The sequence below is a fragment of the Mariniflexile soesokkakense genome (assembly GCF_039650365.1).
In the GTDB taxonomy this organism is placed as follows: Bacteria; Bacteroidota; Bacteroidia; order Flavobacteriales; family Flavobacteriaceae; genus Mariniflexile; species Mariniflexile soesokkakense.
Genome location: NZ_JAZHYP010000001.1, coordinates 576,714 through 634,384 on the forward strand (window position 1 = coordinate 576,714; position 57,671 = coordinate 634,384).

57 protein-coding genes, 1 other RNA gene and 2 pseudogenes (2 of these 60 cut by a window edge) are annotated in these 57,671 nt (G+C 33.0%); 31 read left to right on the plus strand and 29 right to left on the minus strand.

The genetic code is table 11. From position 1 onward, the window contains the following. The 3 genes from VP395_RS02645 to VP395_RS02655 form a co-directional block, all read right to left on the minus strand. Positions 1-225, minus strand: partial view of a helix-turn-helix domain-containing protein gene (locus VP395_RS02645; RefSeq protein ID WP_346240155.1) — the 5' portion only. 132 nt of this gene lie to the left of the window's left edge; only the first 225 of its 357 coding nucleotides appear in the window; its start codon is at positions 223-225; its stop codon lies off the left edge, out of view. A gap of 2 nt (positions 226-227) precedes the next feature. Next, the gene (locus VP395_RS02650) at positions 228-521 is read right to left on the minus strand and encodes a type II toxin-antitoxin system HigB family toxin (protein WP_346240428.1); all 294 of its coding nucleotides are present in this window, start codon (positions 519-521) and stop codon (positions 228-230) included. A gap of 223 nt (positions 522-744) precedes the next feature. After that, positions 745-1,980: an ABC transporter permease gene (locus VP395_RS02655; protein WP_346240156.1), complete on the minus strand. Its 1,236-nt coding sequence runs from the start codon at positions 1,978-1,980 to the stop codon at positions 745-747. 8 nt (positions 1,981-1,988) lie between these two features. Here VP395_RS02655 and VP395_RS02660 point away from each other — a divergent pair, with 8 nt between their 5' ends. Both VP395_RS02660 and VP395_RS02665 read left to right on the plus strand, forming a co-directional pair. Further along, positions 1,989-3,278, plus strand: a complete 1,290-nt coding sequence (locus VP395_RS02660) for an exo-beta-N-acetylmuramidase NamZ family protein (RefSeq protein ID WP_346240157.1) — start codon at positions 1,989-1,991, stop codon at positions 3,276-3,278. Between the two features lie 11 nt (positions 3,279-3,289). Further along, a complete protein-coding gene (locus VP395_RS02665; protein ID WP_346240158.1) occupies positions 3,290-4,369 on the plus strand; it encodes a serine hydrolase domain-containing protein in 1,080 nt (359 codons plus the stop codon). 45 nt (positions 4,370-4,414) lie between these two features. On the opposite strand, the gene VP395_RS02670 is transcribed toward VP395_RS02665, so the two are convergent. Next, on the minus strand, positions 4,415-4,933 hold the full coding sequence (locus VP395_RS02670; protein WP_379884147.1) for a YkgJ family cysteine cluster protein: 519 nt from the start codon (positions 4,931-4,933) through the stop codon (positions 4,415-4,417). A gap of 51 nt (positions 4,934-4,984) precedes the next feature. Between VP395_RS02670 and VP395_RS02675 the strand changes: the two genes are divergently transcribed. Then, the gene (locus VP395_RS02675) at positions 4,985-5,683 is read left to right on the plus strand and encodes a class I SAM-dependent methyltransferase (protein ID WP_346240160.1); all 699 of its coding nucleotides are present in this window, start codon (positions 4,985-4,987) and stop codon (positions 5,681-5,683) included. On the opposite strand, the gene VP395_RS02680 is transcribed toward VP395_RS02675, so the two are convergent. The 3 genes from VP395_RS02680 to VP395_RS02690 all read right to left on the minus strand — a co-directional run bounded on the left by VP395_RS02680 (position 5,659) and on the right by VP395_RS02690 (position 11,188). After that, positions 5,659-6,291 carry a hypothetical protein gene (locus VP395_RS02680; RefSeq protein WP_346240161.1) on the minus strand — a complete coding sequence of 211 codons (633 nt, stop codon included), beginning with the start codon at positions 6,289-6,291 and terminating at the stop codon, positions 5,659-5,661. The genes VP395_RS02675 and VP395_RS02680 overlap by 25 nt on opposite strands. Before the next feature lie 36 nt (positions 6,292-6,327). Continuing rightward, positions 6,328-8,055 carry a porin family protein gene (locus VP395_RS02685; protein WP_346240162.1) on the minus strand — a complete coding sequence of 576 codons (1,728 nt, stop codon included), beginning with the start codon at positions 8,053-8,055 and terminating at the stop codon, positions 6,328-6,330. Between the two features lie 106 nt (positions 8,056-8,161). Beyond that, positions 8,162-11,188 carry a tetratricopeptide repeat protein gene (locus tag VP395_RS02690; RefSeq protein ID WP_346240163.1) on the minus strand — a complete coding sequence of 1,009 codons (3,027 nt, stop codon included), beginning with the start codon at positions 11,186-11,188 and terminating at the stop codon, positions 8,162-8,164. A gap of 281 nt (positions 11,189-11,469) precedes the next feature. On the opposite strand from VP395_RS02690, the gene VP395_RS02695 reads away from it, so the two are divergent. After that, complete coding sequence (locus tag VP395_RS02695; RefSeq protein WP_346240164.1) at positions 11,470-12,153, plus strand: cell division ATP-binding protein FtsE; 684 nt, start codon at positions 11,470-11,472, stop codon at positions 12,151-12,153. Between the two features lie 2 nt (positions 12,154-12,155). Beyond that, a complete protein-coding gene (locus tag VP395_RS02700) occupies positions 12,156-12,893 on the plus strand; it encodes a class I SAM-dependent methyltransferase (RefSeq protein WP_346240165.1) in 738 nt (245 codons plus the stop codon). A gap of 8 nt (positions 12,894-12,901) precedes the next feature. Here the strand turns inward: VP395_RS02700 and VP395_RS02705 are convergent, their stop codons facing one another. Beyond that, positions 12,902-13,726, minus strand: coding sequence for a 2OG-Fe(II) oxygenase (locus tag VP395_RS02705; protein ID WP_346240167.1), 825 nt, complete (start codon positions 13,724-13,726; stop codon positions 12,902-12,904). Positions 13,727-13,822: 96 nt separating this feature from the next. Here VP395_RS02705 and VP395_RS02710 point away from each other — a divergent pair, with 96 nt between their 5' ends. Further along, positions 13,823-14,680, plus strand: a complete 858-nt coding sequence (locus VP395_RS02710) for a glycosyltransferase family 2 protein (RefSeq protein ID WP_346240168.1) — start codon at positions 13,823-13,825, stop codon at positions 14,678-14,680. Next, a complete protein-coding gene (locus VP395_RS02715) occupies positions 14,677-15,624 on the plus strand; it encodes a glycosyltransferase family 2 protein (protein ID WP_346240169.1) in 948 nt (315 codons plus the stop codon). The genes VP395_RS02710 and VP395_RS02715 overlap by 4 nt, the downstream gene beginning before the upstream one ends. A gap of 8 nt (positions 15,625-15,632) precedes the next feature. On the opposite strand, the gene VP395_RS02720 is transcribed toward VP395_RS02715, so the two are convergent. The 6 genes from VP395_RS02720 to typA all read right to left on the minus strand — a co-directional run bounded on the left by VP395_RS02720 (position 15,633) and on the right by typA (position 23,067). Then, a complete protein-coding gene (locus VP395_RS02720) occupies positions 15,633-16,709 on the minus strand; it encodes a glycosyltransferase (protein ID WP_346240170.1) in 1,077 nt (358 codons plus the stop codon). After that, complete coding sequence (locus VP395_RS02725; protein ID WP_346240171.1) at positions 16,702-18,015, minus strand: phosphoethanolamine transferase; 1,314 nt, start codon at positions 18,013-18,015, stop codon at positions 16,702-16,704. The genes VP395_RS02720 and VP395_RS02725 overlap by 8 nt, the downstream gene beginning before the upstream one ends. A 220-nt stretch (positions 18,016-18,235) precedes the next feature. Further along, on the minus strand, positions 18,236-19,543 hold the full coding sequence (locus VP395_RS02730; protein WP_346240172.1) for an O-antigen translocase: 1,308 nt from the start codon (positions 19,541-19,543) through the stop codon (positions 18,236-18,238). Between the two features lie 11 nt (positions 19,544-19,554). Next, positions 19,555-20,862, minus strand: coding sequence for an O-antigen translocase (locus VP395_RS02735; RefSeq protein WP_346240173.1), 1,308 nt, complete (start codon positions 20,860-20,862; stop codon positions 19,555-19,557). A 175-nt stretch (positions 20,863-21,037) separates the two neighbouring features. Then, positions 21,038-21,265, minus strand: coding sequence for a uroporphyrinogen decarboxylase (locus VP395_RS02740; protein ID WP_346240174.1), 228 nt, complete (start codon positions 21,263-21,265; stop codon positions 21,038-21,040). A gap of 2 nt (positions 21,266-21,267) precedes the next feature. Continuing rightward, the gene (gene typA / locus VP395_RS02745; protein WP_346240175.1) at positions 21,268-23,067 is read right to left on the minus strand and encodes a translational GTPase TypA; all 1,800 of its coding nucleotides are present in this window, start codon (positions 23,065-23,067) and stop codon (positions 21,268-21,270) included. 301 nt (positions 23,068-23,368) lie between these two features. Here typA and kdsA point away from each other — a divergent pair, with 301 nt between their 5' ends. From kdsA to VP395_RS02760, 3 genes are read left to right on the plus strand one after another with little or no spacing between them, the layout of a single operon-like run. Next, positions 23,369-24,187, plus strand: a complete 819-nt coding sequence (kdsA, locus tag VP395_RS02750; protein ID WP_346240176.1) for a 3-deoxy-8-phosphooctulonate synthase — start codon at positions 23,369-23,371, stop codon at positions 24,185-24,187. A 55-nt stretch (positions 24,188-24,242) separates the two neighbouring features. Beyond that, positions 24,243-24,521 (plus strand): hypothetical protein, encoded by a 279-nt coding sequence (locus tag VP395_RS02755; protein ID WP_346240177.1) that lies wholly within the window; start codon positions 24,243-24,245, stop codon positions 24,519-24,521. Between the two features lie 27 nt (positions 24,522-24,548). Then, on the plus strand, positions 24,549-24,830 hold the full coding sequence (locus VP395_RS02760) for a hypothetical protein (RefSeq protein ID WP_346240178.1): 282 nt from the start codon (positions 24,549-24,551) through the stop codon (positions 24,828-24,830). Positions 24,831-25,190: 360 nt separating this feature from the next. Here VP395_RS02760 and VP395_RS02765 read toward each other — a convergent pair whose 3' ends face one another. Further along, positions 25,191-25,931, minus strand: a complete 741-nt coding sequence (locus VP395_RS02765; RefSeq protein ID WP_346240179.1) for a slipin family protein — start codon at positions 25,929-25,931, stop codon at positions 25,191-25,193. 193 nt (positions 25,932-26,124) lie between these two features. Next, the gene (locus VP395_RS02770) at positions 26,125-26,502 is read right to left on the minus strand and encodes a DUF1801 domain-containing protein (RefSeq protein ID WP_346240180.1); all 378 of its coding nucleotides are present in this window, start codon (positions 26,500-26,502) and stop codon (positions 26,125-26,127) included. A gap of 97 nt (positions 26,503-26,599) precedes the next feature. Here VP395_RS02770 and VP395_RS02775 point away from each other — a divergent pair, with 97 nt between their 5' ends. The 5 genes from VP395_RS02775 (at position 26,600) to VP395_RS02795 (ending at position 30,535) form a co-directional block, all read left to right on the plus strand. Further along, positions 26,600-27,211 (plus strand): hypothetical protein, encoded by a 612-nt coding sequence (locus VP395_RS02775; protein WP_346240181.1) that lies wholly within the window; start codon positions 26,600-26,602, stop codon positions 27,209-27,211. 66 nt (positions 27,212-27,277) lie between these two features. Then, complete coding sequence (locus VP395_RS02780) at positions 27,278-27,571, plus strand: winged helix-turn-helix domain-containing protein (RefSeq protein ID WP_346240182.1); 294 nt, start codon at positions 27,278-27,280, stop codon at positions 27,569-27,571. Between the two features lie 56 nt (positions 27,572-27,627). Next, entirely contained in the window at positions 27,628-29,004 is a 1,377-nt protein-coding gene (gene creD / locus VP395_RS02785; protein WP_346240183.1) for a cell envelope integrity protein CreD, read from the plus strand. Between the two features lie 489 nt (positions 29,005-29,493). Then, the gene (locus tag VP395_RS02790) at positions 29,494-29,871 is read left to right on the plus strand and encodes a ribosomal maturation YjgA family protein (RefSeq protein ID WP_346240184.1); all 378 of its coding nucleotides are present in this window, start codon (positions 29,494-29,496) and stop codon (positions 29,869-29,871) included. Continuing rightward, positions 29,864-30,535 (plus strand): DUF1361 domain-containing protein, encoded by a 672-nt coding sequence (locus VP395_RS02795; RefSeq protein WP_346240185.1) that lies wholly within the window; start codon positions 29,864-29,866, stop codon positions 30,533-30,535. The genes VP395_RS02790 and VP395_RS02795 overlap by 8 nt, the downstream gene beginning before the upstream one ends. Before the next feature lie 8 nt (positions 30,536-30,543). Here VP395_RS02795 and VP395_RS02800 read toward each other — a convergent pair whose 3' ends face one another. The 3 genes from VP395_RS02800 to VP395_RS02810 are packed head-to-tail and all read right to left on the minus strand — an operon-like array spanning position 30,544 to position 32,927. Beyond that, entirely contained in the window at positions 30,544-31,326 is a 783-nt protein-coding gene (locus tag VP395_RS02800; protein ID WP_346240186.1) for an SDR family NAD(P)-dependent oxidoreductase, read from the minus strand. Positions 31,327-31,367: 41 nt separating this feature from the next. Beyond that, entirely contained in the window at positions 31,368-32,570 is a 1,203-nt protein-coding gene (locus VP395_RS02805; RefSeq protein WP_346240187.1) for an NAD(P)-dependent oxidoreductase, read from the minus strand. 6 nt (positions 32,571-32,576) lie between these two features. Then, positions 32,577-32,927, minus strand: a complete 351-nt coding sequence (locus VP395_RS02810) for a DUF1801 domain-containing protein (RefSeq protein ID WP_346240188.1) — start codon at positions 32,925-32,927, stop codon at positions 32,577-32,579. A 329-nt stretch (positions 32,928-33,256) separates the two neighbouring features. Between VP395_RS02810 and ssrA the strand changes: the two genes are divergently transcribed. Continuing rightward, positions 33,257-33,651, plus strand: a transfer-messenger RNA (tmRNA) gene (ssrA, locus tag VP395_RS02815). Between the two features lie 55 nt (positions 33,652-33,706). Here ssrA and VP395_RS02820 read toward each other — a convergent pair. The 4 genes from VP395_RS02820 to VP395_RS02835 form a co-directional block, all read right to left on the minus strand. After that, positions 33,707-33,976, minus strand: a complete 270-nt coding sequence (locus tag VP395_RS02820; protein ID WP_346240189.1) for a selenoprotein S family protein — start codon at positions 33,974-33,976, stop codon at positions 33,707-33,709. A 185-nt stretch (positions 33,977-34,161) separates the two neighbouring features. Then, entirely contained in the window at positions 34,162-34,479 is a 318-nt protein-coding gene (locus VP395_RS02825) for a rhodanese-like domain-containing protein (RefSeq protein WP_346240190.1), read from the minus strand. A 110-nt stretch (positions 34,480-34,589) separates the two neighbouring features. Further along, a complete protein-coding gene (locus tag VP395_RS02830; protein ID WP_346240191.1) occupies positions 34,590-35,210 on the minus strand; it encodes a thioredoxin family protein in 621 nt (206 codons plus the stop codon). A 6-nt stretch (positions 35,211-35,216) separates the two neighbouring features. Continuing rightward, complete coding sequence (locus VP395_RS02835; RefSeq protein WP_346240192.1) at positions 35,217-35,753, minus strand: TlpA family protein disulfide reductase; 537 nt, start codon at positions 35,751-35,753, stop codon at positions 35,217-35,219. 338 nt (positions 35,754-36,091) lie between these two features. On the opposite strand from VP395_RS02835, the gene VP395_RS02840 reads away from it, so the two are divergent. The 12 genes from VP395_RS02840 to VP395_RS02895 all read left to right on the plus strand — a co-directional run bounded on the left by VP395_RS02840 (position 36,092) and on the right by VP395_RS02895 (position 47,752). Beyond that, positions 36,092-37,495 carry an anthranilate synthase component I family protein gene (locus VP395_RS02840; protein ID WP_346240193.1) on the plus strand — a complete coding sequence of 468 codons (1,404 nt, stop codon included), beginning with the start codon at positions 36,092-36,094 and terminating at the stop codon, positions 37,493-37,495. Between the two features lie 2 nt (positions 37,496-37,497). Next, positions 37,498-38,064 (plus strand): anthranilate synthase component II, encoded by a 567-nt coding sequence (locus VP395_RS02845; RefSeq protein ID WP_346240194.1) that lies wholly within the window; start codon positions 37,498-37,500, stop codon positions 38,062-38,064. 3 nt (positions 38,065-38,067) lie between these two features. Beyond that, on the plus strand, positions 38,068-39,060 hold the full coding sequence (gene trpD, locus VP395_RS02850) for an anthranilate phosphoribosyltransferase (protein ID WP_346240195.1): 993 nt from the start codon (positions 38,068-38,070) through the stop codon (positions 39,058-39,060). Then, positions 39,057-39,839, plus strand: coding sequence for an indole-3-glycerol phosphate synthase TrpC (trpC, locus tag VP395_RS02855; protein WP_346240196.1), 783 nt, complete (start codon positions 39,057-39,059; stop codon positions 39,837-39,839). The genes trpD and trpC overlap by 4 nt, the downstream gene beginning before the upstream one ends. A gap of 90 nt (positions 39,840-39,929) precedes the next feature. Continuing rightward, entirely contained in the window at positions 39,930-40,637 is a 708-nt protein-coding gene (locus VP395_RS02860) for a phosphoribosylanthranilate isomerase (protein ID WP_346240197.1), read from the plus strand. A 70-nt stretch (positions 40,638-40,707) separates the two neighbouring features. Then, a complete protein-coding gene (trpB, locus tag VP395_RS02865) occupies positions 40,708-41,889 on the plus strand; it encodes a tryptophan synthase subunit beta (protein ID WP_346240198.1) in 1,182 nt (393 codons plus the stop codon). A gap of 143 nt (positions 41,890-42,032) precedes the next feature. After that, a complete protein-coding gene (gene trpA / locus VP395_RS02870; RefSeq protein ID WP_346240199.1) occupies positions 42,033-42,794 on the plus strand; it encodes a tryptophan synthase subunit alpha in 762 nt (253 codons plus the stop codon). Positions 42,795-42,820: 26 nt separating this feature from the next. After that, entirely contained in the window at positions 42,821-43,552 is a 732-nt protein-coding gene (locus VP395_RS02875) for an SIMPL domain-containing protein (protein WP_346240200.1), read from the plus strand. Positions 43,553-43,664: 112 nt separating this feature from the next. Then, a complete protein-coding gene (locus tag VP395_RS02880; protein WP_346240201.1) occupies positions 43,665-44,729 on the plus strand; it encodes a T9SS type A sorting domain-containing protein in 1,065 nt (354 codons plus the stop codon). A 124-nt stretch (positions 44,730-44,853) separates the two neighbouring features. Next, complete coding sequence (locus tag VP395_RS02885; protein ID WP_346240202.1) at positions 44,854-45,306, plus strand: tRNA (cytidine(34)-2'-O)-methyltransferase; 453 nt, start codon at positions 44,854-44,856, stop codon at positions 45,304-45,306. A gap of 156 nt (positions 45,307-45,462) precedes the next feature. Next, on the plus strand, positions 45,463-47,346 hold the full coding sequence (locus VP395_RS02890) for a pectate lyase family protein (RefSeq protein WP_346240203.1): 1,884 nt from the start codon (positions 45,463-45,465) through the stop codon (positions 47,344-47,346). Between the two features lie 85 nt (positions 47,347-47,431). Next, positions 47,432-47,752, plus strand: a complete 321-nt coding sequence (locus tag VP395_RS02895) for an EF-hand domain-containing protein (RefSeq protein WP_346240204.1) — start codon at positions 47,432-47,434, stop codon at positions 47,750-47,752. A gap of 34 nt (positions 47,753-47,786) precedes the next feature. On the opposite strand, the gene VP395_RS02900 is transcribed toward VP395_RS02895, so the two are convergent. The 6 genes and pseudogenes from VP395_RS02900 to VP395_RS02925 form a co-directional block, all read right to left on the minus strand. After that, the gene (locus VP395_RS02900) at positions 47,787-48,029 is read right to left on the minus strand and encodes a VF530 family protein (RefSeq protein WP_346240429.1); all 243 of its coding nucleotides are present in this window, start codon (positions 48,027-48,029) and stop codon (positions 47,787-47,789) included. A gap of 6 nt (positions 48,030-48,035) precedes the next feature. After that, positions 48,036-49,325 carry a DEAD/DEAH box helicase gene (locus VP395_RS02905; protein ID WP_346240205.1) on the minus strand — a complete coding sequence of 430 codons (1,290 nt, stop codon included), beginning with the start codon at positions 49,323-49,325 and terminating at the stop codon, positions 48,036-48,038. A 278-nt stretch (positions 49,326-49,603) separates the two neighbouring features. Continuing rightward, positions 49,604-51,829, minus strand: a complete 2,226-nt coding sequence (locus VP395_RS02910; RefSeq protein ID WP_346240206.1) for a TonB-dependent receptor — start codon at positions 51,827-51,829, stop codon at positions 49,604-49,606. A gap of 9 nt (positions 51,830-51,838) precedes the next feature. Beyond that, the gene (locus VP395_RS02915) at positions 51,839-53,128 is read right to left on the minus strand and encodes a tetratricopeptide repeat protein (protein ID WP_346240207.1); all 1,290 of its coding nucleotides are present in this window, start codon (positions 53,126-53,128) and stop codon (positions 51,839-51,841) included. Positions 53,129-53,220: 92 nt separating this feature from the next. Continuing rightward, positions 53,221-54,171 (minus strand): annotated as a pseudogene (locus tag VP395_RS02920) (DUF4331 family protein). Between the two features lie 33 nt (positions 54,172-54,204). Next, positions 54,205-54,477: pseudogene (locus VP395_RS02925) on the minus strand (DUF4331 family protein); the annotation flags it as partial. A 152-nt stretch (positions 54,478-54,629) separates the two neighbouring features. On the opposite strand from VP395_RS02925, the gene VP395_RS02930 reads away from it, so the two are divergent. From VP395_RS02930 to VP395_RS02940, 3 genes are all read left to right on the plus strand, one after another. Then, positions 54,630-55,802: an LETM1-related biofilm-associated protein gene (locus VP395_RS02930; protein WP_346240208.1), complete on the plus strand. Its 1,173-nt coding sequence runs from the start codon at positions 54,630-54,632 to the stop codon at positions 55,800-55,802. A gap of 71 nt (positions 55,803-55,873) precedes the next feature. Next, the gene (gene lpxD, locus VP395_RS02935) at positions 55,874-56,872 is read left to right on the plus strand and encodes a UDP-3-O-(3-hydroxymyristoyl)glucosamine N-acyltransferase (protein ID WP_346240209.1); all 999 of its coding nucleotides are present in this window, start codon (positions 55,874-55,876) and stop codon (positions 56,870-56,872) included. A gap of 228 nt (positions 56,873-57,100) precedes the next feature. Further along, a protein-coding gene (locus VP395_RS02940; protein WP_346240210.1) for a carbon-nitrogen hydrolase family protein crosses the window boundary here: on the plus strand, positions 57,101-57,671 show its 5' end (the start). The gene runs 953 nt beyond the window's last position; only the first 571 of its 1,524 coding nucleotides appear in the window; the start codon lies at positions 57,101-57,103; its stop codon lies off the right edge, out of view.

Here is a 57,671-nt window from a genome sequence, read left to right on the forward strand (position 1 = left end):
CAAATCTTTTTGATTCATTCCCATTTGTTCCATTCGGAACTTAATTGCTTCGATTGGGTTGGGCATTCCGATTGGGAAATTCTCATTTTCGTATCGGTCAATTAAGATTGAAAGGATTTCCAATTCGTCTCCTGCTTCCGTTCCTTTTTTTGCATCAAAAATATCCTCAAGTCTTTCGAGCGCTTTTTTATAGTCTTTTTCGTTTCTAATCGGTAATATTTTCATAATCAGATGTTATTTGCGTCAATTTTGTCATATTCTGCGTGAGTCCCCATAAACCTTATCCAGCATATTCCGTATTCAAAGTTGAATTTTACAATCAAGCGATAGTTATTGCCTTTGATGTTGTAAACTATTCGATTGTCTTTTAAAATACTCGCACTTGGATATTCATTTTTTAAATCGTTAATGTTTTTCCATTCGGATTTTTCGGTTTCTCTATACCACGATTTTAATTGTTCTTCACAATCAGCGTGTTTTTCCCAAAAATCCCGTAAAGTTCGTTTTGCTATTACCCGCACATTATAGTTGTTTGTCGCAAATATAACAAAAAAGTTACCAATATGGTAATTATTTGGTTTTCTTACTAAATTATGTACAGATGACATAATGTCTCGCCATGATGTTTTAAACAAACACTGTACTTTGGTGCTGGTGCGTTGGGGGTTGCAGTGAAAAGCCCACAGCGAGGTACGAGCGAGGACTTGCATGTAAAACCCGACCCTTGTGGTAACGCCCAAAAAACTATTCGAAACGGATGGCTTTTACTGGCGATATTTTGGTGATGATGTACGAAGGTACTAGCAGCATGAGTAAACACAGTAGTAAGGTGCCAATGTTTAAGGATATTATATAGCTAAAACTAATGTAAACGGGTGCTTCGGTCACGTAATACACGCCAGGATCTAACGGGAATAGTTTGAGGTATTTTTGTGCAAATAGCAAGCTTAAACCAATAAGGTTTCCCCAGAAAAGACCTAATATAATTAGGTAACTGGCGTTGTATAAAAATAGCTTGCGGATGCTCCAATTGTTGCTGCCTAAGGCTTTTAAAACACCTATCATTTGGGTGCGTTCTAGTATTAAAACCAGCAGTGCGGTTATCATGTTTATGCCCGCTACCAAAATCATGATGCCAATAATGCCATAAATATTTTTATCAAAAATACTTATCCACTCAAAAACGGAAGCGTATTTATCGGTTATGGTTTGGGTGTTTAGTGTGGATGGGGTGGCTCTATAAATTTCGATGCCTTTTCTTGGAAGCTGGTCGTAATCGTCAATAAACACTTCAAAATTGCCAATTTGATCTGCATCCCACTTACTGATGCGTTGTATGTGGCGAATATCGCCTAAAAGATATTGCGCATCCAACTCTTGAAACCCTGAATTGTAAATCCCCACAATTTTATAGGTAATAATATTTGGCAGTTTCTCAGCATCGTCTTTAGGGAACACCATTTGAAAGGTATCGTTTGTTTTAAACCCCAACCTATTGGCTAAATATTGCGAAATTAAAACATCTTCGTTTCTGTCTTTGGTGTAATCTGGTAGTTTGCCTTCAATTAAAAACTCTTTAAAGTAGTCCCAATCATAATCGGCTCCCACCCCTTTAAGGTAGGCTGCTTCAAAATCGGTTTCGGTTCTAATAACGCCAAACCTGGAAGCTACTGCTTGAATATGTTTTACGCCTTCAACCTCCTTAAACTTGGGGTAAAAATCTTGTTTTTTAGATATAGGAACCAAACTTTCCTGCGAATTGTTGCTATCGTAATTTGTAATAGTAACATGCCCATTAAATGCCACCACTTTATCACGAATTTTTTGCTGAAGCCCTATGCCTGTTGCAATGGCTACCATCATAACCACAATACCAATAGCAATTGCTGCAATACCAATTTTTATTATTGGTGCCGAAACACTACTTTTATACGCTTTACTACCAATAATGCGTTTAGCTAAAAAAAACTCGTAATTCAAAATATACTATGCGGTTTAATGTTGCCAAAAATACAGTTTTATTATTTGTTTTAGGAATGATTTCTTGCGGAAACTTTTCGAAAAAGAATGTCGATCCATTGGTAACAGAAGACGGAAGACCAATGACCGAAGAACAAACACCAAAAAACCAAACCCCCGAAATAATAGTTGGTGCCAACCAAACCGATGTTTATTTACCATTGTTGAAAGGAAAACGTGTTGGTGTTGTGGCGAACCAAACTTCTGTAATATTTAAAAAGATGATAGACGGTAGACAGAAGACGGTAGACCCAAACTACACCCACCTTGTAGATTCACTTATTGCTTTAAACATTGATATAAAAACAGTATTTGCACCCGAACATGGATTTAGAGGTACTGCCGATGCAGGCGAACATATTAAAGATGGTATTGACACAAAAACGGGCATCCCTATTGTATCACTTTATGGGGACAATAAAAAACCAAAATCCGAACAGCTTAAAAATATGGATATCATCATTTTTGATATTCAAGATGTTGGAGCGCGTTTTTACACGTATATTTCGTCGTTACATTATGTGATGGAAGCTTGTGCTGAAGCTAATATTCCTGTATTAATTTTAGACCGCCCCAACCCTAACGGACATTATATTGATGGCCCGATTTTAGATATGGAACACAAAAGTTTTGTGGGCATGCACCCTATTCCCGTGGTTCATGGCATGACTATTGGTGAATATGCTAACATGATAAACGGTGAAAAATGGTTAAAAAACGGTATTCAATGTGAATTGAAAGTGATTCCTAATAAAAATTATACACACCAAACAACTTATAGTTTGCCCATAAAACCGAGTCCTAATTTACCAAATGACACTTCCATAAACCTTTACCCAAGTTTATGTTTTTTTGAAGGTACGAATGTGAGTGTGGGGCGTGGAACAGATAAACAGTTTCAAGTGATTGGAATTCCTTTTTTTTACCTAAAAAGACATAATTTTGACTTCACCCCTAAACCAAATGAGGGTGCGAAACAACCTTTATATCAAGGCAAAGTTTGTCATGGTTATGATTTATCTAATAATGAGCCATTAAATAGTTTAAACTTAAATTGGTTAATTGAATTTTATAAATCAAATCAACAATACGCCCCAAAAGAAATATTTTTCAATGCCTTTTTTACGAAATTAGCAGGGACTAAAAAATTACAACAACAAATTGAAGCAGGTTTAACAGAAACCGAAATAAAAGCCACATGGCAAGAAGGATTAAACACCTTTAAAAAAACAAGAAACAAACACTTAATTTATAAGTAACTTTAACAGTAATGAAAAGAATTATTGCTTCTATAATGCTTCTTTTAAGCGCTATAGGATTTACCCAAACTACTGAAAGCCCAACAGAAGTTAAAACAAGAACAGCCAATAAACTTGCTAAAAAATTTCTGCGAAAACATGGCATTACGGGCATGTCCATATCGGTATCTCAACATGGCGAACTCCTTTGGTCTAAAGGATTTGGGTTTTCAAACAGAAAACCAAGAACACGCGTAAAACCAGACAGTACCATTTTTAGAATTGCCAGTATTTCAAAATCTATTACTGCACTTGCTTTAGCTAAATTAATTGATGATAAATTGATTGATTTAGATTCTAGTATCTATAATTTTATACCCGATTACCCAAAGCAAACGTATGATATAACCGTAAGGCATCTTGGTGGTAACTTAGCAGGAATTCGTCACTACAAAGACAACTCGGAATATGCTTTAAACAAAAAAATGAGCATTACTGAAGGGTTGGATTTATTTAAAAACGATCCGCTTTTATTTGAACCAGGAACTCAATTTAATTACAGTTCTTTTGGATATGTTTTATTAAGTGAAGTGATGCAAAAAGTAACCCACATTCCTTTTGATACTTTTGTAACCGACACCATTTTCAAGCCTTTAAACATGACACATTCTATGATGGATGCATCAGACGTTATAGTTCCTAATTGTACCCATTTTTACAAAAATTCATTATTAAAAAAACATATCCCCGCTAGTCCTGTTTGTAATGAATTTAAGATTGCTGGAGGCGGTTTTTTATCTACATCTGAAGACTTGATTAAATTTGGAAACGAACTCATTTCACCAAAAATAGTATCTAAAGAAACTCTTTCTCAAATTACGACATCTCAACATTTAAAAACTGGAGAAAGAACAGGCTATGGTATTGGCTTTTCGGTTGAAACTTCAAAAAATAGCACACCAAAATATTATCATACGGGAGGTGGCGTAGGCGCTTCAACTATTTTAATGGTATACCCTAAAGAAGAACTTGTTATTACCGTTTTAGCTAATACCACAGGTATTTCAATGCCAGATTTTGGCAAAGAACTTGAAGCTGTTTTTATTGATTAAGATTTGAAACTGGAAAGATTTTTTTCTAATCGCTATAGCTAAAGCCTAGCCCTTAATCCGTTTTTTCATTTCTTCAACAATGTTGAATGCTGCCGGACAAATAGCCACATTCTTTAAAGTTAAGTTGGAAATTTGCTGGAACTTTTTCCTATCAGTATGCGGAAACTCACGACACGCTTTTGGGCGCACTTCATAAATTGAGCAATAATTATCGGTATCTAAAAAAGTACAGGGTACACTTTGCAACACGTAATCGTTATCTTCATCAATCTGCAAATACTGATTGATAAACTGTTGTGTTTTCATTTTAAAATGTTTTGCAATACGCTCAATATCCTTGTCTGTAAACAATGGCCCGGTGGTTTTACAGCAATTGGCGCAGTCCAAACAATCCGTTTTTTTAAACTCGGCATCATGTAAATCTTGCATCACATAATCCAAATTTTTGGGCGGTTTACTTTTTAGCTTCGCGAAGAATTTTTTAGTCTCGTTATGCCTATCTTTGGCGAGCTTTGGAAGGTTTTTTAGAAATTGTTCCAAGTTGTTTGTTTCAAGTTTACACATCAAAAATATAACTTTTAAACCTGAAACTTTTTAAACTTTAAACTTTTTATTTTGAAAGATTTATTTGGAAAAGCCTTATTAGATTACCAAAACGGACGTTATACCGAAAATATTATCACCTCTACCAATATTTCAGAGGAAGACGATTTGCCACTACCCTATTTATTTCGTTCGTTTAAAGAAATGCCCAAACTGGAGCAAAAAGCATTGAAATTAGCCAAAGGAAGTATTTTGGATGTTGGTTGTGGTGCAGGAAGCCATAGTTTATATTTACAAGAAAAAGGGTTTAAAGTAAAAGCCATCGATATATCAAAAGGGGCTATTGAAGTGGCCAAACAACGAGGTATTTTACATGCTGAAGTAAAACACATTTTAAACGAAACTGAAAACTTTGATACCATTTTATTGCTGATGAATGGTACGGGCATTTTTCAGGAATTGGTTCAAGTCTCAAAATACTTATCGCATTTAAAAAGTCTGTTGAATTCAAACGGACAAATTTTCATTGATTCATCGGACATTCAGTATATGTATGAAGATGAAGACGGTGGCGTTTGGATGGATATGAATGCTGCTTACCATGGCGAACTCGACTACTTTTTAAGCTATAAAGGCGACGAAGAAGACCCTATGAAATGGTTGTATTTAGATTTTGAAAAATTACAATTGGCCTGTGAAACCGTTGGACTGAAATGTGAATTAGTTGCTGAAGGAGAGCATTTTGATTATTTGGCACAATTATCATTGTAATAATTCACCAAATCTTCTAAATCTTTACGTTTATACTTTTCATCCTCAATTTTTGAAACTAAACTAGAGCAATCGCTAAAATACTCTGATGCCCGTTTTTTAAATGACTTTAATTCTGCATAATTAAAAACAATGGCTTCACTATTATCTCTCACCAACAATGATTCTTTATAAATACGCAATCTATTATCAGAAGAGTTAGAAACAGATCTTTGAACTAATTTAACGGTTCCATCTATAATAAGTTCTGCAAAACCAAGTTTACTTTTCTTTTCATTCTTAATTACAGGAATATATGCTGTTTGTTTTTTTACTCTTCTACCATTTACTTTTAAATCCAAATCGAAAAAAACTTTTTCGACTTCTTCAGGACTAAATTTTGTTCCTTTTCTTTGTTTAATTTCAGTGTTAAAATAAATTAAGTATTCTTTTGAATCTGAAGACAAAGGAAACCCTCCTTTAGCTTCAATCATCGTCAATCTAGCTTTACCTTTTAAGATTTCTCCACTTTTTAAATAAATTTCTGCATCTGTCAAATCTTTATATTGTGCATTTATAAAAAAAGTAACAAAGAACAAAAAAAATGTAATTGAGCTTTTTAACATCATTAAAGTGAATTTTTATTAAACAACGCTTTTTATGCACTAAAAATCAAATTTATAAGTAGCCCCTGCTAAAAACTGTGCACTTTGTACCGGGAAGTTTTGCCATTTGTGATACCCTTCATTTGCAATATTATTCGCTTTTGCAAATATGGAAAGTTGGCTATTTACATGGTAGCCCACATGTGCATTAGCATCAAAATAACTATCTAAATTTACGGTAAAAGGCGTTGTAGCCGTCATGCCATCATTTAAAAAGAATTGGTCTTTACGTTCGCCTACATAAAACAAGTTAGCACCAGCAAACCACTTTTCGTTTATTTGATAATCTAAAAACAAAGAGCCTTTAAAATCTGGTAAATTCCACGCTTCGGCTTCATCATCAGTTTTATAAGTAAATGTTTCTGCTTTTAATCCTAATTTGAAATTTCGGTTTACATCTACATTTATTTCGCCCGAAACACCCCAGGTTTTTACATTATCGTACACAATTCCAAAGGAGTTACCATACGAATAATCTTGAGTAGTTAATGTAATTTCATTATTTCTAAACAAGGCTTTACTTCTATCGGCTAAATAACGTCCGCTAATGTTATAACTCACGTTGCTGGTTACTTTTCCTTTTAAACCCACATAAGCATTATACAATTGATCTGTAGGTGTAATTTCCAAAGTTGGCGATACAAACGGGTTTTCATTAGCAAAACCATAATACGAATTCTGAATTAAATCTCCTTGTATGCCTCCATAAGCAATCAATACATCGTTTACCAATCTATAGGTTGCGGTTACATTTGGGTATAAATATATTTTGCTGTCATCTGCTTCATTATCTCTCATGTAAAATAATGACACGCCTAAATTTAAGGTTAAATCGTCTTGTTTAAGCTCATACGTTGGAGAAATACCTACTTGAATGTTTCCGTAGTTTAACTCATTTACCGTGTTGTAACCCCTATCAAAACCTCCGCTTAAATAATCAATAACCACATCGGTAGCAATTTCGTAATCATTAATCGGCACATCTACCTTTCCTTTAAATCTAAATCTATTTTCTGCTGAACCTTGATTATCTCCAAAACGTCTGAACAAGAAACTAGCTGAATTAATATAGGTATCTTCAAAAGAAATATCGCCACCTAAATGCGCATTAAAAAAAGAATGATCTACTTGAATGTTATTGGATTGTGATGCGGCTAGTTGCGACTGGGGAACACCATACCAATTATACCTTTGGTAACCAACACCACCTTCTACATTCCACGCCAAATCTCGTAAGCGTGATGAATAATTTACATTTGCTTTTGAATTAAGAAAATCGTCATCATAAGATAAGCCTTCAATACCGCCTCCAGATGAATGATGGCTTACATAACCACCTACACTTTCGGTTCGACTAATAGCATGATTTAAATACACTTCACCTAAAATAGTGGTGTAGGTACCAACTCCTAAAGTCGCATAATTATCATATAGTTTTATAGGCTTTGCTTTATCTACAACTGCCGCTTTTCCTTTTGCAGGTGTGAACGTTGAAGCCACTGGAAACGAAAATATGTTGTACTTGATTTCCTTTTTAGCTTGTGTCGTTTCATCATCGGTAGATGGTACTTCCTTTACCTTAAAAGCATCCGATATGGTTGGCGTATACGGTTTTACAACGTCTATAACCCCTGTATTGATGGTGTCGTTTGATTTCACTTGAGAGAAAGCAAAAGTTACACTTAGTACAAAAACTGCTGATAATATATTTTTTATTTGCTTACGCATATTTTATATTTTTGATTTACGATTGACGAATTACGATTTTTGATTTTGAGGTTTCGACTGCGCTCAACCAGACACTTTTAACTTTTAACTTTTAACTTTTAAAAAACTAATTTTGTCCTGCTTGAATAGACGAATTGGTTTTTGCTTCTTGTGCTTTTATTTTGCTTAATTCCGCTTTTGCTTCGGTAACCACATCATTAAATTCTGTGAAATTTTGAATCACGCTTTCTAAAATATAAGTGGCTTGAAATGCATCTTTTAAAGCGTAAAAATTCTTAGCCATAAGCACTAATCCTTTGGCACTGTAATATTTATAACCTGAAAAATCTTTTGCCAGTTTTTGTACCGTTGTATTTGAGGCTTCATACTTCGCTTCTTTATTTTTAAAATAGGCATTGTAATACAAAGCTTCGGCAGCTGTTTCACCTGTGGCAACGGTTTCTACTTTTGCATAGGCTTCTTTTGCTTTGGTTTCATTGTTAGTTTTTATAGCTGAACGTGCAATAATAACATTCGCATCGGCTTTAATTTTATTATCAATAGTTGAATTCGCTAATACTTTTTCTGCATAAGCTACCGCCTTGTTATAGCTTTCCAATTGGTAATTAGCTTTCATTAAATTCGATTGTGCAAATACTACGTTTTGCGGAAAGTTAGCTTCATCTTCCAAACGTTCCAACAACGGAATGGCTTTGTTCCAATCTTTACTTTCTAAATAAAATTGCGATAAACGCGATAAGGCTTCTTCAGAAAACTCACTTCTTGAAGTTTCCACAACATATTTGTAATGTGGTGCCGCATTACTTACCAATCCTTTTTTATAGTACAATTGCGCAATATAAAAGTGCGATTGTAAGGTATGCAACCCGTTTGAAAACTGGTTTAAATAACCATTAAATTGCATGATGGCTTTATCGGTATTATTGTCTAAATACTGTTTTTCGGCAGCTTCATAAGTAGCATTGTCTAAATCGGCATCAGTTACCTCTACATATTTTAGGGTTTTCACCCAACTAGCATATTCGTTAACGCGCCCTAAATCAATATAAATCAAACGAGCTGTTGATACGGCTTGAACAGCTTCCGGTGTATCTGGATATTCGCCTGCTACTTGTTTAAATTTGCTTAATGCCTGTTCATTTTTACTGCCATTATAATACACCAATCCTTGACGCAATAATGCTTTTGGCACAAACGAACTCATTTTGTATTCTGAACTTAAACGATTATAGATTTGCATCGCTTTGTCGGTATCACCCGCTTTTACGTAGGTATTCCCCAATTCGTACATAGCATCATCACGAAGTTTCGATTTTGGATATTCTACAATAAACTGTTCTAATTCTTTTATCTTTTTTGAATCTTGCCCAACATAACCAGAACTAATGGCTTTTTGGAAAAAGGCATAATCGGAATCTGCCGTATTCAACTTTATGGCACTTTCATAAGCGTTTATGGCATTTTTATAGTCGCTCGACACAAAATAGGCATCACCCAAACGTAAATAGGCATCATTCAAACGCACATTATCCGTTTTTTTATTTGATGCAATAAATTGACCGAAATACTGTGCTGTTTGTGAATAGTTTTTCAACTTAAAATACGTGTAAGCTAAGTTATAATCTATGTTTTTATACTCAGGTGTAGATGCCGCTGCTGTTTGCTGTTGAAACTGTTTAAAACTGATTAAAGCATCGTTGTAATTGGTTAAATTATAATCGGTTTCAGCTTTCCAAAAAGTGGCTCTTGCTGTAAAATTAGCATCTCGTGGTTCTTTTAAAGAGGCTTCAAAAAGATTTTTTGCTTCTATATAACTATTTTCATTATATAATTCCAATCCTCTATAAAATGCTACTTTTTGATAAGCTGCTTTATTTTCAAAACTCTTTTTACCTTCTAATAATTTAAGCGCTTCTTTATAGTTTTTTGAAGTGATGTACGAATCAATCAACAACGTTTCAATTTCTTCCTTATAAGTAGTTTTTGGATATTTATCTAAATAAGCTGCTAAAACTTGTGGTGCCGATTGGTATGGATTCCCAATGTCGTAACTGATTTTAGCATAATTTAACCAAGCATCTTCTTGAATTTTTAAATCGAAATCCATTTCAGAAGCATTTTTAAAAGCATTTAACGCTTCCTGTTTTTTGTTCAATTTAATATAACTTTCACCTAAATGATAATAGGCATTTTGTGCAATGGAGTTAGTACCTCCTATAATTTTATTAAATTCTGAAATGGCTTTTTCATAATCTCCTTGTTTGTAATACGCGTACCCTAATTGATAGAAATCGGTATTGCTCCACTTTCCGTTTTTGCCTTTGTAAGCTTGCAAATACGGAATGGCTTCGGCATATTTTTTTAAGTTGAAATAGCTTTCTCCTATAATTTTTGAAAGTTCGGACACTTCATTTTTATCACTGCTCTTTAATTTCGCTTTAGCAAGTTCAATAGCTTTTTCAAAATTACCTAGTTTAAAATTTAAATCGGCTTGATAGTAGGACAGCTTTTCTTTGTATTGTTCTTGGTTGCTAACTTGGTCAAAATACTTATTGGCATTTTCGTAATCATCGCCTTCATAAGCCATAAAACCAATATAATATTTAGCTTGCGAACCATATTGCTTTGAGTTTTCTACACGAGTTAAATACTGTTTGGCTTCTTTATATTGTTTACTTGAAAATGCCGAATAGCCGTTGTTGAAATAAAATTTTTCTTTTTCGTTTCTTCCTAATCCGCTTTCATCTACTTTATCGTACCATTTTCTGGCATAAGCATATTTTCCGTTTTCAAAATAATAATCGGCAACATCCACATAAGCAGTGTTACGTTTGGTACTTGTAGGGTAGTCTTCAACAAAATCCTCAACCAACTTATCTGCATTTTGCTGATTTAATCGCACGGCGCAATTGGCAATATAATAAGCACAATCGGACAACAATACCGTTTCTTTCGTGCTTTTTTTAACACTTCCAAATAAAGATTGTGCTGCAAGATATTGTTGATTATTATAAAGGGATAGAGCTTTTTGGTACTCTGTTAAATTGCTGGTGTAAGTGGCAGATTGTTGCGCCCATATTTGAAAACTAAAACTTATGGCAACCAGAAGGGAAACACTGTTTTTTATAGTCATTAACGATTCGTTTTTAATTTAAAATCAAAGATAATTCAATATAAATCTTATAACGCAACAATCGTGCTATAATTATAAACCGACTTATTAAAAGTTTAAAAAAAGGAAAAAGTCGCAGTCGCAGTTGCAGTTTTCAGTCTCACCCACCCGAAAAAAACTCTTAGTAACTTCGAATCTTTGATTCTTTGAATCTTTGATTCTTTGAAACTTTTTACTTTTAACTTTCAACTTTCAACTTTTAAATAATACATTTACAACGTTTAAAAAAGTCGAAAACAATTATGCCTACTCCTATTTTAGAATTAAAAAACGTATCTATTTATCAAGGTGATAGCTTGGTGCTTTCTAATGTAAATGTTGAAATAAACAAAGGTGACTTTGTTTATTTAATTGGAAAAACGGGTACCGGAAAAAGTAGTTTTATGAAAACACTTTACGGCGATTTACCTTTAACCGAAGGTGAAGGCCATATTGTAGATTTCGATTTAAAAACCTTAAAAGAAAAGGACATCCCTTATTTAAGACGCAAATTGGGCGTGGTTTTTCAAGATTTTAAATTACTATCAGACAGCACAATAAACGAAAATTTACTCTTTGTTTTAAGAGCTACAGGATGGAAAGATAAAAACGAAATGGACAAACGCGTTGATGAGGTTTTAAGTAAAGTAGATATGAAAACAAAAGGTTTTAAATATCCACATGCACTTTCTGGTGGTGAGCAACAACGTGTGGCTATTGCCAGAGCGTTGCTTAACAACCCCGAGCTTATTCTTGCCGATGAACCAACTGGAAATCTTGACCCACAAACCAGCATTGAAGTTATGGAGGTTTTACAAGAAATAAACAAGAATGGCAATACCATATTAATGGCTACCCACGATTATGCCTTGCTATTAAAATACCCTAGTAAAACGCTGAAGTGTGAAGATAGTCAGGTTTTTGAGGTGGTGCAGAGGAAAGCATAAATATGTATCAATTTCTTAAAAAAAATATCAAATCACTTGTACCAAAGGAATATTTATTTAAAAATGAATTGCTGTTTCGCAAATTTTATGGTGTTTTTTATTCAGGAAACAAACATGAATGTAATGTATGCAGCAACAAGCTCAGAACATTTATACAACTAGAGAGCCACGAATTACTTTGTCCGTTTTGCGGAAGTTTATCGCGAAACAGAAGACTATGGGAATTACTAAAGAAAGATAAACACCTAAATGGTAATCTACTTCACTTTTCACCTTCAAGAAGCCTTTACAGAAGCTTGAAAAAGATAGAATCTATCGATTATTATAGTAGTGATTTTGAAAACGAATTTTTAGCTGATTATAAATTTGATATCACAAGTATCGATCAAGAAGACAACAAATTTAATACTATTATCTGTTATCATATACTAGAACATATTGTTGATGACAAAAAAGCTTTAAACGAACTATATAGGGTTTTAAAGCCTGGAGGCACTATTTTTATACAAACACCATTTAAAGAAGGAAGCATCTATGAAAATTTTTCAATTGTTTTGCCAAAAGACAGATTAAAACATTTTGGACAAGACGATCATGTTCGAATATATTCTGTTAATGGATTAAAAGAAAGATTAAAAACCGCTGGCTTTAAAACTGAGGAAAAAACATTCAATAATCAGGGTAATGGTTTCTATTTTGGTTTTAATTCGCAAGAAACTGTTTTAATAGCAACAAAATAATGAGGTTTTTACTTTTTTTTATAAATATGTGGATTTTTACGAATGCCTTTTTTAAAAATTTTTCGTATCATCATTCTTAAATTAGCATCTAAATCTAAGATTATATTTTTAAAAGTATCTTCAGGACGTCCTCTAAATTTAGTAATATGAAATTTATCGGTTTCCTTTAAAGCTTCATCACTAAAATAATAATTCGAAATACAACATCTACTTCTATCTACAGTTACTTTATTTACCGAATGCCATGAAGTATCATGAGTTGCCATTACAACTAATCGGTTAAACTTGCTCTCTACTAAAACAGGCTTCTTTTTAGGGCCATTTGGCCACAATTCAAGATGCCCTCCGTTTTCTATTTCCCAATTGGGTGTGACATAATATAACAAGTTAAGCACACGCCAACGCTCGCGTTCAGCATCATGGGAATTATCTAAATGTGGATTTAAAAAATTATGCTGAGCCATAAGTGACAAACCCCCAGCATACAACGATTCATCTGCATAAAGGGACTTTATTCCACATATATCGCCTATTAAATTTACCACTTTTTCATCTTGAAATGCATAAATAACCTCCTCTAAAAGTTTATTATGTTTATCCATTTGAGCAGAAACACATTTATATTCGCGAATGCTTTTTAAAATCCGCATTTCAGTTTTATCAGGAAATGCATCAAAACAGGCTTGAGCTAAATCTTCAGGCAATAAATCATCAATGTAAAAGCACCCAATTTGATTTTTTGATGCTGAATAAGCCACCTTAAGGGCTTCTTTTACACTATCAATTTTATCAACTATTAAATTTGAAATCTCTTTGGAAGTTAAACCAGTCATAAGCCTATTATTATACATTGCAATTTATAACCTTTTAAGCTAAAAGTTAAATTAAACATTTTAAAAATGTATTTTTATACTTTATTATAACCATCGATGCTTTCTATTTTAATTCCAACTTTCAACTACAACATTGTTCCTTTGGTTGAAGAAATTTTTGAACAGGTTTCAAAATGCGATATTGTGTTTGAAATTTTAGTTTACGACGATGGTTCTAATTCTCCACTAAACACTAAAAACAAAACTATTAACTTGATTGAAAATTGCTGTTTTAAGGAATTACCCAATAATATAGGCCGAAGCGCCATTAGAAACCTTCTTGGTACCAATGCAAAATATGAAACTTTATTATTTATTGATGCTGGAACATTTCCAAAAGAAAAAGATTTTATAGAAAATTATATTTCTATTAACAACAAGGAACTAATTATAGGCGGTATGACCTTTGGTGAAGAACCAGTTAAAAAACCTTATAAATTACGATGGCTCTACACAAAAAAAAGAGAAACAAATAAAGGATTGCATTCATCAAATTTTTTAATTAAAAAAAGCATATTTCAATTAAATTTATTTAACGAATCATTAAAAAAATATGGCTGTGAAGATGTACTATTTTTCGATAATCTCGCAAAAAGCAATGTCAAAATTCTTAAAATAAACAACCCGGTAATTCATGAAGCAGATGATGATGCTAACACTTTTGTAAAAAAAACAGAGTTTGCCATTGAAAATTTAATACAATTAATTGATGAAGGCAAACTAAGCATTTCACATTATAAAATATCCAAACTTTACATGCAACTTAGCCCGTTAGGTTTGGATAAATTTATTTATTTACTTTTCAAATGGCTTAAACCTTTGTTACTAAAAAATTTTAATTCCAATTATCCTTCCATATTATTGTTTGATTTTTATAGATTAGGCTATTATTGTTTTCTAAAAAATAAGAAATGACTCCTTTTTTCTCGATAGTAACACCATTATACAATAAAGAAAAATACGTGCAGGAAACTTTAAAAAGTGTTCTAAACCAAACATTCTCAAACTTTGAAATTATCATTATTAATGACGGAAGCACCGATAATAGTGTAGAAGAAGTAAAAAAATTTAACGACCCAAGAATTAAACTTTATACCCAAACAAACCAAGGATTATCTGGTGCTAGAAATTCTGGAATAAAAAAGGCAACAGCAAATTACATTGCGCTTATTGATGCTGACGATTTTTGGTTGCCCCACCATTTGGAACAACTATACAATCTAATAAACACGTACCCAAGTAAAGGGTTGTATTGCACAGGTTACACATTACAAAAATCTGCTACTATTTTTCATAGAGCGCAATTTAATGGCTTACCAGAAAACTTTAAAGGAATTGTTCCTGATTTTTTTAAACACTCTTTGCAGAATTGTGTAGCATGGGTTTCTGCAATTTGTATCCCAAAAGATGTTTTTAATGATGTGGGAGACTTTGATCCGGAAATTTTCTCTGAACAAGACACTGATTTATATATTAGAATAGCCACCAAATATGAAGTAGCTTTAGATAATACGTCCGTTAGTGCCATTTATAACCGAACTATGGAAGATGGCATTTCAAACGCTTTATTCAAAAAAAACATTCCGAAATTTGTTTTTACTTATAAAAACATTGAAAAGAACAACCAAGATTTAAAAAAGTACATTGATTATAACAGGTTTTCATTAGTTATAAATTTTAAACTTGCTTCAAACAATAAATTAAGCAAAATTTTAATTGAAGATATTAATTTGAATAATTTGAATTTAATCCAAAAAACCTTGCTTTACCTACCCAACCCTGTTATTAAATGGTTGTTTTATATTAAAAACAAATTTAAACTTAATGCCCTGTTTATTTTTAAGCCAAAAGAAGGGTAGATGTTAAATTATTTGAATTTTCTCAATAAATCAATCCATTTTTGAATGTTATTTTCTTCTGAAAACGGGTTGGAACTTTGGTTTAAATTACCTTTAATTTTTTTGTAAAAAGCATCGTTTAACAGCAATTTGTTTAAAGATTCTGTTAACATATCTGCGTTTTGGTTATCTACCAACAAACCATTTTCTTCATGTTTTATTATTTCAGCAGGTCCGCTTTTACAATCAAATGAAATAACAGGAGTTTTTAGAGATAATGCCTCAATAAGCACCATAGGAAACCCCTCCGATTTACTGGTTAAAACCAAAGCCTTCGCTTTTTGTATATACGCTAATGCATTGCTTTTAAATCCCATTAACTTAACAAAAGCATTTAAGTGTAAATCGTTAATAAGCTTATTTAAATTCCTCTTTTCAACCCCTTCGCCTAAAATTAACAGCTTAATACCATGCCCAATTAATTTTGAGTCTTTATAGCTTTTTATTAAAACATTAAATTGTTTTATATCTGTTAACCTTCCTACACCAATAATATAATTAGAGTTGCTTAATATATCTAAATCACTGTGGACACCTATGCTATTTAATATCGCATAGTTATAAATTACATGACTTTCTAAACCTAATCGTTGGCTAATCTTCTTTTGAATTTCTTTACTTACCGCAACAATTCCCCTATTTTTTACAAAAGTGCTTCTTGAAAGCCAAGGCACATTTACTAAAGGAAAATAAAGTTCTAAATTGAAATGGTGAACGCAATAAATAACCTTCTCATTTTTAAAGATTATTTTAGAAAAAATGAACTCTTTAATAAAATTTGACCTTACTCTATGGTCTAAAATAACATCAAATTGTTGTGTTTTAAAAAAAGATTTAAACTTAAAAAAAGATCTTAGCTTATTGCTGTTTTTTATTTTTCCGAAATTATAAAGCGATCCTTTATATGGATAAACAACGACATCAATCATGGTTACTACGGTTACAGTATATCCTTTTTCAGATAAAGAAATAGCCAAATTAGATACCATTTTTTCTGCACCACCAGAACCAAGACTATCTGTAAGTAAACATATTTTTTTAATCATGTTTTTCTAAAAAATAGGTATCGAAGTCTATATTGTCCATTACTTTTCTTTTTCGCTCTTTAAATGTATTGCTAAAAATACTTTTACGGGCATCCATATCTTTATACATCACCCCAAAAAGATGCCCAATACTTTCATAAGTATGGTCTGCCATAAAAACCCTGTTGGGCTTATATTCAAAATCTTTAGGTAATTGAAAATCTTTGGAAACCCAAACAAAAAAAGGAATTTCAAACATACATTTCCTTAATATGGTTTCGGAACGACCAAAAAAATCGGTATTATCATACACATTTTCACCATGGTCTGATAAATATAAAAGTGCACTTTTTTCAGGGCGCTCTTGAAGTTCCTTAATAAGTGAATACACTATAAAATCGTTATACAAAACCGCATTATCATAATAATTTATAACGGTTTCCTTTTTAGTTGCATTTGCATCACTTACAAACTTATTATAAGTTTTTGGATAACGTTTGTTATAATCAAAATGAGTCCCTATTAGTCTAAGAAAAACAACTTTTTTACCGGATTGATTCAGTATATCTTTATAATCTGGAAAAATAATCTCATCTAAAATAGTCGTGTGTTTATCAATCTTATGATTGTAAAATTTAAATTGATAAGAAGCCGATGCAATTTTACTAATTGCATTGTCATGAAAGCTAATGGGTCTTTGATTTGAAAGCCAATAGGTTTTATAACCTGCTTTATTAAAAATTTCAATAAGGTTTGTAGTTGTATCTTCAGTACTGGTATTATCTAATGATGTTAATATTTTTGGAACTGCTTTAAGCGTAAAAACATCGGTAGAAATAACGTTATTATACACAAATAAACTGCTTTTAAATGCGCTTAAAAGAGGTGTAGTTTCTCTTTTATAGCCATAAAGTTGCATGTGCCCACTTGTTGTAGATTCTCCTAAAACCACCACTAAAACTTCATTATCGGCAGTAATTTGAATATCTTCTTTTGATATTTCTGTATTAAACTTAACACTCTTTTGCAATTCAAAATAGCCATAAGTACCTCTAACAATATTATGGTAGGCATTATTTTCTATTAACCCAGTTAATTTTAATGTGGCAATAATCCCTAAAAAAAACAAAGCCCCAAAAAGAACTTTTTTTGAGTTTTTAATTTCCAATTTCTTCTTTCTAATAACAAAAAAAGAAACAACCATTAAAGCTAGAAACAAGATTATTTTTGTGTTAATGTATGAAGCTGTAAACTCACTTAATTCCCGTTGGTTCGATTCTATTAAAAGGAACATGTAAGACGATGTGAAATTTGATGAAACCGCCATATAAGATGTAGTTTCTAATACAAAATACCCTACATAGAAAAAACATAAAACATCAATAAAAAACTGTTTTTTAAAAACATTGCTATATAGAATTGATATGATAGCAAAAAAGAAAAAAAGGTCTTCTAAAACGTCTCCTATCTCGATTAGATTTAAATCAATAAAAAAAACCAGAAAAAGATACTTAAATAGTAACGGCAGTATTAAAATTAAAAAAAACTTATACGGTTTGTGATTCACTTTTTAAATGCTTTGTACGGTTTAAAAATACGAAAAGACATACTGCAATTAAATACAATAATGTGCTTGCAATATAAGCATAAAATACACCTTGAAGATTATAATATTTAAGCCCATACATACTTAACAGATAAAAAGACACATACAATATGGCATCTGTTATAAAATAGGAAGCTACCATTTTTTTAGCATGAAATTGGTAGGCAAACGAAAAGGCGATAATTTTAATAAAATCTCCAAGCAGTTGAAGATAAAAAAATTGTTCTACAATTAAAAACTCGTTTGTTAAAAACAACTTTATAAGTAAAACCCTGAAAAACAGAATTCCTAAAAACAAAATAATTACAAAAGGAATTAAATACTTAAAGTACGTTCTCATTATCTCAACATAACCTTTAACCGTTTTATTTGATGCCAATAGCGGTAAAAGGTACAGCGTAAACAACGAAGAGAAAAATATCATATAAAAACCAGATAATTTATTCATGGCTTCCCATAATCCAGCTGTACTTGTATCAATATTAGAAATAATAGTGTTTCGAATAAATAAATAACTTAAACTCAACAATACTGTAGAGTAAATTGCCATAACAATATATGTGGAGATAGCTCTTAAAAAGTTTATGGATATTGTTTTTAAATTGGTAATAGCCTCTACAAAAAACAACCTAACATCTTTAATTAAAATACTTAAAACAAAACTTAAAACAGGAATTAATATGCTTGCCATTAACGCCCCATTTAAATTAAAAAAGTAAACAAGTAAAAATGTAACAACGGCGTTTAGCACATTTGATATACTAATTAGTAATGTGTACAGCCTGAATTTTTGCAATCCGTTCACAATATAAACTACTAAAAAATTTAATGAAATTAAAGGCAAAAAGATTGACAAATACTTAAAAACGTAAGCTAAAGAAGCATCTTTTAAAATAAAAACACTTAGCTGATTTGAGAATACAAATAAAAAAAATCCAACAACTAATGAAAGGCATACACTCAAAGCAAAAGCAGAAGAAACAACGCTATTAAATTGTTTTTTATCTTGTTTGTTTTCGGCAATATATTTAATTAAGCCACTTTCAAAACCATTAGCTGTTACCCCTAAAACACCTTGTAAAATGTTTTTTAAATTTCCAACAATAGCATAACCAGAAGGCCCTAAATATATGGCACTAACTTTAGAAACAATAAACGATGTTATTAGTTTTCCTAAAACTATAATGCCATTAAATGAAAAAACTTTAAAAAACTGATTATAAAATATCTTTTTAAAAAATTCTTTCAATTTTCTGCTATTTAATTTTCATTCTTCTCTGTATCAACCCCAAAAAGTGAGCTTCCAAATATGAGTAAAATAATACCATAATACATAATATAACTTACAAAATGTGCCATAACAGCACCTTGTACATTATCGTATAAATCTATAAAATAAATACTGGTTGTATATAAGATAATTACCAAAAAGGCTTCGGTTAAAATGTAATGCCAAAACATTTTTTTTGCTAAAAATTGGTAGGCTATTACCATAGATAACACTTTAATAAAATCGCCTAACAATTGCCATAAAAACAGGTCTTCAACAGGTTTAAAATCTTCTGAAAAAATAATGGTTACTATATATGGTTTTAAAAAATATATGGCCACTAGCCCTATAACCAAAACAGGCATAACTGTTTTATAAAAGCCGAACACTTCTTTTCTAAATTCTTTAATACCATCTATTTCAGAAAATCTAGGCAAAATATATAAAGCCATTAAGGAACTAACAAGCATTAAATAATATTTAGATATTCTGGTCATGGCCTCCCAAAAACCAGCGTCTTTATAACCAACATTTTCAATAATATAAGAACGGATAGCAATGGCAACAAGCGGCATTATAATAGCTGAAAAAAGTGCCATTAAAGAGTAGGTGCCCATCTTTTTCAAGAAACTAAAACTTATGCTGTTTACTTTAATTAAAGGTGCTAAAGAGCGTCTATTGGTAATACCTACCAAGGTTATTAAAAATATTAACGACTCTGCAATAACTACCGATATTAATGCACCATCAATTTTCTTTTGATAGATTAAAAGTAAGGCGATGGATACGCTTAATATTTGCCCAATAATATTAATTACAATAAGTATTTTATACTTTGAAAAACCATTCATTATGGAAAATGAAAACATATTTAAAGCGTAAAACGGCAATACTATTGCAAACACTTTAATTACAAACGAATAATTATTGTAATCTGGGAAAATAATGTCATTTATAAACTGGGCATTAAAATAGCAGAAAAATGACACTAAAATGGTAGACGTAAAACCAACGTAAAATATAGTAGAAATGGTTTTACTTAACTCTACAACATCCTCCTTAAAATCTGAAATATATTTTACTGCACCATTATAAAAACCAAGAATGGCAATGGTTTGAAAAGAACCTACAAAGTTACGCAGGTTTCCTATTAATGCTAATCCCGTAGGACCAATAAAAACTGCAATAGCCTTAGACGTTAATATACCGGCAATTATTCTGGTTAATACTGAAGCTGCTTGTAACGAGGTTACTTTAATTAAAACGTTTTTATTTATATAATCGATTAATTTTTTCAATTATTGCAGGTTTACTTTTTTGTTCATAAACAATAAAATCTTCTTAATTAACGGTAAATGAATTTATTTATTTCCAACCTTTTATCTACAGGGAATCAAATATACAAAATCATTTTACGTATCAATACAAATTCAATTTTAAAATGTAAGAATTTATATATTAAAAATAAAATTGTTATTTTTTAAACAAGTAATAAACATTTATGCATAAAATAGCAGTATTGGTAATAATAATCGGTTTTGATAACGGCACTAACATAATACCATAAAATACAAATAGTAAACACCCAAAGGAGTTTACTATTCGTAATTTATTAACAGATTTCATTAAGAATGAGATTAAAACCGTTGCCATAGCGGCATATCCAATCCATTCTACACATGAAATCCCTAAGAACTCCAATGTTATATTGATTTATTTCGCTTTCTATCTACTTCTGTTAAATAGATTTTACGCAAACGCAAGTGATTAGGCGTTACCTCAACATACTCATCTTTTTGAATATATTCTAACGCTTCTTCTAACGAAAATTTAATAGCTGGAATAATTCTAGCTTTATCATCGGCACCAGATGAACGCACGTTACTTAACTTTTTAGTTTTGGTTACGTTAACCGTCATATCATCTCCACGAGAGTTTTCTCCAATAACTTGTCCTTCGTAAATATCTTCACCTGGATCTACAAAAAACTTACCTCTATCTTGTAATTTATCAATAGAATAAGGAATTGCTTGACCTTTTTCCATAGAAACCAAAGACCCATTTTGACGCTCTGGGATACCACCTTTTAACGGTTGGTATTCTTTAAAACGGTGTGCCATAATAGCTTCACCTGCCGTAGCCGTAAGCAATTGGTTTCTTAAACCAATAATACCTCTTGAAGGAATCATAAACTGGCAAACCATACGGTCGCCTTTAGCTTCCATACTTAACATTTCACCTTTACGAAGTGTAACCATTTCAATAGCTTTACCAGAAACGTTTTCTGGTAAATCGATCGTCATTTCTTCAACTGGCTCACATTTTACACCATCAACTTCTTTAATAATAACTTGTGGCTGACCAATTTGTAACTCATAGCCTTCACGTCGCATGGTTTCAATTAAAACCGATAAGTGTAATACCCCACGACCAAAAACCAAGAATTTATCAGCACTATCGGTCTCATTAACACGCAATGCCAAGTTTTTCTCAAGTTCTTTAGTTAAACGGTCTTTAATATGGCGAGAGGTTACAAACTTTCCGTCCTTTCCAAAAAATGGCGAATCGTTAATAGTAAACAACATACTCATAGTAGGCTCATCAATAGCAATGGTTTTTAGCCCTTGCGGATTTTCAAAATCGGCAACAGTATCACCAATTTCAAAACCTTCTAAACCAACTATAGCACATATATCTCCTGTTTGAACTTCATCAACTTTTTTACGGCCTAAACCTTCAAAAATATGTAGTTCTTTAATTTTATTTTTTACAATCTTACCATCTCTTTTTACCAAAGAAATGTTTTGCCCTACTTTTAATTCACCTCTAGTTAAACGCCCAATAGCAATTCGTCCTGTAAACGACGAAAAGTCTAACGATGTAATTAACATTTGAGTATTACCTTCTGGAATTTTTGGCGCAGGAATATGCTCAATAACCATATCTAACAAAGGCTCGATGTTTGACGTTTGGTTTTTCCAATCATCACTCATCCAGTTGTTTTTTGCTGAACCGTATACAGTAGGGAAATCCAACTGCCACTCCTCTGCACCCAATTCAAACATCAAATCGAATACTTTTTCGTGCACTTCTTCTGGCGTACAGTTTTCTTTATCAACTTTGTTAATTACAACACATGGTTTTAAACCTAAATCAATCGCTTTTTGTAACACAAAACGAGTTTGTGGCATCGGGCCTTCAAAGGCATCTACCAACAACAATACGCCATCTGCCATATTAAGTACACGCTCAACTTCGCCTCCAAAATCGGCGTGACCAGGCGTATCAATAATATTAATTTTGGTGTCTTTATATATAACCGAAACGTTTTTTGAAGTAATAGTAATACCTCTTTCACGCTCCAAATCATTATTATCAAGAATTAAATCACCCGTATTTTCGTTCTCACGGAATAACTGACAGTGATACATAATTTTATCAACCAACGTCGTTTTACCGTGGTCAACGTGTGCAATAATTGCAATGTTTTTAATATTAGCCATAATAGTGCCTTATTTTAAGCGTGCAAAGGTAACTATAAATTATGGAATATATTCTACATTATTTTTTTTTTAGGCATTACCCTTTGTGGCAATAACGTTTATCCATAAACACAAACGTAACTAATTAAGCCACAAAGGGTCGCTCTATACATTATAGCTTTTTTGCGCATAAGCGCGCACAAAAAAGGCTGCCATTTCTATCGCTAATGCACGTATCAATTAAGGGCAGTCAATTCAATTAAAAAAGTGGGTATTTATTTAGGGCATTAATCTTATCTTTGCAGCACTAAATTTTAAGCTGATGAACCTTCAAGATATTCCAAAAATAAAACACACCAACTCCAACAACTTTTTCCTTTTATGTGGCCCATGTGCCATTGAAGGTGAAGATATGGCGTTACGCATTGCCGAAAAAGTGGTTTCTATAACCAACAAATTAGAAATTCCTTATGTGTTTAAAGGCAGTTTTAAAAAAGCCAACCGTAGCCGAGTGGATAGTTTTACAGGAATTGGAGATGAAAAAGCCCTGAAAATCCTTAAAAAAGTTTCAGAAACTTTTGATGTACCAACAGTAACCGATATTCATGAAATTAGTGATGCTACATTGGCTGCTCAATATGTTGATGTATTACAAATTCCAGCCTTTTTAGTACGCCAAACCGATTTATTGGTTGCCGCAGCCGAAACCGGAAAAGTAATAAACCTAAAAAAAGGACAATTTATGAGTCCGGAAGCGATGAAACACGCCGTTCAAAAAATACACGATTCTGGCAATAGTAAAGCTTGGATAACCGATAGAGGCACCATGTTTGGCTACCAAGATATGATTGTAGATTTTCGTGGTATCCCAACCATGCGCCAATACGCTCCAACGGTTTTAGACGTAACCCATTCATTACAACAACCCAACCAAAGCGCAGGTGTAACAGGTGGCAGACCAGAAATGATTGAAACCATAGCTCGTGCAGGTATTGTAAACAATGTAGATGGTCTATTTATTGAAACCCATTTCGACCCAGCAAATGCAAAAAGCGATGGTGCCAACATGCTACATCTAGATAATTTAGAAAGGCTACTTACCAATCTGGTTGCCATAAGAAAAGTGGTAAACACACTTTAATTAAGCCTAAAATATCTTACATGACGCTTAAACCTATATTAGATCTCACCTTTTTTTGCTTTCATTTAACCTAGTTGCTCAATATTCTGAAATTATAAAATATACTGCTTCCAACAAAGGGAGGCTCTATATAAGTTGGGGTGGTAATAGAGAACGTTTTTCAAAATCGGATATTTATTTTAGAGGAGAAGACTACGAATTCACAATAAAAGATGCCTCAGCAATAGATAAACCAAAAGGTTGGTATACAGACTACATCAACCCCACTAGAATTACTATTCCACAAACCAATATAAAAATTGGTTATTTTGTTTCAGACCATTACATGGTTTAATTGGGTGTAGACCATATGAAATATGTTATGGATCACAATGCAAAACATCTTCATGGTTTTATCAACCTACCAAGTAACGAAGATGGTGCCATTTACAATGGCAATTATAATAACGTAACTGGTTTTCTTTCTAATGATTTCTTACAATTTGAACATACCAATGGCTTAAACTATGTATTTGTTGAAATTGCCCGTTACAATGGTATATCTACTGTATTTCATCTACCTAATATTGATAAATTTCAAATTAACATTACCGAAGGTATTGGGCTGGAGTACTTGTTCCTAAATCAAATACCACTTTGCTAGAAAAATACAAATATGATGAATTTCACTTGTCAGGCTATGGTGTTTCTTTAAATTCAGGACCAAACCCAACCTTTTACAAACACTTTTTTTACAATTAGATTTTAAAGGCGGCTACATTAATATGCCCGATATAAGAACAACTAGTAATACCTCGGAAAGGGCTTCACAGCATTTCACATTTTTACAGGCGTATTGTAACAATAGGAAGTGTGTTTAATATTTAAACATCGTTTTTAACTTCAGGTAAACAAATTTGAAGCTTTAGAAGTAATTCTACTCAAGTTGAATTAAGCAAATCCGTTTTCGGTTATTCTCCGTTTTTAAAAGAGGAATCTACTCATTAAAAATAAACTAATCTTCCTATTTGCCCTCTGTTTTTCTTGGCAAAACTTCTTCTGGAAAAGGAAATAAAATAGTTGAGTTTTTTTCAGCTGCTATGTTAGATAAGGTTTGATATAACCTTAATTTAATTGCCGATGGCGATTGATCTATTAATTTACCCGCTTCCAATAGTTTGCCTGCTGCTTGCTCTTCAGCTAAAGCTAATATGATGCGTGCTCTTCTTGAACGTTCTGCTTCTGCCTGATTTGCCATCATTCGTTTCATGTTTTCTGGCAACTGAATATCTTTAATTTTCACATCTATAATTTCAATTCCCCATCCTTTAGTTTCTACTTCAACAATACTTTTTATATTTTTCCCCATTTCTTCGCGCTTAGACAAGATGGTATCTAACTCCACTTTACCACAAACATCCCGCAATGCCGCCTGAGATAGTTGAGTAATGGCAAATTTAAACTCCTCTACTTCCAAAACAGCTTTCTCTGGGTTATGAATCTTAAAAAAAACAACCCCATCAATACTACAAGGCACATTATCTTCTGTCATTACTTCTTGGGATACCACATTAATGGTAATAACACGAATATCTACAACTTGAATAGTCTCTATAAAAGGAATAATCCACTTAAAACCTGGCTGAAGGGTTTTTATAAACTTACCAAATCTAAATTTTAAGGCGCGTTTGTATTCAAAAATAATTCGTATCCCCGATAATAAAAACACAACGACAAGAACAATAAATAATAACTGAGAGTTCATAACAATTTTTTTTTATTCTAAACAATTAATCATTCATTAAGATAATCAATTTTTAGCATTAAAGCAAATCATTATGCCTGTCTATTCTTAGTTTTGAAAACCTGATTTAGCTAACCTAAGGTATAATACCGAGTAGTTAAGCCTGTAAAAAACAACAATAAACACAACTTAAATACCTAGTGCTGAAGCGTTTTCAAACAAACCAAGCTTTTTTGGTTTTACTAAGCATATTTGATGCTTCAAGAAGTAATTCTACAAAATTGGCATGATTTAAATCTTCTAAAGATTTTAATTGAATAGAGCGTACTTGCTTTCTGTTATTGTCGTTTTTTAAAATAGGAAACTGCTTTTCTAAAAGAATTCCTTGAACAAAAGCTACATCAACATAATTTGTTCCCTTCAAAACATTTAAATATATCAGGGGCTTTTTGTGGCAGTTGTAAAACGGTATTTTATAACTGTACCGCTCCTCTACTTCTGGCAAGGTGTTCAAAATAACACTTCTTACATAAAGCATGATGGATTGGTATGGTTCTTTCTGATTTAAAAAATAGTCGTCTACTGGTTTCACTAAGTAATAGAAATTTAACTCATTCTCAAAATTAACAAAATTTTACAATGAATAATTAAATTTAATTTATTTACTTTGCAATTCAAAGTACTTTAATATGGAGCCTAAAGATTATTTAAAAGACATTAGCGAGATTAAACATTTAATGAACAAATCGTCGCGCTTTATTTCATTAAGTGGCTTATCAGGAATAATGGCAGGTGTTTATGCGCTTATTGGAGCCGCTGTTGCCTATTATTTAGTGATGAATTTTAGCTACGGAACTTTATTGCTAGATGGTCAAATATTTAGGTGGGTACTGTTAGATCTTATTTTGGTTGCCGCTTTCAGCATTATAACAGGTATTATTTTGACAACTAAAAAAGCAAAGAAAAACGGTTCTAAAATTTGGGATGTTACCTCACAACGCTTGGTAATCAATTTTTTAATTCCGCTAGTTGTTGGTGGGCTGTATATTCTAATTATATTAAATCAACAAAAATACGGACAAGCAGGTGCTTTAATGCTTATTTTTTACGGATTGGCTTTAATAAATGCTTCAAAATATAGTATTGGTGATATTAGGTATTTAGGTTTAGCTGAGATTATTTTAGGTTTAACCGCTGCCCTACTCCCTGGTTTCGGGTTTTGGCTTTGGGTTTTAGGTTTTGGGTTTTTACATATTATTTATGGCACTTGGATGCATTTTAAGTATGACTTGAAACAGTAAGCCGTTTACAGTTGCAGTATTCAGTTTTTATAGACAAATAAACGCATCAACAAATCAACATTAATTTTGAGCATAATAAACAATATAAATAAAGTATTCGATCACCGTATTAGATTAGGCATTATGTCTGTTTTAATGGTGAATGAATATGCCGATTTTAATACGCTAAAAGAACTTTTAGAAGTAACCGATGGCAATTTAGCAAGCCACACAAAAGCTTTGGAAACTGCCGATTACATAAAAGTTGAAAAACAATTTATTGGTAGAAAACCAAACACCCGTTACAGTACAACAAAATTGGGCGCATTCGAGTTTAAAAATCATATTGATGCCCTTGAAAAATTAATTAATAAACAATAACTCTATTTTTTTAATCTTTTACTTTGAAAAACAAAGTACTTTAAAATCAATAAATCATGGAAAACACAAACACACAACCGCAAAACAAATTTGGAAATTGGCTAAAAACATCTATCACAGCACGTATGTTCATCATAGGTTTTTTAACCTTAGTATTATTGATTCCGCTTTTCTTTATTCAAGATTTAATCAGAGAACGTTCTCACAGACAAACTGAAGTTATTAATGAAATAAATGAACAATGGGGAAACGAGGTGCTTATTTATGGCCCCATTTTAAAAGTACCCTATAAAACCTATAAAGAAAAAACTGTTTCGGATAAAAAAACAAAACAAGTGTACACCGAAACTATCGAGGAGATTCAATACGCTTATTTCTTTCCAGAAAACCTAAACATAAATTCAAACATAAATCCAGAAACAAAAAAAAGAGGTATTTATACCACTGCAGTTTACAATAGTAAAATAACGCTTACTGGTTCATATACCAAACCAGATTTTAGTGATATTGAAATTAATGACAAAGACATTCTTTGGGACAAAGCAAAAATTATCATTCAATCATCAAACGTAAAAGGAGTAAACGAAGCAAATTTAAAACTAGGTGAAACAAGTTACGAACTAACATCAAAATATAATGGCGAAAAAAAATATAACTTTAATGATGTTGTGCTTCACACACTAGAAACAAAAAACATTATAAAAACACTATTAGAGTTTCAAAAACCGTTAACCTTTAATATAAACTTGAATATAAAAGGTAGCGAGCAAATTCGTTTTATTCCAACGGGCAAACAAACCAAAGCTGAAATAACTTCAAACTGGAAAACTGCTAACTTTTTTGGCGAGTTTTTACCGTTTAATGACAATAAAATAACAGAAAATGGTTTTAATGCTAAATGGAAAATACTGGATTTAAACCGTCCGTTTTCACAACAACACTTTAATGGTATTCCAGATTTAAAAGAATTTGCATTTGGGGTTAATTTTATGATTCCCGTAGACGAATACCAAAAAAGCGAACGCTCAGCAAAATATGGCTTTTTAGTTATCGCCCTAACATTCTTAATTTTCTTTTTAATTCAAACACTCAGTAAAATAAATATTCATCCCTTCCAATATTTAATGATTGGGTTGGCACTCACAATGTTTTACACCTTATTGGTCTCCATTTCAGAACACAGCAATTTCTTAAAAGCCTATTTAATAGCAGGAATTTCAGTAATTGTGCTCATCACATTATATTCAAAATCCATCTTAAAAACATTTAAGTTTCCTTTATTTATTGGGTTATCCTTAACGGCACTTTACACCTTTATTTATGTCATCATTCAGTTAGAAAACTATGCACTTATAGTAGGAAGCATCGGCTTGTTTTTAATATTAGCCATCGTTATGTACGTATCGAGAAAAATAGATTGGAACCACGGATAATTTTATTAGTTAATAATACGGGCGTTACCCCCGAAAAAAAAATCGGGGGTCGCGCTTTACGTTACAAGTCCTCACTCCTGTGTCGATATAGGATTTACACTGCAAATACAAAGTATTCACGATTTCATTAATTTGAAATAAAAATATATGAGTAATCGCTAACGCAAAAAAAAACAAACTATGAACAATTTTATAGCAACAAGTAAGTCAATAGCCGCTATTAGTTTCATTTTTGGAACTATCTTATTTGCACTTCAAATATCTTTTCATCACACGGATATGTTTATTTACCCTGGTTTAATATTTGTAATAATCGCAATCATAATAAATACATTTTCTTTTTTTGGATTATTAATTTACTTGTTAGGAAACCCAAAAGAAAAACTTGAAATTATAAAAGCATGCGGAATAGTACTCCTAAATATTCCAATTGCAATCTTATATTTCTTTATAATTATAAACATAGAATTTCCAACCGAATTTTAAATTATGAAACTACAATTCAACAAAACCTACATAATTCTTACTCTGTTACTTTTCACCACCGAAGCATTTATAGCCATATTTTTAAAAACTGGTTTTATTCGGCATACGTTTGGCGATTATTTGATAGTTATTTTAATGTATTGCTTTTTTAAAAGCTTCATTAAAGGCAATCATTTTTATATAGCCATGAGTGTTTTAGCTTTTTCTTTTGTTGTAGAATTTTTTCAACTGGTTAATATTCTTAAACCTCTAAATTTACAAAACAGCCATATAGCAAAACTTATACTGGGTAGTACTTTTCAAATTTCAGATTTAATGGCTTACACCTTAGGAATTGTTACTGTTTTAATTGTAGAATACAAACTTAAAAAAAATGAATAGTATAAAAACGCTTCTTATAAATCGATATAAAACCTTTGCCTTATTAAGCTTGTCTATGGCGTTTAGTATTGTTTTACTTATGATACGGATTAAATTAGCGCATTCATTCTTCTTCTCTTTTTTAGTATGGAATTTGTTTTTGGCATTAATACCTTATGTAATCAGTACATATTTAACAGGCAGTACAAATTTAAATAAAATAGAAATCGTGGTTTGGTTTTTAATATGGCTGCTTTTTCTACCAAATGCACCTTACATTGTTACAGATTTATTGCATTTAAAAGTAAGTTCTCACCATCGTTTATGGCTAGATGTTTTAGTGGTAAGTGCCTTTGCTTTAAATGGGTTACTCATTTTTTTTATTTCACTTACAGATATGGAAGATATCATTAATCGATATATGAACAAAAAACAAACGAACTACTTTATTATGTGTTTACTTTTCCTTTGTAGTTTTGGTGTGTATTTAGGTAGATTTTTACGTTATAATTCTTGGGAATTAATCCAGAATCCGACAGAACTATTAAATGATGTTTTTGAAATAACATGTAATCCAAACGCACATTTAGAAGCTTGGGTATTTACATTAATTTTTGGTGTTTTTTTAAACCTAGGGTATTGGGTTTTTAAACAGTTATTCGAAAAACCTAATTCGTTCGTCTAAAAAAAATATCAAGCTTCCCTATTCTTATCTTGAATTTTCCTTACTATAGAAGTGGCTTTATTTCGGGTTAAAAAACGGGGCAATACTGATAAAAACTTATTAAGCTTTCCTGGGATAGCCACCGTTTTTCCTTTTTGCATCGCATCATAACCATACTGCGCAACTTTAGAAGGACATGCCATATTAAACCGAATCTTGTTATCTACAGTATTTTCTGAAACAACACTTTGAAAATCTGTTTTAGTAGGGCCAGGGCATAAGGCCGTTACCGTAACACCTGTTCCAATTAGCTCATTTGCAATGGCTTCAGAAAACGACAACATATATGCTTTTGAAGCATAATAGATAGACATTAACGGCCCAGGTTGAAATGCTGCCAAAGACGACATGTTTAATATTTTTCCAGAGCCTCGTTTTAGCATCCCATCTAGCAACAACTTTGTTAAATGCGTTGTTGTTAAAATATGTAAATGTAACATATCTGATTCGCGTTGCCAATCGGTACCCGAAAATGTGCCAAACAATCCAAAACCAGCATTATTTATTAAAACATCTATAGAAACAGCGTCAATCTCCTTAACAATTTCACTAGCAACATGGGGCTTACTTAAATCTTTAACAATGATATCAACTTGGCATTTATAAATCCTATTTAACTCCGATTGTACTTTTATAAGGTTTTTTGCATCAATATCTACAAGTATCAAGTTATAACCATCTTTTGCCAATAAAAGCGATAGTTCATATCCTAACCCTGAAGCAGCTCCAGTTATTAATGCTGTTTTCGTCATAAATTTAAGTTCCAATTTGGGAAGTCAAAAATGCAAATCTATTACATTTCATTTATATAATCTTGCAAATATTTAAATCGTTCCGTTAACCTTCCGTTTTCGGTTATTTTGGCACGTTGCAAAACACCATCAGCATCATTATTAAAGAATGCAGGAATAACATATTGTAAAAATTGCTCTCCAAACCCTTCGCTGGCATCTTTAGGAAGTTCACAAGGCAGGTTATCTACCGCCATAACAGCTATCGCATTTCTTGCTTTATAATCTGTTTCCGTTTCCGTTTGTGGGTTGTAACCATAAATAGGGTTCGCAATGGTTGAGGCTCTTAAAGTAGTAGCTATAGGGCCATTAACATCGCAACTAATATCAGCCACTACTTTAATATTAAAATGGGGCGATTTAATATCTTGTTTTGTGTAAAAACAAGGTGCGCCATTACCGTAAAAATGACCTGCAATGTAATAATCGGTTACTTTAGCAAAACGCATAAAGTTAGACTCGTAATCTTGCGGATTATCAAAAAAATCAAACACATCAATTACTTGTCCGTCTTTACGTTTGTTATAATCCAGCACATCAATTTTACAATACACGGGTTCATTAAACGTGCTATCCAAATAATCAACTACCGAAACTTTTTTTATGTACATCGCATCCAAGATGTATTGAGCTCCGTTTGATACTTTTCCACTGCCTGTTAGTAATATTTTTATATTTGGAAGCTGTATAATATTCAGCTCGTTTATCAATGCTTCTCTACTTGGCAAAATCCCAGCTTTTGGTAAATTCCATGAATCGTATTTCAATCCCCAAGCACGAAACCCGTTATAGGCTCCAACAATACCCGCATAATAACCAAAACCAATTAAGCGAAACCCTTTATTGTTTACAATCGTTTCGTGATCAAACAACTCTATGTTTTTTGCTAAAATGGCTTGTAAAAGTTTTCTATTATAGGGCTGCTTTTTTATAGTATGAGAAAAGAAAAAGTATTTTTTATTTGGAATAAGTGCTTCAATTGGTACTTCCTTAACACCAATCATCACGTCGCAGTCTTCTATATTTTGAGACACTTCAAAACCTTCTTTTTCATAAGCTTCATCTGAAAACACGCGAATATCTGAAGATTCCACTATAAAAATAGCTTCTGGAAATTGTGTTTGTGCTTCTTTTAGTTTTGCTGGCGAAAATACCACACGACGATCTGGTGGATTTTTACGTTCTTTTATAATAGCGAATCTCATATTTTTCTATGCCCCTAGCAAAGGCAAATGTTTTAGTTTATGGTAAGTTAAAGCTAATGATATACAATGTGTTAATTCTACCTCTGGAATTTCATCTTTCAATTGAAATACAATGGCTCTGTTTCCTTCAAATTTAAAAATGTGCTTATAAATGGTTTTAAATGTTGACACGAGACTAGAGGAACATGAAAAATACATAGCATATTGATTAGGGCTTTGGGGTTTCCAATCCATTCTTACGGTACTTCCATGTTTTGTAACATAACTTGGTTCTCCCCATTTTAGGGTTTCTTCAAGTTTTTCAAGTGTGTCTATTTTTGACGCGGTTTTTAAAACCAATTCTCTAAGATGTAGCATTTGTTTTTTTACTGTTTTAGGATAACCGCTAAAAACAGCTTCGACCTTAGGATTACTGACAAATTGCATATACTTTGATAATTGGAATAATTTTTGCTCTAAATTAGATGTATTTCTATTGAATTACAAAGTTTTTGATAACTTTGCAGCCCGCGTTAAGGGTTGAAGTGTCATCCTTTTGCTTTTGCAAAAGATACAGCGGAAAACCTGACGCACTTTTGCCATTAAAAGCAAAAGTGGGTAACGCCCAAGTAAAACTATTACTTTTTCAATTTATAAGATTTCTGTTAAAGTTTATCTTGAGCGATAGTACAGAGACAGAAATAAATGGGGTCGACTGGTTTTGACAGCGAGATTAATTGAACGGTAAGCACGTCGTGTAATGACTTTGAAACACGTAAAAGGCTAGGTCAAACTTTAAACGGCGAGAATAACTACGCTTTAGCTGCTTAATCTGAATTTTAGTAAGATTAGCCTAGGTACACAAGGTGTACAAGCTTTATGTCTCCGGAAAGCCTTGATTGACGGCGTTCCTTTTTGAGGCATCGTAAATGTCAACATAGAAAGTAAAGTGCTTTGATTTACTTTTGAAACTAAAGAAGCTAAGTTATAAGTAGGTTGTCTTTAACCAGCTTATAGTCGAAAACCCAAGAAAAGAATAAACGTGTAGAAAGCCCTTTGGTTACTTGTTTGGACGAGAGTTCGATTCTCTCCGACTCCACAAAAAAAGCACATGTAAACGTATTTACATGTGCTTTTTTTTATGAAAACAAACAGGTTTAGCTTACTTTTTGTCTTTCTTTCATTTTTTCTAATAACATTAACTCGTTATGGATTTCTTCTTTTCGTTCGTTAAACTTTCTAACTCGTTCATTAATAATCTCTTGTTTCCTTAAACGATCTTGACGTCTTATTTCCTCTTTCTCTATATTTAGTTTCTTGTTTTTCATCGCTCTTATTTTTTCTAAAGCAACAGAAAAATAAGCATATCCATACATGCTTAAAAATAACAAAGCTATGATTCCTAATATAACGTAACCGTTTTGCATAATAAATTTTGGATTAATTAATTATTTAACCTTAAATTAAAGTAAAGGGCTTTAACTTATTATAAAATTATAAAAAAGAACTTTATGCTTAAAATAAAAAAGGTAAAGTACTCAAAAATAAGTTCAAAGCGTAAAATATCAGCAAAAGCGGCTAAGAATTAAACAACAAAACGTTTGTTCTTTGTTTATTCTAAATCTACCAAATCACCTTCCCATTCTAAAATCCCTCCTTCTAAATTATAGGCATTATCAAAACCTAATTGATTCATAATGGCACAAGCCTGTCCGCTTCTATTCCCAGAACGACAATACACGTAATAGTTTTTATTTTTATCTAAAGCCTCTATTTCATCTATAAAATCTTGACCTTTATATATATCTATATGAATGGCATTTGGTATAATACCGTCTGCTACCTCGGCATCTGTTCGTACGTCTAAAACTACTGCATTCTCGTCATTCTCTAATTGAGATGCCCATTCTTCTTGTGATAAATCTTCCATTTTTTAATCTATTTGTATCATACAAATTTAATACTTCTAAAACTTATAGACGAAAAAAAAATCTAAAGTCTAATACTTTAGATTTTCCTAAAGGTTCATTCAATAAAATATCAAACTTTAATAGAGCAACCTATAGCTTTAGTTTCGGCTTGTTCAATGTCTTTTCCTTGTAATAAGGCGTCTACTGCTTTTTCAACGTACTTAGTAGATACAGCAGATGCATCCTTATAATTATCGTCAATAGCTCCTATATATTTAACAACATTGCCTTTTTTAGTTTTTTGTAATACAAACATGTGTGGTGTCTTGGTAGCTCCAAACTTTGGATAAACTTTTTGTTCTTTATCAATTAAATAAGGAAATGTAAATCCTTTTTCGTTGGCCCGTTGTTTCATTGCATCTAGATTATCGTCAGGTTTTACCGATACATTATTTGGCATAATCGCAATTACAGGGTAGCCTTTTGATGCATATTTTTTATCTAAAGCAATAATTCTGTCTTCATAAGCCACGGCATACGGGCAAGTGTTACACGTAAATGTTACTATAAACCCTTTAGCATTTTTATAATCTGATAAGGATATCATTTTTCCATCAACATTTTTAAGCGAAAAATCTTCTGCAACATCACCTATTTTGTAACCCTCACTAAAAGTGGTTTTATTTATAGTAAATGCACTAATGCATAACACAATAACAGCTGCAAAAATTAATTTGATTGTTTTCTTCATAATATTCTATTTTAAAAATTGTTTAACTTCAGTTTCTAATTCTTCATACGTAAAAGATTTTTCAAAAAATTTACGCTTATTGTTTTTATAAATTATAGTTGCAGGAATAGAACCAGACCACGTTCCATCTACTTTAGGTATCCATGTATTCATATCAACATCATCTAAAGCAATCACTTTCGATTTTAGTTTTTTATTCTTCATGAATGGCTTCAACTTTGATTTGTATAAATGTGGAAAATCTAAACTTACCAACAATACTTCTACATTCTTATTAGCATATTCTACATTCAATTTTTCAAAATAGGGTAATTCTTTCACACATGGTGCACACCAAGTTGCCCAAAAGTTTATAACGTGTATTTTATCATCCTTTTTATTAAGAAATTTTTCAAAACCATTAAAATCATATACTTCCAAATCAGCATTAGGTTCACTTTGGTTTTCAATAGCGCTATTACTAGTGGCAATTTCTGTTTTTTTCTCTTTATTATTACAGCTTACAAAAACAAGCAGTATTATAAGTAGCGCTTTAAATTTCATGTTTTTATTTTTTTAGACTAAAAATCGATTAATTGGTTTAATGATATATTATTTTAGATATAAAAATAATTAATACTTCAAAGCGAATACCCCGTTTAACATTATTTTATGCAAAAATTAACTAGAAGTATTGCGTAATTCTATTTTCATTTCTATATTTGAACTCGTTAAAACAAAAAAATGAAATCAATTTTAAATAATACTTGGTGGTGGAGCTTTCTAAACTTACGTTTCGTGAAGTAAAACCCTAGTATATTTAAAACTTAAAATATCCAAAAGGCTTGTCGTTCACGACAAGCCTTTTTTTAATACCAAAACACTGAAACACATTCAGAATAATGACAAAATTTAATTTATACACACACTACAAAAAAATTCTGGCAGATACCATCACGCCCGTTAGTATTTATTTAAAAATAAGAGATAAATACCCAAACAGCATTTTGTTGGAAAGTAGTGATTATCATGCCAACGATAACAGTTTTTCATACATCTGTTTTAACCCCATTGCAACTATAAAGGTTGAAAACGAAATCATTTTTCAAACATTTCCAGATGGTAGTGAAACTGAAAACCCTATAACAAAAACCACCGATGTTTCGGAAGAGATCAATCAATTCACAAAACGTTTTAAAGTGAATTCTGAAGAAGAATTCAAGTTTATAAACAACGGTATTTTTGGATACATTGCTTATGATGCGGTTAAATATTTTGAGGATGTTGAAATTTCTAAAAAAGAAAACTCCATAACAATTCCTGAAGTTAATTATGCGGTTTATCAAAATATTATCGCTATTAATCATCAAAAAAATGAAGCTTATATTTTTTCACATTGTTTTGATAATGAACCGAATATTGAAGAAATAGACCATTTAATTAAAGTTAAAAACTTTGCTTCTTACAACTTTGCTTCTAGTGGAGAAATCTCCTCTAATCTATCGGATGATGAATATAAACAACATGTTGAATTAGCAAAAAAACATTGTGGTCGTGGTGATGTATTTCAACTGGTTTTATCAAAAAGTTTCACACAAGAATTTAAAGGTGATGAATTTAATGTGTATCGTGCGCTACGAAGCATCAACCCATCTCCATACTTGTTTTATTTTGATTATGGAAGCTTTAAAATATTTGGAAGTTCGCCCGAAGCACAACTTATTGTAAGTAATGGAAAAGCCGAGATCCACCCCATTGCAGGAACGTTTAAACGTACTGGAAATGATATACAAGATGCTGAATTAGCACAACAATTAAAAGTAGACGACAAAGAAAACGCAGAACATGTGATGCTTGTTGATTTAGCAAGAAACGACTTAAGTAGACACGGAAGTGGTGTTACCGTAGACACCTATCGAGAAGTTCAGTTTTTCTCGCATGTTATCCATTTGGTTAGCAAAGTTACGGGACAAAAACATAAAGAAACCTCAACTATGCAAGTAGTTGCCGACACCTTTCCTGCGGGAACTTTAAGCGGCGCACCAAAGCATCGCGCTATGCAATTGATAGAACAATACGAAAAAACAAATCGTTCGTTTTACGGTGGCGCTATTGGTTTTATGGACTTTGAAGGAAACTTTAATCATGCTATCATGATTCGAACCTTCCTTAGTAAAAACCACGAATTGCATTGGCGGGCAGGTGCTGGCATTGTATCAAAATCAACTCCGGAAAACGAGTTACAAGAAGTGTATAACAAATTAGGAGCCTTAACAAAAGCTATTGAATTAGCAGAAACTATTTAAAGATGACGAAAGTATTAGTTATAGATAATTACGACAGTTTTACATACAATCTTGTGCATTATTTAGAAGATTTAAACTGTGATGTAACCGTAGTTAGAAACGATAAATTGACTTTAGAGGATGTTAAACCATTTGATAAAATAGTACTATCACCAGGCCCTGGAATTCCAGACGAAGCAGGTTTACTAAAACCAATTATAGAACGCTATGCATCAACAAAAAGCATTTTAGGGGTTTGTTTGGGACAACAAGCTATAGGTGAGGTTTTTGGAGGTTTGCTTATTAATTTAGAGGATGTTTATCATGGTGTTGCTACCAAAGTTACTATTTGTGTTGATAATGAATCTTTATTCAAAGATATGAATAAAGAAATTGAAGTAGGACGCTATCACTCTTGGGTGGTTAGTCCAGACTTACCAGATAGCTTAGAAGCGACTTCATTTGATGCAAACGGACAAGTGATGTCGTTACGCCATAAAGTGTACGATGTAAAAGGTGTCCAATACCATCCAGAATCGGTATTAACACCTAATGGAAAACAAATTCTTAAAAACTGGATTAATTCTTAAGAAATGAAAAATTTATTAAACAGATTAATAAACCACGAAAGCATTTCTAGCGAAGAGGCAAAACAGGTTTTAGTAAATATCTCAAAAGGAGATTACAACCAAAGCCAAATTGCTGCTTTTTTAACCGTTTATATGATGCGAAGCATTACACTTAACGAGTTACAAGGGTTTCGTGATGCCCTTTTAGAACTATGCATTCCTATTGATTTGAAAGATTTTAATACCATCGATTTATGCGGAACTGGTGGCGATGGCAAAGACACATTTAACATTTCAACCCTAGCATCATTCGTAACGGCGGGTGCAGGTGTTCATGTTGCAAAGCATGGGAACTATGGAGTGTCTTCAGCTTGTGGCTCTTCAAACGTTATGGAATATTTAGGCATCAAGTTTTCAAGTGATGAAGATTTCTTAAAAACCAGCATAGAAAAAGCGGGTATTTGCGTGTTGCATGCCCCTCTCTTCCACCCTGCTATGAAAAACGTAGCGCCTATCCGTAGGGAATTGGGTGTAAAAACTTTTTTTAATATGTTAGGGCCTATGGTAAACCCTGCGTTTCCTAAAAACCAAATGGTAGGTGTTTTCAATTTAGAACTGCTCCGCTTGTATGGATATCTTTATCAAAATACCGATAAAAATTATTCCATTGTACACGCTTTAGATGGTTACGATGAAATATCTTTGACAGGAAAAGCAAAAGTGATTTCAAACCATGCTGAAACCATGTTTTCACCGGAAGATTTAGGTATTTCAGAAATAACACAAGCATCTATTTTTGGTGGTAATACAGTAGAATCATCTGCCAAAATTTTCATGGATGTTATTCAAGGAAAAGGAACTGAAGCACAGAATAATGTGGTGTGTGCTAATGCAGGTTTAGCTATTGCAACCACAAACAAAATAGACCATAAATTAGGATTTGAATTAGCGAAAGAATCATTACTTTCCGGTAAAGGATTAAAAGCATTACAAACCATTCAAGAATTGAGTAAATGAACATTCTAGATAAAATTGTAGCTGATAAACGCGTTGAAATCGATTTAAGAAAATCGTTAATTCCCGTAAATCAATTGGAACAATCGGTTTTATTTGAAAGACAAACCATTTCATTAGCAACGAAACTGCGCAATAGCCAAACAGGTATTATTGCCGAACACAAACGCAGATCGCCTTCAAAATCAGTTATCAATCAAAGCTTAAATGTGTTTGATGTTGCCAAAGGTTATGAAGATGCAGGAGTTTGTGGTATGTCGGTTTTAACAGATGGCAAATATTTTGGTGGCTCTTTGGACGATTTATTAACCGCACGTGCCAGTTGTAACTTACCGCTTTTACGTAAAGAATTCATTATAGACGAATATCAATTATTAGAAGCTAAAGCCTATGGTGCAGACGTTATTCTATTAATTGCTGCTATTTTAACTAGAGATGAGATTAAGCAATTTTCAGAATTTGCAAAAAGCTTAAATTTAGATGTGTTATTGGAAGTGCATAATGAAGAAGAATTACATAAATCCATCATGCCAAGTTTAGATATGTTGGGTGTAAATAACCGTAATTTAAAAACCTTCGATGTTAGTTTAGAAACCAGTAAAGGACTAAGCACAATCATACCTAACGATTTTGTAAAAGTATCTGAAAGTGGCATTAGCAACATTGAAGCTATTAAAGAATTACAACCTTATGGATACAAAGGTTTTTTAATAGGTGAAAACTTTATGAAAACCGATAATGCTGGTGAAAGTGCTAAACAATTTATAAAAGGCCTCCTCTAACTCCTCTAAAGGAAGGGGACGCTTACTCTTATGAATAAAAAAACAACAAATACCGAGCAATCTATTCCCTCTCCTTTTCAGAAGGCTAGGATGAGGCTTAAAGTCTGTGGAATGAAATATCAAGACAATATAGAACAAGTTGCAGCTTTGCAACCGGATTATCTTGGCTTTATATTTTACAACCAATCTGCAAGAAGTTTTGATTCTAAAAACATGACCGATTTACCAAAATCAATAAAAAAAACAGGCGTTTTTGTTAATGAAGATTTGGATACCGTCATCGAAAAAATAAATATATACCAGCTACAAGCAGTTCAACTTCATGGTGAAGAATCTCCTGAATATTGTAACGCTTTAAAAAAGCGTCATTCCGAAATTAATTCGGAATCTCATCATGAGAATCTGAAACAAGTTCTGATTGACGAAAAACTAGAAATCATCAAAGTATTTTCCATCAAAAACGAATTCAACTTTGATGTTTTAACTCCTTATGAAGCGGTCTGCGATTATTTCCTATTCGACACCAAAGGGCAATTACCGGGTGGTAATGGTTTTACCTTCAATTGGGATGTATTAAACAATTACCCATCAACCAAACCCTTCTTTTTAAGTGGTGGTATTGGCGTTGATGAAATAGAAAATTTAAAACAATTTCAGCAAAGTAAAGCTTCAACATATTGTTACGCTATAGATGTAAACAGCAAATTTGAAATAGAGGCCGGATTAAAGAATATAGAATTATTAAGAAATTTTAAAGACACCGTCATTACGATGAATGAGGAACGAATGAAGAAGTAATCTCAAAATTTGAAACCAAAAACAAAAAGATTGCTTCACTATGTTCGCAATGACGATAAATAAAAACAACATGAATTACAACGTAAACGAAAAAGGCTACTATGGGGAATTTGGAGGTGCTTTTATACCAGAAATGCTGTATCCAAACGTAGAAGAGTTGCGCCAAAACTATTTAAAAGTTATGGCAGAACCCGAATTTCAAAAAGAGTTCAATCAACTCTTAAAAGATTATGTAGGGCGTCCTTCGCCGCTGTATTTTGCCAAACGTCTTTCAGAAAAATATAATACCAAAATTTATTTAAAGCGTGAAGATTTAAACCACACCGGAGCGCACAAAATAAATAATACCATTGGGCAAATACTTATGGCAAAGCGTTTGGGCAAAACCCGTATTATTGCCGAAACGGGTGCAGGTCAACATGGTGTTGCCACAGCCACCGTTTGTGCTTTAATGGGCTTAGAGTGCATTGTATATATGGGCGAAATTGATATTGCACGACAAGCTCCAAATGTGGCTCGTATGAAAATGTTAGGCGCAACGGTTGTACCAGCGTTATCGGGAAGTCGTACTTTAAAAGACGCTACTAACGAAGCCATTCGCGATTGGATTAATAACCCCGTAAACACACATTATATTATTGGTTCGGCTATTGGTCCGCATCCCTACCCAGATATGGTAACTCGTTTTCAAGCCATCATTTCTGAAGAAATAAAATGGCAATTAAAAGAACATGAAGGGCGTGAAAATCCAGATTACGTTGTTGCCTGTATTGGTGGCGGTAGCAATGCTGCCGGTACTTATTATCACTATTTGCATGAACCGAATGTAAACATTATAGCCGTTGAAGCTGCTGGTTTGGGGGTCGATTCTGGCGAAAGTGCTGCCACCTCCGTATTGGGAAAAGAAGGTGTTATTCACGGTTGCAAAACCCTTTTAATGCAAACTCCCGATGGTCAAATTACAGAGCCTTACTCTATTTCGGCAGGTTTAGATTATCCAGGTGTTGGCCCTATGCATGCACATCTAGCCAAAACTGGCCGTGCCGAATTTATGTCGATTACCGATGACGAAGCTATGAAAGCTGGTTTAGAATTATGTAAGTTGGAAGGCATCATTCCAGCCATCGAGAGTTCACACGCTTTAGCTATTTTCGAACAGAAAACATTTAAACCAAACGATGTGATAGTGGTCAGTTTATCTGGACGTGGTGATAAGGATTTACAAAACTATATTGATTATTTTAAAATATAACTCATGGCGTTACCACGAGGGTCGGGCTTTTCGCTATATCTTTTTTGCTTTTAGTGGCAAAAAAGGGTGTCGCTGCAATCCCTAACGCAAAACAAGCCCTCACAGGTTTTTGAAACCTGTGAGGGCTTATAAAAGATTTCAAAATGAACAGAATAAATAAAAAAATACAAGAAAACAAAAAGTTATTATCAATATACTTTACCGCTGGATACCCTAGTTTAAATGATACCGTTACCGTTATTCAAAACCTTGAAAGAAGTGGTGTTGATATGATAGAAATTGGTTTACCTTTTAGTGACCCTTTAGCCGATGGACCAACCATTCAAGCAAGTTCTACACAGGCGTTAAAAAATGGCATGACTACCGAAGTGCTTTTTAATCAATTAAAAGATATCAGACAATCGGTTTCAATTCCGTTAATTATCATGGGGTATTTCAACCCAATGCTTCAATATGGCGTGGAAGCTTTCTGTAAAAAATGCCAAGAAATAGGTGTTGATGGTTTAATTATTCCTGATTTACCTGTAGATGTTTATAACGAAGAATACAAAGAGATATTTGAAAAATACGGACTTATCAATGTGTTTTTAATTACACCTCAAACATCTGTAGAACGTATCAATTTTATTGATTCAATTTCCAATGGATTTATTTATATGGTAAGTAGTGCCAGTGTTACAGGAAGTCAATCTGGGTTTGGTAAAGACCAGACACATTATTTTGAACGTATATCAAATATGCACTTAATAAACCCACAGATTATTGGATTTGGCATTAACAATGATGAAACTTTTAATCAAGCAACCCAATATGCAAAAGGAGCAATTATTGGAAGTGCTTTTATAAAATTTATTTCTAATAATTCTGTAAATGAAATTGACAAATTTGTTAAATCCATTCGATAACATATAACCATTTAATTCCTATTTCTATGAATAAAAATATTAGTGCCATTGTATTTGCCATAGCAATTGTAGTAGCATCAATCATTTTAGGGCATGCAGTTATTAACAGAAACAAGCAAGTAGGAACTATCTCTGTTACTGGATTAGGGCAAACCAACTTTACGTCGGATTTGATTGTTTGGGAAGCGCGATTTTCTCAAGTAAACAGCGATCTAAAACAAGCGTATTCCGATCTTAAAAATAATAAAGAAACTATTTCTGAATATTTAAAATCGAAAGGTTTAAGCAATGATGTTATTGTGTTTAACGCTGTTGCAACTGATAAAGAATTTAAGCAAAATTATACCACAGACGGAAAATATTTAGGGCAAGAATTTATTGGCTACACGTTAAGCCAAACGGTTCAAATAAATTCAAAAGAGGTTGAAAAGGTTGAAAAAATATCGCGTGAGGTTACCGAACTTTTAAATAAAGGCATTCAATTATATTCCATAGCACCTAGATATTACTATACAAAACTTGAAGATTTAAAAATTGAAATGGTTTCCCAAGCAACCGATAATGCCTATGTTAGAGCTAAAAGCATAGCTGAAAACTCCGGAACAAAACTAGGAGAACTATCTCTTGCCCAAATGGGAATTTTTCAAATTACGGGGCAAAATTCAAATGAAGACTATTCATGGGGTGGAGCTTACAATACCGCATCAAAGGAAAAAACTGCATCTATAACCATGAAACTTACTTATCGGGTAAAATAGTAATTATAATTAAAGCATTACTTACTCTTCTTCAACCCTAATAATAGGTAAAACAAAAATATATTTCATATATTTGGTTACCCAAATTGGTAAACCAATTTAATTTATCATAATGAAATATCTAATTATCTGTTTTTTTGTTCTTATTTTCAATATTCAATATGTATGGTCTCAAATTGTACTTAATGCTGATGGCCCTGGTAATACTTACGAATTAATCAACTCTGTTTTAGCATCCGGATTCGATGTAATTGAAGCACCAGATTGTAACCATAATGCTTTTGGCAGACACATAGACGAAGTTTTTGACACCTACTTAAACACTCATGTATTTCGTTTTCAAATTCATACAACTCCAGATAATGATAGATGCATCAATTTTGACAGGCAACGAAACGAAATAAAAGTCTACGATAAATCGCCCGCTAATTTAAAAGGCATTGAAGGAGAAGTCTTCGTTTACAAATGGAAGTTTAAACTAGATGCTGGGTTTCAATCGTCTCCTAACTTTACCCATATACATCAATTAAAATCTGTTGGTGGGCTTTATGAAGCGACTCCCATGTACACATTGACTACACGCAAAGGTACTCCAGACAAATTAGAGCTACGTTATGCAGAGACATCATCTCAAGTAACATTAAAGCAGACTGATTTAACGCCATTTAAGGGTATTTGGGTTGACGTAACCGAAACTATAAAATATGGGACTTCTGGAACCTATTCCATAGAAATTAAAAAAGTTAGCGATGGAGCATTATTATTCAATTATTCAAACAATGCCATTATTAATTGGCAAACAGGTGCAGATTTTGTTAGACCTAAATGGGGCATATACAGAAGTTTAATTAATTCTTCAGATTTAAGAGACGAAAGCATCTTATTTGCAAATTTCAGCATTGAAGAGAATCCTACTTTATCAGTCATTGCTAACGAACTAAGTAAAACTAAAATCAATATTTTTCCGAATCCAACAAATAATAGTGTTATTAGTTTTAATTCTAATTCAAATAGTATTACCAACATCCATATTTACGATAATGTTGGCAGGTTTATTACCCATTTAAAACCGCATACTAATACCATAAATCTTACCAGTATAAAAAGCGGACTTTACTTTTTAGTTTTTAAAAACAATAATTCGATTATTTCAACCGAAAAATTATTAATAAAATAATTGCTGTTTAAACAACGCTTTTACTCTAAATATGGTCATTGCTTTGTAATAAACATCAAAATTAAATACGAAACGTTTCTTTTTTTTAATATGTATCTTCGCCTTAAATAAAAGAAACTTTTTTATGCCATTAAACATCGTACTCATAGAACCTGAAATACCTAATAACACTGGTAATATTGGACGCTTAACATTAGCTTCTGGGTCTACACTACATTTGGTAAAGCCCTTTGGTTTTGAAATTGACGATACCCGTTTAAAACGTGCCGGTTTGGATTATTGGAAACATGTTTCGATTATTTATTACGAAAACATAGAAGAGTTCTTCAAAAAAAATAAAAATGCCAACATGGTATTTCTATCTAGCCATGGAACCAAAAATCATTGGGATATTCCTTTTGAAGACAACTTGTTTTTAATATTCGGAAAGGAATCGGTTGGCTTGCCTAAATCTATAATTGATGAACATTCAAATAAATTATACAAAATTCCACTTTATAGTGAACACGTTAGAAGTTTAAATTTAGCAAATGCCGTAGGTATTGTGGTTTATGAAGGGCTGAAACAATTACAGTGAAGCTTTCAAAATAGCCATGATTTTTAGAAACAAAACCTAATCTAGGTACTTATCGTATCATTTTCGTGACTTATCAGTACATTTTCACCTATTCTTTTTTTTTATTTTTTTATAGCTTTGGTGTTACTCACTAAACTAATATTTAACATTTAAAAAATGAAAAGACTTCTACTATTATTAGCATCCATTTGCTTACTTTGCTTTGCTTCCACTTCACTACATGCCCAACCTAATTTTGATTTAGTTGGATTTGCAACAGAAAACGGCGGAACTACAGGCGGACAGAGTGGTACAACTGTTACAGCAACTTCTTATGCTGAATTAAAAGCTTATGCCGAAAGTACTACGCCTTACATAATAATGGTTCAAGGAACTATTTCTAATGGGGCTAATGGGGGGAAAATAGATATACAATCAAATAAATCAATCATTGGAGTTGGAAACAATGCTTTTTTAAACGGTATTGGTCTTGAAATTAAAAACCACAATAATGTTATTATTCAAAATTTAAGAATTACGCTCATTGGTGTTACTACCCGTATAGACACTCCTGGTGTATATTCTTCTACTGGCGATAATGGGCAACCACAAATTCTTGTAAATGGTGGTGACTGCGTTTCTATAAGTGGTACTTCAACAAATATATGGATAGACCATTGCGAAATATTTTCTGAAGATCCTAGCGTTCAAACCAATAAAGATTTATATGATGGGTTGATAGATATTAAAGGTACTACCGGTTTTATAACTATTTCTTGGTGCTACATACACGACCACCATAAAGGTGGTTTGGTTGGTGCCAGCGATACTGATCTTTGGGCAGACCGCAAAGTTACACTCCATCATAATTATTACAATAAAGTATTGCTTCGTGTACCCATGTATAGAGGTTCTACCGGACATTTTTTTAATAATTATATAGTTGGCGCAACAGATGCTACCGAGATTAGAGCTAACACCTGTGTACGTGTTGAAAAAAACTATTATGAAACATTACACTACTCTATTTACACACCTTCCGAATCGCCAGGTAGTACCGAAAGAATTGATAATATTATTATAAGTCAAGCCTCCAGACCTTTTCCAAACGACTGTGTTGCCGATATTCCTTATAGTTATGCTTCAGTATTAACCAGCAATACCGCAGATGTAAAAACACTGGTACCACAATGGTCTGGCGTTGGTAAAATGGGCAATGATTGTAATGGTGACTACCTAGGTTCTGCATATATGGATGATTGCGATACTTGCGTAGGCGGAAATACAGGTTTAACAGCATGTGTAATGGATTGTAATGGTAAGGAGAATGGAACAGCAACTGTTGATGGTTGTGGTGTTTGCTCTGGAGGAGATACAGGTGTAACACCTTGTGATGATAGTTGTTCTTGGGCAGAATACCAAGCTGAAGATGGCATTATTAGTTCTGGCACTATTGATAGCAACCATGTTGGTTATACTGGTACTGGGTTTGTAAATACAGCCAATGCTATTGGCGAATGGTGTGAGTATGTTATCAACGTAACAACTGCGGGTACTTACAATCTTAGATTTCGTTATGGCAATGGTGGAATCGTAGACCGTTCTCAAAGTGTTGCCGTTAATGGCTCTACACAAATTAACAATTTAGGATTCCCAAATACAGGAGCTTGGACCACCTGGTTAAATACCAATTTTACTTTAAACTTAAGCCAAGGTAATAATACCATTAGGTTTACATCACTTACAGATTCTGGAGCTGCCAACTTAGACAGGTTGGATATATGTTCTGGTGAAGCGCTTTCTGTAATTCAAGCGTCATCTGAATCTAATTTCAGCTTATACCCTAACCCAACCCATACTCAAGTTACTTTAGAATTAAAAGAAGATATTGCAAAAAATGCCTTCATTCAATTATACGACAGTACTGGTAGGTTAATTATAAACCAACCATTAAAAGACTCAAAACAATCATTGAACTTGCAAGGTTTGTCGTCTGGAGTATATCTCATAAAAGTATCTAATTTTAATAAGCACATTGTTAAACGCATTATTAAACTATAACAATATAAAAAAGTTAACAACACACTAAACCTTTAAAGATATTGTAAGTCTAATTGAATGATTAACAATTTAAAAACAATTACTTATGATATCAAAAACATTAAAATTTGGTTTAGTAGCTGTAGCGTTATGTGCTTTTTCTTTTTCACAGGCTCAAGAAAAAATGAAACCCGATCCAGAAAAAATCTTTGTATCACTTGATACAAACAACGACAAACTTATAAGTTTAGATGAATTTAAAGCTAAGAAACGAAAAAATGAAGTCCCTATGGAAGCGCTTGAAAAAAGATTTTCTGCCATGGATACCAATACAGATGGTCTTGTAAATTTCGATGAATTTACTGCAAGCATGCACAAACGTGGTGAAAAACATGGAAACCGCACTAAAACAACAGAAAAAAATTAAAATTCACAGATCTAACAAAAAAGGTTCAAGTTAATTAACTAGAACCTTTTTTGTTTTCATTCTTTTTAAGCATGTTTAAATACATAGCTTCCACTTTAGTTCTTGCCCACGGGGTGCGCCTTAAAAACTTCAAACTCGATTTTACTGATGGGTTATCAGTAAAACATTTAATTTTAATAGTGAACCCCATATATTCCCAACCATAATGCGCCACCAAATCATTAATAATCTGTTCTAACTTTATACCATGTAGCGGATTATTTGGTTGAGATTCCATCATGTTTTAATTACGTCTATCGTTTCTACGTCTGTCATTATTACGTTTTGGACGACGGCTACTATCGTTTTTTTGAGTATTCGAATTAGCAGACCTTTCGTTATTTCTAGAACGATTTCCTCCACCTCTTTGCTGACGTTTTTCTGGTTCGGTTGAAGCATTTGGATCGGGTTCAAAACCTTCTACAATTTCAACAGGTATTTTAATCCCTACCAACTTTTCAATATCGCGTAAATAAGTAGTTTCATCAGCACTTACTAACGAAAGCGCTTCTCCACTAGCTCCTGCCCTTCCCGTTCTTCCAATTCTATGCACGTAATCTTCAGAAATATTAGGCAATTCAAAATTAATAACGTGTGGCAATAACGGGATATCCAAGCCACGAGCTGCAATATCTGTCGCTACCAAAACACTCACACTTCCGTTTTTAAAACCGCCTAATGCTTTGGTGCGTGCTCCCTGACTTTTATTCCCATGTATAGCGGCTGCTTTAATACCTGCCTTTGCCATTTTTTCGCATAGTTTGTTAGCACCATGTTTTGTACGTGTAAATACCAAAACCTGTTTCCAGTTGCCGTCCGAGATTAATTTAATAATTAAATCGGTTTTTAAGCCTTTAGCAACACGATATACTTTTTGTGAAATGGCATCTACCGTGGTGTTTTCGGGTGTTGCTTCAACCTGTACCGGGTTATTTAAAATACCATGTGCCAGTTTTTTAATGTCGGGTGAAAAGGTTGCAGAAAACATTAAATTTTGGCGTTTCTCTGGCATGATTTTAATAATACGCTCAATATCGCGTAAAAAACCCATATCAAGCATTCTATCTGCTTCATCTAAAACCAAAATCTCAACACGCTTTAAAGATATGTGGTTCTGGTTTATTAAATCTAATAAACGCCCAGGAGTTGCTACCAATACATCAATACCTTGGCGCATCGTTGCTACTTGCGGATTTTGATTGACGCCTCCAAAAATAACGGCACTACGCAATTCTAAAAACTCACTATATTCTTTTACGTTGGCATATACTTGTGCTGCTAATTCACGCGTAGGCGTTAAAATTAACGCACGAATAGGGCGGTATTTTTCTTTTGGGTTTTCAGATAATATATGTAAAAGAGGCAATGTAAAACCTGCTGTTTTTCCAGTCCCAGTTTGCGCACTCGCCAATACATCTTTTCCTTGTAAAATAGGTGGAATGGCTTTTTTTTGAATAGGACTTGGGGTTGTGTATCCCTTTTTGCTAATAGCTTTTAGCAAGGCTTGAGATAAGCCTAATGAGTTAAATTGCATATAAATTGTTTGGTAGCCCACAATGGGCATTTTGAGATGACAATCTATATATTAAACATCACCTCGTTTTTATTAAGCGCCAAAGGTACGGTTAATTTATTGGTATTTATTTGATTTTGTAAAAAACAAAAAGCGCCCAATTATATTGCTATAATCGGGCTGCTTTCCCTAACAAAAAAACCAAAAACCAAAATCTATTAGGTTTTTAAAAACATTTTTTTCTTTTTCATCTGTTAGTAACTTGTCTTTTTCTTCTAATGAATCCCTCTTTTTATATTTTAAAATGTATATGTAATACTTCCTTTAATAAAAAATGGTGATCCTGGTGTAAAGTGAATTTCTTCAACACCTTGTGCTTCGTTTTGAAGCCTTGATTCGGTTGCAAACTGGGTTTCATTCCATTTGGTATCAAATAAATTTTCAATAACCACTCCTAATGTGATATTATTAAAGCTGTAATTGGCATTAAAGTCGGTTATAAAATATCCTTGGGCTACAATACTATTATCATCATTAGCTGGTCTGTCATCAATATATCTATAACGCATACCACCAGAAAAACCATTTAGGTTATTAACCGAAATACCACCTGCCATAGTGAAATCGGGTGCCAATGGAATATAATTTTCACCATTTGGGTCTTCGGTACTGCGGGCATGTGTATAAGTCGCATCGGTATCAAAAAACAACCAATCGGTTAATTGGTAACGCAAGCCTAAATCAGCACCATAACGTGCAGTTTTTCCGCTAGGTTCCACTATACCGGCATCACCTACATACACAAACTCCTGTTCTAAAAACAAATACCACAATGCCGAATTAACAATTAGTTTAGGTGCTGGTTTCCATATTGACCCTAAATCCAAACCATACGAACGAGGCAACACATCTTTACCTTGTTGGCTAACTACCACACGTGTATCGTTGGAATGAAAGCCAATACCCGATTTTAAATAAAGCTGTAAGTTGGAGGCGGCATCAAAATAAAAGTTAAGTTTAGGGCTTAAAATGGTTTTTGTTACGACTTGGGGTGTGTAGTTGGCTTGCAACTTATCGTTATACAAAAACTTAAAATAATCTAAACGTAACGCAGGTACTATCTTAAACTTACCAAAATCGAACTGAATATTGGTGAACGCACTTAGGTTGGTTTGGTTTAAATCGCCCAACTGAATTTGTTCTAAAGTGGCCCTTCTGTTTAAGGTATGCGACAACTCAATATCATTAACAATATCGTGTCTAAGACTGATACCCGAAGTGATTGTAACTTCGGTAGTTCCTAAACGTGTTTCATTGGTTATAGCTGTATTAAAACCTAAGATGCTTCTATCTTCCTTTTGTTTAATTTGATCGCCATTAACGGCATCTTCCAAAAAAAACGTGAAATTAGAATACAATTCGAAACCATAATGCGAATAAAAGGCATTGGTTTTTAAAGTTGAATTATCTGAAATATGCTTATGAAATTCCACATTGAAATTGGTACGTTCGGTGTTGCCACCTTCAGTATCATCAATAGACCCAAAACGGGTGATGTTTCCATTTTCAACTTCACGCTGTGGAATTTGCCCCGATGCATCCCAACGGCTAGTAAAGTGTGATACCGTTAGTGAAAGTTTATCGTTATTAGGTGAAAAGCTCACATATTTTCCAAATAGATTCAGCCTGTTAAAGTTTTGTGGCGACTCGTATGGACCATCTGTAGCGATGTATTCGGTTGCTAAATAGGCGTTTTGATTTTTTGTGGTTTCCAACAAATTAAACAAACCTAGAGTTCGTAGACTATTAAACTGCCCTACAGATAATGCTACAGAACTTTCCTTTAAATAATCTTTAGTTGAAAAATCGACATAGCCAGCAGTAGCAAAATCACCACGTTCTGCGTAATACGACCCTTTGCCGAAATCTATTTTATTTATGGTTTCAGGTATTACAAAATGTAAATCGCTATACCCTTGCCCGTGTGCATGCGATACCATATTGATAGGCATCCCATCAACCGACAGTAAAATATCGGTGCCATGGTCTATATCAAAACCTCTTAAAAATATTTGTTCTGCTTTACCGCCACCAGCGTGCTGACCGATGATTAAACCGGGGACTTTACGCAATATTTCTTGTGAAGAATTAACAGGATTGGTATTAATATCCAATCTGGAAATGGTACTTACGGGATTTAAAGTTTCTGTAATAACCAATTCATCTAACTGAAACGACTTCTCTTCTAAAACAATATTGAGTTTTTTATTAAAATTTGAAGCATTTAAAACAATAGTTTTATTCTTAAAACCTAATAATCCTATACGCAAAGAATCGCCCTCCTTATTGTTCTCCAAAACAAATACCCCATTTCCTGATGAATGTGCATGACTTTTTGAGTTTAGATTGTAAACATATGCCGCTTCCAAAGGTTGGTTTTCGTTATTAATTACAACACCTTTTATTTGTTGTGCGTTTGAAACAGCAACAAGTATAAAAGAAAAAATAAGTAGATATAATTTCATGAGGTGGTATTAAATTTTATTGATTTCCTGTTCGGCTAATGGACCAAGTTCAAAAGTACTTTCTAATAATTCTTTTTTCAAATTTTTAGCTTGCTTAATTTTCCCATTGGCTTTATAAACTTCAGCCAAATGGTACAAAACTTTAGGCTCTGATGTTTTACCAGAAACGTGTTGCTCCATAATTTGCAAAGCTTCTTTTTCTAATCCCATTTTATAATATACCCACGCCAATAAATCGTAAGAAAGTGGTGTTGGTCTGTTATTAATTTCTGTTTTTGCTAAAGCTAAGGCTTCATCTAAGTTTTCAGAGACATCAGTATATAGCACCACATTATAAGCGTTATACATATCGCCATACAATTCATTCTTTACGGCGGTTTTGTACATTCCTAACTGTAGTTTTTCCATGGCTATATCACCTTTAAATTTAGCTATTTCAGCTTTTAGTAAATGATAATCGGGCGCATGGTATGTATTTGTAACTGTGTTTAAAATACGTAAAGCTTCGTCTGGGTTTTTCTCGTGTGCATATATTATCCAAGCGATGCCTTTCTTTGCGTAGGCATCGTTAGGATACAACTCTAATGCCTTTAAAAAGTGATTATAAGAAGCTTCGATGTTTCCTTGGTGTCCATAAAAATCGGCCAGATTGGTATAAATCCACTGTTTTGATTGTGGTGAATTTGCAAACTCTGCTTTATCCCTGGCTTTTTCCAAATATTTAATGGCAGCATCTAAATTACCCCGATGGTCGCTCCATTTAGCAACACGTATTAAATAATCGAAATCTCTATCATCACTAAATTTGTCTAAATAGTTTTTTGCTAATTGGTAATTCCCCAATTCTAAATGTACATCGAACAACATTTTTTGAGTACCTTCCAACCTATCACCTATTGACTCGGCTTTCATTAATAAGTTTAGAGCTTCTTTAAATTTATGTTGTGAAATATAATTAGCTGCCAATCCTTTTAAATAACCTGTACTATTATGGTTTGCAATTTTATTTAACTCTAAATAAGTGCTTTCGGCATTTTTAAGATATTTTATTTCGCCAGTAATAGCAAATAAATGGCTATAGGCTGCCGCTATTTTTGCCAGATATGGAAACTGATTGGGTTGGTCTTTTAACTTTTGTTGCCAAAAGGTCAATTCGTTGTTAGCATTCTGTAACGATGTACTGTCTGAAGATTCCAAGTAAAGATTATACTGTTCACTGTCTGTTATTTTTTTTGAAGATGTTGTACAACTTAACACGGATGCAAGTACACAAAACATCATTATAAATTGTAATTTCATTGTGTTTGTTTTTTTAGGTTTTGTTTTTGTTAGGTAAAATCCTGGAACAAGGAGGGTTAGATTTTTCTTGTTCCAGAAAGTTGTTTATACTTCTACCAAGGAGAAGCTAAATAAGGAAATGAGGCAAGAAAAGGTTTGTCGTTGGCATCTACGTTATCGTTAGAAAACTGTGGATATTCAGGATCTGTTAACCCAGTTTCACCACCAAAAATCAATATCAATTCAACGGTAATAACATCATCGGCCAAAGCTCTACCTGTTAATAAATTGGTGCCATCATAAAATGTAGTGGTTCCATCTAATGATACATTTAAAACATCGGTTGCTAAAACACCTGTAAAAGTCTCTGCGGTTAAACCTAAAGCATTTTTATCGGTAGCATTAGCAAAAGCAGGACTCAGCCCTTGTAAATTAGTTTGGAACATACTTTGAAAAGCTGCATTTTGGGCAGAAGGTATAGTTACATTAAACATATCTTTACTTGAACCAGACACGAAAACCGTGTTTACTGCAGGTCTACCCATTTGGTCTTCTTGAGCATAAGTTCCAGAAAAATCTGGCGTCATCATACTCATCGTATCGTCATCATTATCAGAACAGTTAAACGCTAGTAATGAAACCGCAAATGCTACTGTTAAAACTTGTATTCTTTTTATATTTTTCATAATTCTAATATTTTAAATGGTTTTTTATTATTTTCTTTTAGATTCTACCCAGGTATTGATTGTCCCAGTTCCACCAATCATGGCTTTAGGCACTTCAACTACAATAGATAATACATTCGATCCTGCAAAAGTATCTGAAGCCTCTCCTTTTGGTAAAAAGCCTGATGCCGTTCCTCCAATAATTGCTGAATATTGAGCAAAATCAAAAAAGAATGGGTCATCTCTTGGTCCTGCAAAAAAGCTCATACCTCCATTGCTGCTAACCTTAGCGCTTGTTCCATAGGCCGTAATATCTACTACTCCACCTACTGTTGCTGTGCTTTGAATGGAACTGTTAAGTCCTGTTTGAGATGGAGCTATTGGTCCAAAGAAATACATTTTACCATTTCTAGGTATGGCTTGTATAACCAAGTCTTCAACATTATCGCCTGTGTTATCGATGTTAAATTCAATTAAAACATCTTCTTCAAACATGGCGCTACTTGTTGCTGTAGGGCTTAACAACCCTTGAATGTTTGCTACAAACACTAAATTGTTTGTGTTTTGCCCTTGGAAGGCATAAAAATCGGTAATATCACTGGTACCACCTTTTACCGCAGGCGCATCAATATGATCGGCTGCAATTACGAAGAAACTAGCTACTGCTAAAACTCCAATTCCTAAAACTACTTTTAAATTTTTCATGTTTTTTGAGATTTTATTATTAGTTATTTATTTGACTCTCACACATACCTACGGAAAAACTTAAAGAACGGTTTTGTTAAAATTTTGTTAATGAAAATATTTGCTAATAATATTCCTAAAACATTACTTTTGCAAGTATAAATAATAGCGCTATGAACCCATCAGCTAACGGCTGGATAAAAAAATTACTTAAAGAAGTAGCCAAAAACAATTCATTTTTAAACGTTGAAAGCGAAACCTTTTATAACGCTTTAAGAGATTGTGGCTTTATTTATGGAAGTAATTTTGATGTTGTTTGCAATGTTATTTTAAACAAAGATTTTACAGACGAAGAGCTTTCTAAAACCAATTTGTGCTTAGCATTGCTTTATACACACAAAAACTCTGGTTCTGAAATACCTTTTATAGAAAGTGCCATTAATTTTTATACGGAGATAAACGAACTTAAAACCTCGTTCTTTTTAGGGTTCCTTGGTGAAAAAAAATCTAACGAGCAGTTAGAAAAAATAATACACAAGCGTATTCAAATTGATGACAACTTTATCACCAAAAACTTTAACTACTTTATAATCAATGCGCTATTGTACGTAGATGTATTGGCTTATGAAACTTTTTTAAATAATGAATCTATATCTATTGATTATATTAAAAACCTAGAATCATCAATTGAAGCCATTTCATTAGGAGCTTTAAATTCAAAAGCATCAAAAAATAAATACGACGATAGTTTAATTAAATTGTTCGAATCTTCTTTACGCTTTCATAACAGTGCCCCTATAATTTATTCCGAAGCCATAAAAAATATTAAAACCATTCTTGAAAAATATTATATTCTAGATTTGGCATGTATGGCTACTTGGAGCGACAAAACCATTGACAAAAAAGAGCAACTTTTTTTAATTCAATTAAGTACAGATTTACAAGTTGATACTCAACATATAAAGCAATCTATGAAAACGGTAAATACCTTTTACCATGTGCATAGAGACCAAATTGCTTTATTAAGTTCCAACAACATGGCACAGAGTTTTTATAACAACTCTAGTAAAATGGTAAAAAAATTAATTACCAGAAATAGCAAACGCCTGTATCAAGAATTAAAAGATAGTAAGGAACTTATGGTGTTGCTTACACAATCTACCCAACGCGATTTAACACCCATAGAACAGAAAAAAGTACAGGAACAGTTGTTGGATATTTTTAAATCAATCCCAAGTCTTGCCATCTTTTTATTACCTGGTGGTGCGCTTTTATTGCCATTGGTTGTTAAGTTTATACCCAAACTATTGCCTTCTGCTTTTGATGAAAACAGAATTGAGGAATAATAATATAAAGTCTCAATTTTTTCATTAAATTTACCAATACTTCGTATTAATCTAATAATCCAACTTAAATTTTGAATAAATCGTACTCCATTGAGGAAATTAACAGCTTTTTAAACGGCGAGTTAATTGGAAACACCACACAAGCCATTGAAGGTCCAGAACAATTACAAAACGCCAAAAACAATCATATTTCTTTTATAGGAAGCACAAAATACGCTAAACATTGGGCAGACTCTAAAGCTTGTGCTGCTGTAATAAACGATAATTTAAATATTGAACCCGGCAATAATAGAGCTTTAATAAAAGTGAAAAATGCCGATTTAGCGATGGCTAAAATACTAGATCTGTTCAATCCGCCACCACCTGTTTTTGATACCGATATACACCCTACTGCAGTAATTCACGATTCTTCAAAAATAGGTAAGGGTTGTAAAATTGGCGCCAACTGCTATATTGGCAAAGATGTTGAATTGGGGAATGGCGTTGTTTTATACCCGAATGTATGTGTGTTTGATGAAACCACAATTGGCGAAAACACTATTGTTTGGTCTGGAACGGTTATACGCGAGCGTTGTATTATTGGTAGCCATTGTATTTTCCACACCAACGTAAGTATTGGGGCTGATGGTTTTGGTTATAGACCAAGTGATGACGGCAGAGGTTTGGTTAAAATACCTCAAATAGGCAATGTGATTATTGGGCATTATGTTGAAATTGGTGCCAACTCGTGTGTAGATCGTGCGAAGTTTAGTTCAACCATAATTGGTGATGGCTGTAAAATTGACAACCTAGTGCAAATAGCACACAACAGCATTATGGGCCGCTCTTGTATTATGGCTGGACATAGCGGACTTGCAGGTTCAGTAACCTTAGGTGATGGCGTTATTATTGGAGGTAGTGCTTCTATTAAAGACCATACCACCATTCATTCTGGCGCTACCGTTGGTGCAGGTTCTGGTGTTGTTGGTGATGTAGAAGCTGGAAAAACCGTATTGGGGTATCCGGCGCAAGATGCCAGAGATATGCTTAAACAATGGGTGGTTATGCGCCAGTTTATGAAAAAACAATAACTGGATTTCTAGCTGAAATTTTATTAAATTTACTTGGTTTTGCGTTAGGGATAGTAGTGGAAATCCTTTTTAAAAATGATGACACCTAATTATGGTGCTAAGTAATAATAAACAGATTACCTTTTTCCTTCGCCCTCGCAATAACGTTTAAAAAGATTGTAACGAATAGCCCTACCCTTGTGGTAACGCCCAAATAACTATTTATATTAAAAAGAATTTTATTTATACATGATACGTAACATTGAAAATATAGAATTACAGTATTTAACTTTAGAAGATTATCAACAGTTAAAAGAGGTTATGATTGAAGCGTACGCGAGTATGCCAGGGTCTTACTGGAGAAAATACCATATAAAGTCTTTAATTGAGAAATTCCCGGAAGGGCAAGTGGTTATAAAAGTAAACGGGCAATTGGCTGGTTGTGCTTTATCTATTATTTTAGATTACAACCAATTTGACGACCACCATACGTATGAAGATATTACTGGTAATTTTACTTTTAGCACCCATACCGATAGAGGCGATGTGTTGTATGGTATTGATGTGTTTATAAAAAAAGAATTTAGAGGTTTACGCCTTGGCAGACGCTTATATGATTACCGAAAAGAATTGACCGAAAAATTAAACCTTAGAGGTATTGCATTTGGTGGTAGGATTCCAAATTACCACAAGCACGCTGAACAAATGAGCCCTAAGGAATATATTGACAAGGTTAGAAGAAAAGAAATTCACGACCCGGTTTTAAACTTTCAGATATCGAACGATTTTCATCCATCCAAAATACTGAAAGGCTATTTAG

Excerpts from the sequence above, each read along its gene's own strand:
- trpC (WP_346240196.1), top strand. The coding sequence starts at position 39,057 with ATGAACATTCTAGATAAAATTGTAGCTGATAAACGCGTTGAAATCGAT.
- VP395_RS02695 (WP_346240164.1), top strand. The coding sequence starts at position 11,470 with ATGCCTACTCCTATTTTAGAATTAAAAAACGTATCTATTTATCAAGGT.
- VP395_RS02710 (WP_346240168.1), top strand. The coding sequence starts at position 13,823 with ATGCTTTCTATTTTAATTCCAACTTTCAACTACAACATTGTTCCTTTG.
- trpD (WP_346240195.1), top strand. The coding sequence starts at position 38,068 with ATGAAAAATTTATTAAACAGATTAATAAACCACGAAAGCATTTCTAGC.
- VP395_RS02765 (WP_346240179.1), bottom strand. The coding sequence starts at position 25,931 with ATGAACTCTCAGTTATTATTTATTGTTCTTGTCGTTGTGTTTTTATTA.
- VP395_RS02660 (WP_346240157.1), top strand. The coding sequence starts at position 1,989 with ATGCGGTTTAATGTTGCCAAAAATACAGTTTTATTATTTGTTTTAGGA.
- VP395_RS02690 (WP_346240163.1), bottom strand. The coding sequence starts at position 11,188 with ATGACTATAAAAAACAGTGTTTCCCTTCTGGTTGCCATAAGTTTTAGT.
- VP395_RS02835 (WP_346240192.1), bottom strand. The coding sequence starts at position 35,753 with ATGAAATTTAAAGCGCTACTTATAATACTGCTTGTTTTTGTAAGCTGT.
- VP395_RS02680 (WP_346240161.1), bottom strand. The coding sequence starts at position 6,291 with ATGATGTTAAAAAGCTCAATTACATTTTTTTTGTTCTTTGTTACTTTT.
- VP395_RS02670 (WP_379884147.1), bottom strand. The coding sequence starts at position 4,933 with ATGTGTAAACTTGAAACAAACAACTTGGAACAATTTCTAAAAAACCTT.
- VP395_RS02825 (WP_346240190.1), bottom strand. The coding sequence starts at position 34,479 with ATGGAAGATTTATCACAAGAAGAATGGGCATCTCAATTAGAGAATGAC.
- VP395_RS02860 (WP_346240197.1), top strand. The coding sequence starts at position 39,930 with ATGAGGCTTAAAGTCTGTGGAATGAAATATCAAGACAATATAGAACAA.
- VP395_RS02905 (WP_346240205.1), bottom strand. The coding sequence starts at position 49,325 with ATGCAATTTAACTCATTAGGCTTATCTCAAGCCTTGCTAAAAGCTATT.
- VP395_RS02800 (WP_346240186.1), bottom strand. The coding sequence starts at position 31,326 with ATGACGAAAACAGCATTAATAACTGGAGCTGCTTCAGGGTTAGGATAT.
- VP395_RS02715 (WP_346240169.1), top strand. The coding sequence starts at position 14,677 with ATGACTCCTTTTTTCTCGATAGTAACACCATTATACAATAAAGAAAAA.
- kdsA (WP_346240176.1), top strand. The coding sequence starts at position 23,369 with ATGAACCTTCAAGATATTCCAAAAATAAAACACACCAACTCCAACAAC.
- VP395_RS02900 (WP_346240429.1), bottom strand. The coding sequence starts at position 48,029 with ATGGAATCTCAACCAAATAATCCGCTACATGGTATAAAGTTAGAACAG.
- VP395_RS02915 (WP_346240207.1), bottom strand. The coding sequence starts at position 53,128 with ATGAAATTACAATTTATAATGATGTTTTGTGTACTTGCATCCGTGTTA.
- VP395_RS02665 (WP_346240158.1), top strand. The coding sequence starts at position 3,290 with ATGAAAAGAATTATTGCTTCTATAATGCTTCTTTTAAGCGCTATAGGA.
- VP395_RS02910 (WP_346240206.1), bottom strand. The coding sequence starts at position 51,829 with ATGAAATTATATCTACTTATTTTTTCTTTTATACTTGTTGCTGTTTCA.
- VP395_RS02875 (WP_346240200.1), top strand. The coding sequence starts at position 42,821 with ATGAATAAAAATATTAGTGCCATTGTATTTGCCATAGCAATTGTAGTA.
- VP395_RS02885 (WP_346240202.1), top strand. The coding sequence starts at position 44,854 with ATGCCATTAAACATCGTACTCATAGAACCTGAAATACCTAATAACACT.
- trpB (WP_346240198.1), top strand. The coding sequence starts at position 40,708 with ATGAATTACAACGTAAACGAAAAAGGCTACTATGGGGAATTTGGAGGT.
- VP395_RS02760 (WP_346240178.1), top strand. The coding sequence starts at position 24,549 with ATGGATCACAATGCAAAACATCTTCATGGTTTTATCAACCTACCAAGT.
- VP395_RS02810 (WP_346240188.1), bottom strand. The coding sequence starts at position 32,927 with ATGCTACATCTTAGAGAATTGGTTTTAAAAACCGCGTCAAAAATAGAC.
- VP395_RS02845 (WP_346240194.1), top strand. The coding sequence starts at position 37,498 with ATGACGAAAGTATTAGTTATAGATAATTACGACAGTTTTACATACAAT.
- VP395_RS02840 (WP_346240193.1), top strand. The coding sequence starts at position 36,092 with ATGACAAAATTTAATTTATACACACACTACAAAAAAATTCTGGCAGAT.
- VP395_RS02685 (WP_346240162.1), bottom strand. The coding sequence starts at position 8,055 with ATGCGTAAGCAAATAAAAAATATATTATCAGCAGTTTTTGTACTAAGT.
- trpA (WP_346240199.1), top strand. The coding sequence starts at position 42,033 with ATGAACAGAATAAATAAAAAAATACAAGAAAACAAAAAGTTATTATCA.
- creD (WP_346240183.1), top strand. The coding sequence starts at position 27,628 with ATGGAAAACACAAACACACAACCGCAAAACAAATTTGGAAATTGGCTA.
- VP395_RS02820 (WP_346240189.1), bottom strand. The coding sequence starts at position 33,976 with ATGCAAAACGGTTACGTTATATTAGGAATCATAGCTTTGTTATTTTTA.
- VP395_RS02890 (WP_346240203.1), top strand. The coding sequence starts at position 45,463 with ATGAAAAGACTTCTACTATTATTAGCATCCATTTGCTTACTTTGCTTT.
- VP395_RS02790 (WP_346240184.1), top strand. The coding sequence starts at position 29,494 with ATGAAACTACAATTCAACAAAACCTACATAATTCTTACTCTGTTACTT.
- VP395_RS02795 (WP_346240185.1), top strand. The coding sequence starts at position 29,864 with ATGAATAGTATAAAAACGCTTCTTATAAATCGATATAAAACCTTTGCC.
- VP395_RS02720 (WP_346240170.1), bottom strand. The coding sequence starts at position 16,709 with ATGATTAAAAAAATATGTTTACTTACAGATAGTCTTGGTTCTGGTGGT.
- VP395_RS02930 (WP_346240208.1), top strand. The coding sequence starts at position 54,630 with ATGAACCCATCAGCTAACGGCTGGATAAAAAAATTACTTAAAGAAGTA.
- VP395_RS02700 (WP_346240165.1), top strand. The coding sequence starts at position 12,156 with ATGTATCAATTTCTTAAAAAAAATATCAAATCACTTGTACCAAAGGAA.
- VP395_RS02705 (WP_346240167.1), bottom strand. The coding sequence starts at position 13,726 with ATGACTGGTTTAACTTCCAAAGAGATTTCAAATTTAATAGTTGATAAA.
- VP395_RS02880 (WP_346240201.1), top strand. The coding sequence starts at position 43,665 with ATGAAATATCTAATTATCTGTTTTTTTGTTCTTATTTTCAATATTCAA.
- VP395_RS02830 (WP_346240191.1), bottom strand. The coding sequence starts at position 35,210 with ATGAAGAAAACAATCAAATTAATTTTTGCAGCTGTTATTGTGTTATGC.
- VP395_RS02775 (WP_346240181.1), top strand. The coding sequence starts at position 26,600 with ATGGAGCCTAAAGATTATTTAAAAGACATTAGCGAGATTAAACATTTA.
- typA (WP_346240175.1), bottom strand. The coding sequence starts at position 23,067 with ATGGCTAATATTAAAAACATTGCAATTATTGCACACGTTGACCACGGT.
- VP395_RS02725 (WP_346240171.1), bottom strand. The coding sequence starts at position 18,015 with ATGGCGGTTTCATCAAATTTCACATCGTCTTACATGTTCCTTTTAATA.
- VP395_RS02895 (WP_346240204.1), top strand. The coding sequence starts at position 47,432 with ATGATATCAAAAACATTAAAATTTGGTTTAGTAGCTGTAGCGTTATGT.
- VP395_RS02805 (WP_346240187.1), bottom strand. The coding sequence starts at position 32,570 with ATGAGATTCGCTATTATAAAAGAACGTAAAAATCCACCAGATCGTCGT.